The sequence below is a fragment of the Paraburkholderia sp. NPDC080076 genome (assembly GCF_050281145.1).
GTDB lineage: Bacteria > Pseudomonadota > Gammaproteobacteria > Burkholderiales > Burkholderiaceae > Paraburkholderia.
The window spans coordinates 742,564-799,731 of sequence record NZ_JBNNWQ010000003.1; the positions used below are offsets into that span (position 1 = coordinate 742,564).

The 57,168-nt window shown below is 63.5% G+C and carries 51 protein-coding genes, 1 other RNA gene and 1 pseudogene (2 of these 53 cut by a window edge); 25 read left to right on the top strand and 28 right to left on the bottom strand.

Going from position 1 to position 57,168, the window contains the following annotated elements:
- Window positions 1-124, bottom strand: the start of a protein-coding gene (locus ACQKRQ_RS15570) for an RluA family pseudouridine synthase (RefSeq protein ID WP_427477984.1). The gene continues 1,154 nt to the left of window position 1, outside the view; 124 of the gene's 1,278 nt are visible here — the first part of the coding sequence; the start codon lies at window positions 122-124; its stop codon lies off the left edge, out of view.
- Window positions 125-162: 38 nt separating this feature from the next.
- On the opposite strand from ACQKRQ_RS15570, the gene ACQKRQ_RS15575 reads away from it, so the two are divergent.
- Entirely contained in the window at window positions 163-1,023 is an 861-nt protein-coding gene (locus ACQKRQ_RS15575) for an outer membrane protein assembly factor BamD (RefSeq protein ID WP_132374763.1), read from the top strand.
- A 94-nt stretch (window positions 1,024-1,117) separates the two neighbouring features.
- Here the strand turns inward: ACQKRQ_RS15575 and rlmD are convergent, their stop codons facing one another.
- The 6 genes from rlmD to surE all read right to left on the bottom strand — a co-directional run bounded on the left by rlmD (window position 1,118) and on the right by surE (window position 7,327).
- Window positions 1,118-2,536 carry a 23S rRNA (uracil(1939)-C(5))-methyltransferase RlmD gene (gene rlmD / locus ACQKRQ_RS15580; protein WP_427477986.1) on the bottom strand — a complete coding sequence of 473 codons (1,419 nt, stop codon included), beginning with the start codon at window positions 2,534-2,536 and terminating at the stop codon, window positions 1,118-1,120.
- 135 nt (window positions 2,537-2,671) lie between these two features.
- Window positions 2,672-3,448 carry a 3'-5' exonuclease gene (locus ACQKRQ_RS15585; protein WP_427477988.1) on the bottom strand — a complete coding sequence of 259 codons (777 nt, stop codon included), beginning with the start codon at window positions 3,446-3,448 and terminating at the stop codon, window positions 2,672-2,674.
- Between the two features lie 4 nt (window positions 3,449-3,452).
- Complete coding sequence (gene rpoS / locus ACQKRQ_RS15590; RefSeq protein WP_132374766.1) at window positions 3,453-4,535, bottom strand: RNA polymerase sigma factor RpoS; 1,083 nt, start codon at window positions 4,533-4,535, stop codon at window positions 3,453-3,455.
- A 16-nt stretch (window positions 4,536-4,551) separates the two neighbouring features.
- Window positions 4,552-5,499 (bottom strand): peptidoglycan DD-metalloendopeptidase family protein, encoded by a 948-nt coding sequence (locus ACQKRQ_RS15595; protein WP_427477990.1) that lies wholly within the window; start codon window positions 5,497-5,499, stop codon window positions 4,552-4,554.
- A 5-nt stretch (window positions 5,500-5,504) separates the two neighbouring features.
- Entirely contained in the window at window positions 5,505-6,572 is a 1,068-nt protein-coding gene (locus ACQKRQ_RS15600; RefSeq protein ID WP_132374768.1) for a protein-L-isoaspartate(D-aspartate) O-methyltransferase, read from the bottom strand.
- A complete protein-coding gene (gene surE, locus ACQKRQ_RS15605; protein ID WP_132374769.1) occupies window positions 6,569-7,327 on the bottom strand; it encodes a 5'/3'-nucleotidase SurE in 759 nt (252 codons plus the stop codon). Before surE ends, ACQKRQ_RS15600 begins: the two co-directional genes overlap by 4 nt.
- Before the next feature lie 224 nt (window positions 7,328-7,551).
- Here surE and ACQKRQ_RS15610 point away from each other — a divergent pair, with 224 nt between their 5' ends.
- Window positions 7,552-8,526, top strand: a complete 975-nt coding sequence (locus ACQKRQ_RS15610; protein ID WP_427477993.1) for an NADPH:quinone oxidoreductase family protein — start codon at window positions 7,552-7,554, stop codon at window positions 8,524-8,526.
- A gap of 114 nt (window positions 8,527-8,640) precedes the next feature.
- On the opposite strand, the gene ACQKRQ_RS15615 is transcribed toward ACQKRQ_RS15610, so the two are convergent.
- From ACQKRQ_RS15615 to ffs, 8 genes are all read right to left on the bottom strand, one after another.
- Window positions 8,641-9,465, bottom strand: coding sequence for an ABC transporter permease (locus ACQKRQ_RS15615; RefSeq protein WP_132374771.1), 825 nt, complete (start codon window positions 9,463-9,465; stop codon window positions 8,641-8,643).
- Window positions 9,466-9,523: 58 nt separating this feature from the next.
- Window positions 9,524-10,336 carry an ABC transporter ATP-binding protein gene (locus ACQKRQ_RS15620; protein WP_427477995.1) on the bottom strand — a complete coding sequence of 271 codons (813 nt, stop codon included), beginning with the start codon at window positions 10,334-10,336 and terminating at the stop codon, window positions 9,524-9,526.
- Between the two features lie 112 nt (window positions 10,337-10,448).
- A complete protein-coding gene (locus ACQKRQ_RS15625; RefSeq protein ID WP_132374773.1) occupies window positions 10,449-11,486 on the bottom strand; it encodes an ABC transporter substrate-binding protein in 1,038 nt (345 codons plus the stop codon).
- Window positions 11,487-11,560: 74 nt separating this feature from the next.
- Window positions 11,561-12,802 (bottom strand): CaiB/BaiF CoA transferase family protein, encoded by a 1,242-nt coding sequence (locus tag ACQKRQ_RS15630; RefSeq protein ID WP_427477997.1) that lies wholly within the window; start codon window positions 12,800-12,802, stop codon window positions 11,561-11,563.
- Between the two features lie 198 nt (window positions 12,803-13,000).
- Window positions 13,001-13,597: a recombination mediator RecR gene (gene recR / locus ACQKRQ_RS15635; RefSeq protein ID WP_011488245.1), complete on the bottom strand. Its 597-nt coding sequence runs from the start codon at window positions 13,595-13,597 to the stop codon at window positions 13,001-13,003.
- Window positions 13,598-13,862: 265 nt separating this feature from the next.
- The gene (locus ACQKRQ_RS15640) at window positions 13,863-14,189 is read right to left on the bottom strand and encodes a YbaB/EbfC family nucleoid-associated protein (protein ID WP_007182071.1); all 327 of its coding nucleotides are present in this window, start codon (window positions 14,187-14,189) and stop codon (window positions 13,863-13,865) included.
- Window positions 14,190-14,256: 67 nt separating this feature from the next.
- Complete coding sequence (locus ACQKRQ_RS15645; RefSeq protein WP_427478001.1) at window positions 14,257-16,962, bottom strand: DNA polymerase III subunit gamma/tau; 2,706 nt, start codon at window positions 16,960-16,962, stop codon at window positions 14,257-14,259.
- Window positions 16,963-17,192: 230 nt separating this feature from the next.
- Window positions 17,193-17,291, bottom strand: an RNA gene (gene ffs, locus ACQKRQ_RS15650) — signal recognition particle sRNA small type.
- 444 nt (window positions 17,292-17,735) lie between these two features.
- Between ffs and trxA the strand changes: the two genes are divergently transcribed.
- From trxA to ACQKRQ_RS15690, 8 genes are all read left to right on the top strand, one after another.
- On the top strand, window positions 17,736-18,062 hold the full coding sequence (trxA, locus tag ACQKRQ_RS15655; RefSeq protein ID WP_006048864.1) for a thioredoxin TrxA: 327 nt from the start codon (window positions 17,736-17,738) through the stop codon (window positions 18,060-18,062).
- A gap of 238 nt (window positions 18,063-18,300) precedes the next feature.
- Window positions 18,301-19,569, top strand: coding sequence for a transcription termination factor Rho (rho, locus tag ACQKRQ_RS15660; protein WP_006048863.1), 1,269 nt, complete (start codon window positions 18,301-18,303; stop codon window positions 19,567-19,569).
- Between the two features lie 224 nt (window positions 19,570-19,793).
- A complete protein-coding gene (locus ACQKRQ_RS15665) occupies window positions 19,794-20,330 on the top strand; it encodes a MerR family transcriptional regulator (RefSeq protein ID WP_427478004.1) in 537 nt (178 codons plus the stop codon).
- On the top strand, window positions 20,327-21,883 hold the full coding sequence (locus tag ACQKRQ_RS15670) for an MFS transporter (RefSeq protein WP_427478006.1): 1,557 nt from the start codon (window positions 20,327-20,329) through the stop codon (window positions 21,881-21,883). The genes ACQKRQ_RS15665 and ACQKRQ_RS15670 overlap by 4 nt, the downstream gene beginning before the upstream one ends.
- A gap of 15 nt (window positions 21,884-21,898) precedes the next feature.
- A complete protein-coding gene (locus ACQKRQ_RS15675; RefSeq protein WP_427478008.1) occupies window positions 21,899-22,732 on the top strand; it encodes a zinc-dependent peptidase in 834 nt (277 codons plus the stop codon).
- Window positions 22,733-22,970: 238 nt separating this feature from the next.
- On the top strand, window positions 22,971-23,237 hold the full coding sequence (locus ACQKRQ_RS15680; RefSeq protein ID WP_064269917.1) for a type B 50S ribosomal protein L31: 267 nt from the start codon (window positions 22,971-22,973) through the stop codon (window positions 23,235-23,237).
- A gap of 293 nt (window positions 23,238-23,530) precedes the next feature.
- Window positions 23,531-25,288: an ArnT family glycosyltransferase gene (locus ACQKRQ_RS15685; RefSeq protein ID WP_132374780.1), complete on the top strand. Its 1,758-nt coding sequence runs from the start codon at window positions 23,531-23,533 to the stop codon at window positions 25,286-25,288.
- Between the two features lie 2 nt (window positions 25,289-25,290).
- Window positions 25,291-26,670, top strand: a complete 1,380-nt coding sequence (locus ACQKRQ_RS15690) for an MATE family efflux transporter (RefSeq protein ID WP_427478011.1) — start codon at window positions 25,291-25,293, stop codon at window positions 26,668-26,670.
- Between the two features lie 181 nt (window positions 26,671-26,851).
- Here ACQKRQ_RS15690 and ACQKRQ_RS15695 read toward each other — a convergent pair whose 3' ends face one another.
- Window positions 26,852-27,301, bottom strand: a complete 450-nt coding sequence (locus ACQKRQ_RS15695; protein WP_427478013.1) for a carboxymuconolactone decarboxylase family protein — start codon at window positions 27,299-27,301, stop codon at window positions 26,852-26,854.
- Window positions 27,253-27,747, bottom strand: a complete 495-nt coding sequence (locus ACQKRQ_RS15700; protein WP_427478015.1) for a MerR family transcriptional regulator — start codon at window positions 27,745-27,747, stop codon at window positions 27,253-27,255. The genes ACQKRQ_RS15695 and ACQKRQ_RS15700 overlap by 49 nt, the downstream gene beginning before the upstream one ends.
- A gap of 319 nt (window positions 27,748-28,066) precedes the next feature.
- On the opposite strand from ACQKRQ_RS15700, the gene ACQKRQ_RS15705 reads away from it, so the two are divergent.
- A complete protein-coding gene (locus ACQKRQ_RS15705; RefSeq protein WP_408175581.1) occupies window positions 28,067-28,657 on the top strand; it encodes a ComEA family DNA-binding protein in 591 nt (196 codons plus the stop codon).
- Between the two features lie 210 nt (window positions 28,658-28,867).
- Window positions 28,868-29,302, top strand: a pseudogene (locus ACQKRQ_RS15710) (YidB family protein); the annotation flags it as partial.
- A 150-nt stretch (window positions 29,303-29,452) separates the two neighbouring features.
- On the opposite strand, the gene clpB reads toward ACQKRQ_RS15710, so the two are convergent.
- Complete coding sequence (gene clpB / locus ACQKRQ_RS15715) at window positions 29,453-32,050, bottom strand: ATP-dependent chaperone ClpB (protein ID WP_132374786.1); 2,598 nt, start codon at window positions 32,048-32,050, stop codon at window positions 29,453-29,455.
- A 118-nt stretch (window positions 32,051-32,168) separates the two neighbouring features.
- On the bottom strand, window positions 32,169-32,669 hold the full coding sequence (locus tag ACQKRQ_RS15720; protein ID WP_427478018.1) for an Rrf2 family transcriptional regulator: 501 nt from the start codon (window positions 32,667-32,669) through the stop codon (window positions 32,169-32,171).
- Between the two features lie 305 nt (window positions 32,670-32,974).
- On the opposite strand from ACQKRQ_RS15720, the gene ACQKRQ_RS15725 reads away from it, so the two are divergent.
- Window positions 32,975-33,520 carry a group III truncated hemoglobin gene (locus tag ACQKRQ_RS15725; protein WP_427478020.1) on the top strand — a complete coding sequence of 182 codons (546 nt, stop codon included), beginning with the start codon at window positions 32,975-32,977 and terminating at the stop codon, window positions 33,518-33,520.
- A gap of 154 nt (window positions 33,521-33,674) precedes the next feature.
- Here ACQKRQ_RS15725 and ACQKRQ_RS15730 read toward each other — a convergent pair whose 3' ends face one another.
- From ACQKRQ_RS15730 to ACQKRQ_RS15755, 6 genes are all read right to left on the bottom strand, one after another.
- Window positions 33,675-34,151, bottom strand: a complete 477-nt coding sequence (locus ACQKRQ_RS15730; protein ID WP_427478022.1) for a molybdenum cofactor biosynthesis protein MoaE — start codon at window positions 34,149-34,151, stop codon at window positions 33,675-33,677.
- 42 nt (window positions 34,152-34,193) lie between these two features.
- Window positions 34,194-34,451: a molybdopterin converting factor subunit 1 gene (gene moaD, locus ACQKRQ_RS15735; protein ID WP_132374790.1), complete on the bottom strand. Its 258-nt coding sequence runs from the start codon at window positions 34,449-34,451 to the stop codon at window positions 34,194-34,196.
- Window positions 34,452-34,477: 26 nt separating this feature from the next.
- Window positions 34,478-35,740, bottom strand: a complete 1,263-nt coding sequence (locus ACQKRQ_RS15740) for a molybdopterin molybdotransferase MoeA (protein ID WP_427478352.1) — start codon at window positions 35,738-35,740, stop codon at window positions 34,478-34,480.
- Window positions 35,741-35,976: 236 nt separating this feature from the next.
- Window positions 35,977-37,428 carry a threonine synthase gene (thrC, locus tag ACQKRQ_RS15745; protein WP_132374791.1) on the bottom strand — a complete coding sequence of 484 codons (1,452 nt, stop codon included), beginning with the start codon at window positions 37,426-37,428 and terminating at the stop codon, window positions 35,977-35,979.
- Between the two features lie 8 nt (window positions 37,429-37,436).
- Window positions 37,437-38,768 (bottom strand): homoserine dehydrogenase, encoded by a 1,332-nt coding sequence (locus ACQKRQ_RS15750; protein ID WP_132374792.1) that lies wholly within the window; start codon window positions 38,766-38,768, stop codon window positions 37,437-37,439.
- Between the two features lie 98 nt (window positions 38,769-38,866).
- Window positions 38,867-40,117 carry a pyridoxal phosphate-dependent aminotransferase gene (locus ACQKRQ_RS15755; RefSeq protein WP_408175796.1) on the bottom strand — a complete coding sequence of 417 codons (1,251 nt, stop codon included), beginning with the start codon at window positions 40,115-40,117 and terminating at the stop codon, window positions 38,867-38,869.
- Between the two features lie 451 nt (window positions 40,118-40,568).
- On the opposite strand from ACQKRQ_RS15755, the gene ACQKRQ_RS15760 reads away from it, so the two are divergent.
- The 12 genes from ACQKRQ_RS15760 (at window position 40,569) to ACQKRQ_RS15815 (ending at window position 53,990) form a co-directional block, all read left to right on the top strand.
- The gene (locus ACQKRQ_RS15760) at window positions 40,569-40,943 is read left to right on the top strand and encodes an Mth938-like domain-containing protein (RefSeq protein WP_408175589.1); all 375 of its coding nucleotides are present in this window, start codon (window positions 40,569-40,571) and stop codon (window positions 40,941-40,943) included.
- 413 nt (window positions 40,944-41,356) lie between these two features.
- The gene (locus tag ACQKRQ_RS15765; RefSeq protein WP_427478025.1) at window positions 41,357-43,099 is read left to right on the top strand and encodes a glycosyltransferase family 39 protein; all 1,743 of its coding nucleotides are present in this window, start codon (window positions 41,357-41,359) and stop codon (window positions 43,097-43,099) included.
- A gap of 25 nt (window positions 43,100-43,124) precedes the next feature.
- Window positions 43,125-43,496 (top strand): SMR family transporter, encoded by a 372-nt coding sequence (locus ACQKRQ_RS15770; protein WP_132374797.1) that lies wholly within the window; start codon window positions 43,125-43,127, stop codon window positions 43,494-43,496.
- Window positions 43,497-43,753: 257 nt separating this feature from the next.
- The gene (locus ACQKRQ_RS15775) at window positions 43,754-44,905 is read left to right on the top strand and encodes a DegT/DnrJ/EryC1/StrS family aminotransferase (RefSeq protein WP_132374798.1); all 1,152 of its coding nucleotides are present in this window, start codon (window positions 43,754-43,756) and stop codon (window positions 44,903-44,905) included.
- Between the two features lie 6 nt (window positions 44,906-44,911).
- Window positions 44,912-45,955 (top strand): glycosyltransferase, encoded by a 1,044-nt coding sequence (locus ACQKRQ_RS15780; RefSeq protein ID WP_132374799.1) that lies wholly within the window; start codon window positions 44,912-44,914, stop codon window positions 45,953-45,955.
- Window positions 45,952-46,887, top strand: coding sequence for a formyltransferase (locus ACQKRQ_RS15785; protein ID WP_427478028.1), 936 nt, complete (start codon window positions 45,952-45,954; stop codon window positions 46,885-46,887). Before ACQKRQ_RS15780 ends, ACQKRQ_RS15785 begins: the two co-directional genes overlap by 4 nt.
- Window positions 46,884-47,930, top strand: coding sequence for a bifunctional UDP-4-keto-pentose/UDP-xylose synthase (locus tag ACQKRQ_RS15790; protein ID WP_427478030.1), 1,047 nt, complete (start codon window positions 46,884-46,886; stop codon window positions 47,928-47,930). Before ACQKRQ_RS15785 ends, ACQKRQ_RS15790 begins: the two co-directional genes overlap by 4 nt.
- Before the next feature lie 10 nt (window positions 47,931-47,940).
- Window positions 47,941-48,834 (top strand): polysaccharide deacetylase family protein, encoded by an 894-nt coding sequence (locus ACQKRQ_RS15795; protein WP_427478032.1) that lies wholly within the window; start codon window positions 47,941-47,943, stop codon window positions 48,832-48,834.
- Window positions 48,835-48,975: 141 nt separating this feature from the next.
- Window positions 48,976-49,437, top strand: a complete 462-nt coding sequence (locus ACQKRQ_RS15800; protein ID WP_408175596.1) for a peroxiredoxin — start codon at window positions 48,976-48,978, stop codon at window positions 49,435-49,437.
- A gap of 353 nt (window positions 49,438-49,790) precedes the next feature.
- Window positions 49,791-51,650 carry a PhoH family protein gene (locus ACQKRQ_RS15805; RefSeq protein WP_427478034.1) on the top strand — a complete coding sequence of 620 codons (1,860 nt, stop codon included), beginning with the start codon at window positions 49,791-49,793 and terminating at the stop codon, window positions 51,648-51,650.
- Between the two features lie 205 nt (window positions 51,651-51,855).
- Window positions 51,856-53,055, top strand: coding sequence for an NlpC/P60 family protein (locus ACQKRQ_RS15810; RefSeq protein ID WP_427478035.1), 1,200 nt, complete (start codon window positions 51,856-51,858; stop codon window positions 53,053-53,055).
- Window positions 53,056-53,183: 128 nt separating this feature from the next.
- Complete coding sequence (locus tag ACQKRQ_RS15815) at window positions 53,184-53,990, top strand: SDR family oxidoreductase (RefSeq protein ID WP_132376913.1); 807 nt, start codon at window positions 53,184-53,186, stop codon at window positions 53,988-53,990.
- Window positions 53,991-54,045: 55 nt separating this feature from the next.
- Here ACQKRQ_RS15815 and ACQKRQ_RS15820 read toward each other — a convergent pair whose 3' ends face one another.
- From ACQKRQ_RS15820 to ACQKRQ_RS15830, 3 genes are all read right to left on the bottom strand, one after another.
- On the bottom strand, window positions 54,046-55,056 hold the full coding sequence (locus tag ACQKRQ_RS15820; protein ID WP_132374806.1) for an inorganic phosphate transporter: 1,011 nt from the start codon (window positions 55,054-55,056) through the stop codon (window positions 54,046-54,048).
- Entirely contained in the window at window positions 55,056-55,682 is a 627-nt protein-coding gene (locus ACQKRQ_RS15825) for a DUF47 domain-containing protein (protein ID WP_012432805.1), read from the bottom strand. Before ACQKRQ_RS15825 ends, ACQKRQ_RS15820 begins: the two co-directional genes overlap by 1 nt.
- 127 nt (window positions 55,683-55,809) lie before the next feature.
- Window positions 55,810-57,168, bottom strand: partial view of a replicative DNA helicase gene (locus ACQKRQ_RS15830; protein WP_064269887.1) — the 3' portion only. The gene runs 27 nt beyond the window's last position; 1,359 of the gene's 1,386 nt are visible here — the last part of the coding sequence; its start codon lies beyond the right edge, outside the window; the stop codon is at window positions 55,810-55,812.

Genomic DNA, 57,168 nt, shown 5'->3' on the forward strand with positions numbered 1-57,168 from the left:
CGCTGCCGAGATCGTCGTCGAGGGAATCGACGCCCAACGCGTCGGAGGGGTCAGCGCTTACGCTATAATCTTTGTTGCTATTCCCGGCGCCGGTTGCGGCGCCTGGAGTATTTGAGCGGGTCATTGAGTCTGGGTCACCTGGACGTAAAGCTAGACTGGAAAATGCGAGCCTTGAACACCATCACTAAAGCGGCGATCAATTTGGCGGCCATCAAGAAGGCGGCCCGGAAAGTGGCCGGATACATTGCGTGCGCCGCAGCCGTCGCCGTTGTCGCGGCTTGCCACGGCCTGCCGGAAAAGACCGACGAGACGGCAACGTGGAACAACAACAAATTATATACGGAGGCGAACGACGCCCTGAGCGGTGGTGACTTCGGCAAGTGCGCCAAGTACTTCGAAATGCTCGAAGGTCGCGATCCGTTCGGCCACTTCGCCCAGCAGGCGCAGATCAACGTTGCGTACTGCAACTGGAAAGACAACGAAAACGCCGCCGCCGACCAGGCTATCGACCGCTTCATCCAGCTGCACCCGGATCATCCGGACATCGCTTATGCGTACTACCTGAAGGGCATGATCCACTTCAACGACGACCTCGGCCTGTTCGGCCGCTTCTCCGGCCAGGACATGAGCGAGCGCGACCCGAAGTCGCTGCGCGAGTCGTACGACGCCTTCAAGGTCGTGGTGGACAAGTACCCGAACAGCAAGTATGCGCCGGACGCCGCGCAGCGCATGCGCTATATCGTCAACGCGCTGGCGTCGCACGAAGTCCACGCGGCGGATTACTACTACCGCCGTGGCGCCTACGTCGCGGCGATCAACCGCGCGCAACTGGCGCTCACGCAATACAAGAACGCACCGGCTATCGAAGACGCACTGCACATCATGATGCTGTCGTATGAGAAGCTGAACCAGCCGCAACTGGCCGACGACACGAAGCGCGTGCTGGCCGGCACCTTCCCCGACAGCCCGTACATCACGGGGCATGCAAGGCCGGGTAAGGAAAAGTCGTGGTGGCAGTTCTAAGCCACGCGACTCGCTGAAAATCAGCCGGAAATAGAAAACGCCACGACTTCCGTCGTGGCGTTTTTGTTTGCGCCTTACTTTGCCGCGGCGCGACTCAATCCCGCTCGAACAACGCAATCGACTCCACATGCGACGTGTGCGGGAACATGTTGACCACGCCCGCACCCACCAGCCGGTAGCCCGCCTCGTGCACGAGCAGGCCGGCATCGCGGGCGAGCGTCGCCGGCGCGCACGACACGTAGACGATGCGCTTCGGCAGCGGCCCATTGCCGCTCTGCGCGATCTCCACCAGCGCCTTGGCGACGGCTAGCGCGCCCTCGCGCGGCGGGTCGATGAGGAACTTGTCGAAGTGGCCGAGCGCGCGCAGGTCGTCGGCGGTGATGTCGAACAGGTTGCGGCACGCAAACGACGTATGCCCCGCCACGCCATTCAGCTCGGCATTGGCCAGCGCGCGCGAGGTCAGCACCTCGCTGCCTTCAATGCCCACGACTTCCTTCGAGATCCGCGCGAGCGGCAGCGTGAAGTTACCGATCCCGCAGAACAGATCGAGCACGCGATCCGTGTGCGCGGGCGCCAGCAACCGCAACGCGCGGCTCACCAGCACGCGGTTGATGGCGTGATTCACCTGGGTGAAGTCGGTCGGCTTGAACGGCATGCGAATGCCGTATTCCGGCAGCATGTAGTCGAGTTCCACGTCGAGCGGATAGAACGGCGTGACCGTGTCCGGGCCGCCCGGCTGCAGCCAGAACTGCACCTTGTGCTCGTCGGCGAAATCGCGCAGCACCTGCTCGTCCGCGGCCGTGATGGGCTCGAGATTGCGCACCACCAGCGCCGTGACCGACGAGCCGACCGCCAGTTCGAGCTGCGGCATACGATCGTAGATCGACAGCTTGCGAACCATGAAACGCAGCGGCATCAGCATGGCCGACACATGCGGCGGCAGCACTTCGCAGGTCTTCATGTCGGCGATGTAGCTGCTCTTCTTCTCGTGGAAGCCGATCCGCATGCCGCCCTTTTCCGGCAGAAAACGCACTGCCAGACGCGCACGGTAGCGATAACCCCAGGACGGCCCGTGAATCGGCCGGAACACCGTTTCCGGGCGCAGCTTCGCCAGATGCTGCAGGTTGTCTTCGAGCACGCGCTGCTTGACCGCCACCTGAGCGCGGATGTCGAGATGCTGCATCGAACAGCCGCCGCAGATATCGAAGTAAGTGCATTTCGGCTTGGTGCGCATCACGCTTTCGCGGAACACCTGAACCACTTCGGCCTGCTCGAATTTGGGCTTGCTGCGATGCGTCGAATAGCTGACGCGCTCGCCGGGCAACGCGCCTTCGACAAAGATCACCTTGCCGGGCGTACCGTCGTCGGTCTCGGTGCGGCCAACGCCGCGCGCTTCCATATCGAGCGAAACGATTTCGATGACCGGCTCGTTGCCGGTGACGACGTGTGCCGGCGCGGGCGGGGGCGTCTTGTAGCGCTTCGGCGCGCGGCGATGGGGGGCAGTTCGGGACACCTGCGACTTCCTGACAAACTTGGGGAAAGGCGAGATTGTAGACGAAGCGCCGCGCCGCGCCATCATTCGGCACGGCGGCAACGGCCGCTGCACGCGCTGGCCAGTCAGACGGCGTCGCCCCCTCCCCGTACAACCTTACTGATCGAATGCCGCCAGATACTCGGCCCATTGCGGCGCCGTTTCCAGCGCCAGTGCGTTCTTGACCAGGTTGATCTCATCAGCATACTCCGCGGGCGAAAACGCGCCGCGGATCAGTTGGAAGCGGCAATAGAGCAAGTACGTGTTGACGACGTCGGTCTCGCAGTAATTGCGGATTTCCTCGATGCGCCCTTGCTGGTACGCGTGCCACACCTGGCTGCCGCCCATGCCCATTTTGCCGGGGAAGCCGCACATCTTGGCGAGCGCGTCGAGCGGCGCGTTGGCGCGCGCCTGGTACATGGCGAGCACGTCCATCAGATCCGTATGACGCGCGTGATAGCGGCTGATGTAGTTGTTCCACTTGAACTCGCGGTCGTCCTCGCCGAGATCCCAGAACTTGTAGGCGGGAATACCGTTGACGAGCGCCCGGTAGTTCAACACCGGCAGGTCGAAGCCGCCGCCGTTCCACGACACGAGTTGCGGTGTGTACTTCTCGATTACGCGATAGAACGACTGCACCAGCGCCGCTTCGCCGTCTTCCAGCGTGCCGAGCGAGCGTACGCGGAAACCGTTGTTGTCGCGGAACACGCAGGAAATCGCCGCGATCCGTTGCAGATGGTGCGGCAGGAAATCGTTACCGGTTTTTTCGCGGCGCGCGGCGAACGCATGCTCGGCGACTTCGGCGTCACTCAAGGTGGCAGGCAAATCTTCGAGGCGGCGAATGCCGGCGACATCGGGAATCGTCTCGATGTCGAATACAAGAATCGGTGTCATCAGGTTATAGAACGGCGTCCTTCCGAACACCATTGGAGGCGAAGAAGCGCTTCAACCGCACGAGCGCTTCCTGTTGGATCTGGCGCACACGCTCGCGCGTGAGGCCCATTTCGTCGGCCAGCTCTTCGAGCGTGGCGGGTTCGATGTGATTCAGGCCGAAGCGGCGCTCGATCACATGACGATGCTTGTCCGACAGGCGAGCGAGCCACGCGCGTGTAAGCGTTTCCAGTTCGCGGTGCTGCACTTCGGCATCCGGCGACTGGCTCTGGTCGTCCGACAGCAGATCGAGCAGGCTGCTCGCCGGATCGAGATCGAGCGGCGCGTCGAGCGACGCGGTGTGCTCGTTCAGCGCGAGGATGTCGGTGACTTCGTCGGTGGTCTTGCCGGTCAGATAGGCGATGTCGTCGATGCTGGCGTCGCGGCGCTCGGCGGCCTCGCCGGAATTCATCGAATTTTTTTCCAGATGGCGCTTGGCGCGCAGCACCTGGTTGAGCTCACGAATCACGTGCACCGGCAAACGGACGGTGCGCGCCTGGTTCATGATGGCGCGCTCGATACTCTGGCGGATCCACCACGTGGCGTAAGTAGAAAACCGGAAGCCGCGCGTCGGATCGAATTTTTCGATGGCGTGCATCAGGCCGAGATTGCCTTCCTCGATCAGATCGAGCAGTGGCACGCCGCGATTCAGATAACCCTTGGCGATACTGACGACGAGCCGCAGATTGCGCTCGATCATGACCTGCCGCGCTTCGAACTCGCCTGCCTTGGCAAGACGCGAATATTTCTGCTCTTCCTCGACGGTCAGGAGCGGCTTGACGCTGATACGGTTCAGGTAGTGCTGAATCGTGTCCGCCGTCAGCTCGGCTTGCAGCAGCGCGCGGAAATCGTCCGCATCCGGCGCGGCTTCAGCCGCGCCTTCACGGGTCTCGCCGGCTTCATCCACGCCGCCCTGGCGTTCGTCGAGATCGCGCTCCTCGGCGATCTCTTCTTCCACTTCCGAAGCGCCGCTTTCTTCGACCGAAGCGGACATAGCGTGGCTGATCGTCTCAGACTCGGCTTGCGGTGGGCGGCGCTTCGATTTCGGCATGGTCGTATCGTATCGCTTATTGCGGCGGCAAATACTTCAGTGGGTCGACAGGTTTACCCTGCCGGCGAACTTCGAAATGCAACATCACACGGTCGGAATCGCTATTGCCCATCTCGGCGATCTTCTGCCCCTTCGTTACCGCGTCTCCCTCTTTTACCATCAAAGCGCGGTTATGTGCATACGCCGTGAGATAAGTTGCATCATGCTTGATGATAATGAGATTGCCGTAACCACGCAGCCCATTTCCTGCATAAACGACGCGACCGTCCGCCGACGCCTTCACCGGATCGCCCGCAGCGCCGCCGATATTCACGCCCTTGTTGGTCGAATCGTTGAACGTGCCGAGCAGCGGTCCGCGTACCGGCCATGCGAAGGCGACGTTGCCGGACGCGCCGGCGTTCGAGTCGCTGGCCGCACCCGGGCTGGCCGGCGGCGTCAGCGACGCGTTGTTCGTGGCGGATCCATAGAGCGGCGGTGCAGCGACGCCGGCGGCGCCAGCAGTCCCACCCGTCGCCGACGGCGGCGTGCTGCCGAGCGGTGCGCTTTGCACCGCACCACCGCTGCCGATCGGCGCAGTCGACACGCCCGGCGTCATCGCCGCGGTGTTCGCTCCCGGCGGCACGACGCGCAGCAACTGATCGACTTCGATCTGATTCGGGTTGGTCAGATTGTTCCACGCCGAAATGTCGCGGTAGTTCTGGCCGTTCTCCAACGCGATCCGGTATAGCGTGTCGCCCGGCTTCACGCGATAGTAGCCCGGCGGCGGCGGTCCGAGCGGCACGGCTGGCTGCGCGCCTTGCGTGGTGAGCACGCCGCCGCCGGAGCGGTCGACGACCGGCGCCTGATCGAGCCGGGATGCACAGGCCGTCATCAACAGGGACAAGGCGAGCACGCACACGCTACGCTGGGTTACGGTCATGGGGACATTCAGTCTGGTTCTTTGCATCGCGCGCAACATACTCATCGGTGTCAAATCACTCCGGATTTTAAGGGTACAAAGAAAACGCGATCAAGCCGCGACTCGCGCCACTGCGCGGGTCCGAGGCGCTCGACCAGAGTCAGCACCTGGTTCTGGCCGTCCTGCGAGCCGACCGGCGCGACCAGACGGCCGCCGATCGCGAGTTGTTCAAGTAATGCTTGCGGTACGTCGAGCCCCGCCGCGGCGATCACGATCGCGTCGAACGGCGCCGCCGACGGCAATCCCAACCGCCCATCGCCATAGTGCAAGCGGATGTTCGGAATGCGCAGCGGACGTAAGTTCGTCTTCGCGCGTTCGGACAACGGCTTGATGCGCTCGATCGAGTAAACCTCGCGCGCGACCTGGCTCAGCACGGCCGCCTGATAGCCGCAGCCGGTGCCGATTTCGAGCACGTTGTTCAGCGCGCGGCCGGCGGCGGCCAGTTCGATCATCCGCGCGACTACCGACGGCTTGGAGATCGTCTGGTGGTGGCCGATCGGCAAGGCCGCATCTTCGTAGGCCTGAACCGCGAGACCCGGGTCGACGAACATGTGGCGCGGCACCACCGACATCGCGTTCAACACGCGCTGATCGGTCACGCCGTTCGCACGCAGGCGTTCGACCATCCGTTCGCGAACCCGTTCCGACGTCAGTGCCATCGCGCCGTTCAAGGCGACATTCGGCGCGGCGCTGCGCTCGTTGGATCGGGCAGCGGGCCTGGCCGGCGTGGGTGCCGACGATGACACGGCACGCGCGGTCGAACTCTGCACGACAGGTTTAGGTGGCGCCTTGACCGGTGCTTTGGCGGAAGGCGCGGCCAGCGGCTTCGGCGGCGTCACCGCCGAGGGCTTGGCTTGCGGCTTTATCTGCACCGCGGTCTGCGCCCTCGCCTGCTTGGATTGGGACTTACCCGTGGAACCGAGCGGCGCGTTCTTCGCAGGTTGCTGACGCGCGTTCAGTGCCGCGCTCGCGGCCAGCGCCGCCGCGCGGATTTCGCCTGGGCGTCCTTCGGGCCTGCGTGGTTCGCGCACCAGGTCCTCGAGGCCGAGCGGAAAGCGCTTGGCGCGCTCGCTGCTCATGAAGCGCCGCTGCCTGCGCGTGCCCAGTCGCGCGCCGCGGGTAGCATTTGCGTGTGGGTCAGGTCGAGTTGCAGCGGCGTGATCGACACATGGCCGTTGGCGATGGCGTGAAAGTCGGTGCCTTCGCTCGCGTCGCGCGCGCTGCCCGCCGGACCGATCCAGTAGATCGGTTCGCCGCGCGGGTTGGTCTGGCGGATCACCGGCTGCGACGGATGCCGTTTGCCGAGACGCGTGATCTGCCAGTCGCCGAGTTGCTCGTACGGCAGATTGGGAATGTTGACGTTCAGAAGCGGATGCCCGGGCAACGGCTGCTCGAGATAGTGCGCGACGATTTCAGCGGCGACACGCACGGCGTCGTCGAGATGCACCCAGTCCTTGTCGACCAGCGAGAAGGCGATGGCCGGCACACCGAACATGATGCCCTCGGTGGCGGCCGCGACGGTGCCCGAATAGAGCGTGTCTTCGCCCATGTTCTGACCGTTGTTGATGCCCGAGACCACGAGGTCCGGCGTATGGTCGAGCATGCCCGTCAGCGCGATGTGCACCGAGTCGGTGGGCGTGCCGTTCACGTAATAGAAACCATTGGCCGAGCGCAGTACCGAGAGCGGCCGCGACAGCGTCAGGGAATTCGACGCGCCGCTGCAATTCTGTTCGGGTGCCATCACGGTGACGTCAGCGATCGGCTTGAGCGCTTCGTAAAGCGCGGCAAGGCCGGGCGCCAGATAACCGTCGTCGTTACTGAGTAGGATTCGCATGCGGCGATTGTAACCGAGGAAAGAAGACGCGCGAACGACACGGCAGGCCGTGCGCACGACGTATGCAACACGCACGCGTCGGGATCGTGAAAGGCTGGCGCGAGTCCGCGGCCGGACATGCATCGAGCATTTGCCGATCGCGTGCGAAGCAATAAAAACGCACGGTCGTGCTGATTGTTTTACACTCAGAATACTTGCGAACCCCTGATCGATATGGAGACACGATGCGCGCGATTCGCTGTAAACAATATGGGCCGCCGGAGAGCCTGGTCGTCGAAAACCTGCCGGACCTCGAGCCGCCGCCAGGCCACATCGTGATCGACGTCAAAGCCGCGGCCGTCAACTTTCCCGACGTGCTGATCATCGAGAACAAATACCAGTTCAAACCGCCTCTGCCCTTTACGCCCGGCTCGGAAGTCGCGGGCGTGGTGCGCGCGGTCGGCGCCGGCGTCACGCAATTCAAGCCCGGCTCGCGCGTGGTCGCCTTCACCGGCCACGGTGGTTTCGCGGAGCAGGCGCTCGCGTCCGCCGCGGCCTGCGTGCCGTTGGCGGACGATGTCGACTTCGAGCTGGCGGCAGCGTTCACGCTGGCGTACGGCACGTCGCATCACGCCGTGGTCGATCGCGGCGCCTTGCAAGCAGGCGAGACGATGCTCGTGCTCGGTGCGGCCGGGGGCGTCGGACTAGCGGCCGTCGAAATCGGCAAAGCGCTCGGCGCGCGCGTGATCGCGGCGGCGTCGAGCGACGAGAAACTCGCGACCTGCGTCGAGCACGGCGCGGACGCCACCATCAACTACAGCACCGAAGACCTGCGCGAGCGCATCAAGGCGCTCACCGACGGCAAAGGCCCGGATGTGATCTACGATCCCGTCGGCGGCGTGTATGCGGAGCCGGCGTTTCGCAGCATCGGCTGGCGCGGGCGTTATCTGGTGGTGGGCTTCGCCAACGGCGAGATTCCGAAGCTGCCGCTCAACCTGACGCTGCTCAAAGGCGCGAGTCTGGTCGGCGTGTTTTGGGGCGACTTTGCGAAGCGCGAACCGCAGCACAATCACGCGGCGCTTCAACAGATGACGCGGTGGATCGGTGAAGGCAAGCTCAAGCCGTACGTGTCGGCGCGCTATTCGCTCGAGGACACCGGGCGCGCGTTGCGGGATATGGCCGAGCGTCGTGTGATCGGGAAGGTGGTGGTGACGCCTTAGTCCTGGCGCGATCGATTCATTCTGCTCGGCGCCAAAAAGAAACGACGCGCGGTTTTCCACCGGCGCGTCGTTTTTTATTGAGCTTCGCGCTTTACAACCCCGCGCCGCGCCGACCTACAGCTTTTCCGTATCGCCCGTCTTCGGTTGCCACTTCATCAAGCGCCGCTCGCCGATGCCGACGATCGCATCCAGAATCAGCGCGAACGCGGTTAGCACCAGAATTCCCGCAAACACGGTATTGATATCGAAGGTGCCTTCGGCCTGCAAAATCAGATAGCCGACGCCACGCGCCGAGCCGAGATACTCCCCCACCACCGAGCCGACAAACGCTAGCCCCACCGACGTATGCAAGCTGGAAAACACCCAGCTCATCGCGCTCGGCAAATAGACGAAGCGCAGCAAATGCTTGCCGTTCGCGCCGAGCATGCGCGCGTTGGCGAGCACGACCGGACTGACTTCCTTCACGCCCTGATAGACGTTGAAGAACACGATAAAGAACACCAGCGTGACGCCAAGCGCCACCTTCGACCAGATGCCTAGCCCGAACCACACGCCGAAGATCGGCGCGAGAATCACGCGCGGCATCGAGTTAGCGGCTTTGATGTACGGATCGAACAGCGCGCTCGCGAGCGGCGAGAGTGCGAGCCACAAGCCGACGCCGAGCCCGAGCGCCGTGCCGAGCGTGAACGCGAGCACGGTTTCGACCAGCGTGATCCATAGGTGCAGATAGATCTCGCCGCCCGTGAACCATTCCCAGATCCGCTGCAGCACTTTCTGCGGCTCGCCGAAGAAGAACGCGGCTTTGTTGGGGTCGTCGAAATAGAACGCCGGCAGCAGCGTCGGGCTGGTCAGCACGTACCAGAGCACGAAGCACAGCACGAGCAGCAGCCATTGCCAGATCACCAGATTCGCCCGGTTCGGGCGCAACGTCTTCCACATGACTCGGTTTGCCTTGGACGATTGAGTGGCCAATACGTGACGCAAAAACGTGACGCGTTTAAACGGCAGTGAGTTGCTGCTGATAACCTTTAAGCACCTCGTCGCGCAACACGCTCCAGATCTGCGCATGCAACTCGACGAAACGCGGATGCGAACGGATTTCAGCAACGTCGCGCGGACGCGGCAAATCGATCGTGAACTCGCCGATCGGATGCGTGCCCGGCCCGGCCGAGAGCACCACCACGCGGTCCGACATGGCGATCGCTTCGTCGAGATCGTGCGTGATGAACAACACCGCTTTGCGTTTGGCGGCCCACAAGTCGAGCAACTCGTTTTCCATCAACTGACGCGTCTGGATATCGAGCGCCGAAAACGGCTCGTCCATCAGAATGATGTCTGGATCGAGAATCAGCGTCTGCGCCATCGCGACGCGCTTGCGCATGCCGCCCGACAGTTGATGCGGATAGCGATCGCCAAAGCCGCCGAGCCCGACGCGCTTTAACCACTCGTCGGCTTTGATGCGGGCTTCGGCGGGCGGCACGCCGTGGAACGCGAGACCAGCCATGACGTTGTCGATGGACGAGCGCCACGGCATCAACGCGTCGGCCTGGAACATATAGCCGGCGCGCCGGTTGATGCCCTTGAGCGGCTCGCCGAACACGCTGACCGTGCCCGACGACGGCCCCAGCAGACCCGCGCCGACATTGAGCAGCGTGGACTTACCGCAGCCGGTCGGGCCGACCACTGAGACGAACTCGCCCGGTGCGATGCGCAAGGTAGTGTCCTTCACCGCTGTGTAGCGCTGTGCGCGGTTGTCGCGCGCAGCGAACGTGCAGGTGATGTTGTCGAGCGCCAGTGCGGCAACGGTCATCGTTCAGCTCGCTTCGAAAGATCGGATTGGGTTGGTGATCGCGTCATGGCATGCGGGGCCGCGGCCGGGCGAAAACGCCGCGCGTCACGGCCTCCCTGTCCACGCGTTCAACTTAAGCCTTGACGGTAGTCAGCGCTTTCTTGACGAAGTCGTTGGTCCACGTCTTCGACAGATCGATCGGCTTGCCCTGCACGTTCGGGTCGAATGCCTGCAAGGTCTTCAGCGACGTCGCGGGGCCGTCCGCCGGCATCAGGCCATCGGGCGACATCGCTTCCTTCACGTGCTGCCATGCGTCCAGATACACCGCGCGGTCGCCGAGCAGGTAGCCTTCCGGCACCGTGTTGATCAGTTCGCTGCCGGTCGCCGTTTGCAGCCACTTGAGCGCGCGCACCATCGCATTGGTCAGCGCCTGAGTGGTATTCGGATTCTTCGTGATAAAGCTTTGCGACGCGTACAGGCAGCCCGCCGGCATATCGCCACCGAAGACGCTGCGCGTGTCGGCAAGCGTACGCGTGTCCGACACCACGCGAATCTCGCCGGTGCGCTCGAGCTTGGTCATGACCGGGTCGAGATTGGCGATCGCGTCGATCTGCCCCGACTGCAACGCGGCGATCGCGCCGGCGCCCGCGCCCACGCCGATAAACGCGACGTCTTTCGCGCTCAGCCCGGCTTTTGCCAGCACGAAGCTCGCCATGATCGAGGTCGACGAACCCGGCGCGGTCACGCCGATTTTCTTGCCCTTCAGATCGGCGATCGACTTGTAGTTCGGCATGGTCTTCTTCGACACCGCGAGCACGATCTGCGGCGCGCGTCCCTGCAGGACGAATTCGCGGAACATCTGCTTTTGCGCCTGCAGCAGCAAGGTATGCTCGAACGCGCCGGACACCACATCCGCGCTGCCGCCGACCGCCGCCTTCAACGCTTGCGAGCCGCCGGCGAAGTCGGAAATTTCGACCTCTAGCCCTTCGTCCTTGAAGTAGTTGCGACGCTCGGCGATGGTGAGCGGCAAGTAGTAGAACAGGTTCTTGCCGCCGACGGCGATCGCCACCTTGGTGGTTTCAGGTTTGCCCTGCGCGAAGGCGAGTGGCGTGGCGGCGAGCGTAGCGCCCGCGAGTGCGGCGGTGCCGGCGAGAAAACTTCTCCGTTGCATGGTCTCGAGTCTCCAAACTTTTGTTGTCCGGTTTTATCTTTTAGCACGGCGCTCGTGGGCGCCGCGTGTGCTGCTCAAACGATCTGTTGCGCGTGCAACCTTGCAATGTGGTCTGCATCATAACCTAGCGATTGCAGGACTTCATCGGTATGTTCACCCAGTTCCGGGCCCAGCCAGCGCGTCTCGCCCGGCGTGGCGGAGAGCTTCGGCGTAACCGACGGCAGCGTGATTTCCTGACCGTCCTGCCACTTGAAACGCTGGATCATCTGACGCGCCATGAACTGCGGATCGGTGAACATGTCCGCCACGCTGTAGATGCGGCCCACCGGCACGTCGGCGGCATTCAGCACCGCGAGGGCTTCGTCGATGGTGCGCGTGGCGAGCCACGCGGCGATCGCGCCGTCGATTTCCCGGGTGCGGGGCACGCGGCCGTCGTTGTGCGCGAGCGCCGGATCGTTCGCGAGATCCTCGCGCTCAATGGCGATCATCAGGCGCTTGAAGATCGGATCGCTATTGCCGCCGATCACGATGCTGCCGTCGCGGCACGGATACGTATTGGACGGCACGATCCCCGGCAGCGACGCGCCGGTGCGCTCGCGCACCATGCCGTAGACGCCGTACTCGGGCACCACGCTTTCCATCATGTTGAAGACGGCCTCGTACAGCGCGACGTCGACGACCTGCCCCTTGCCGCCGTTCACCTGCTTGTGATGCAGCGCCATCAGCGCGCCGATCACGCCGTGCAGCGCGGCAATCGAATCACCGATCGAAATGCCGATGCGCGGCGGCGGCAAATCCGGATAGCCGGTGATATGACGCAGGCCGCCCATCGATTCGGCAATCGCGCCAAAACCGGGCCGGTCGCGATACGGACCGGTCTGGCCGTAGCCGGACAGGCGCACCATCACGAGGCCGGGGTTGTCCGCAGAGAGCACGTCATAGCCGAGCCCGAGTTTTTCCAGCAAACCCGGCCGGAAATTTTCGACGACGATATCCGCTTCCTTCGCGAGGCGCCGCACGATCTCCTTGCCCTCTTCGGCCTTCAGATTGATCGTGACGGATTTCTTGTTGCGCGCCTGCACGGCCCACCAGAGCGACGTGCCGCCGACTTCCGGATAGAGCTTGCGCCACTTGCGCAGCGGGTCGCCGCCCTTGGGATCTTCGATCTTGATGACTTCGGCGCCGAACTCGCCGAGAAAGCGCGCGGCGAACGGGCCGGCGATCAGCGTGCCGAGTTCCAGCACCTTGACGCCGGCGAGCGGGCCGGTTTTATCCTGAGGCGCGGCGCTCGCGCCTGATTCAGAGGTAGCGCTCATGTGTCTCCTTTGTCGGCGGGAGTTGGCGCTTTAGCGCCTACTCCCGCCCCATGCAAAGCTGTCGGCAGGAGTTGGCGCTTTAGCGCCTACTCCTGCCCCATGCAAAGCTGTCGGCGGGAGTTGGCGCTTTAGCGCCTACTCCCGCCCCATGCAAAGCCGTTCCGATCCTGACGCCCGTTGCCGTGCGGCGGGCGCCTTCTACATCGAGCGACGATCGAGCATGGCGCGGGCGATCGTGCCGGCGTCGACATACTCGAGTTCGCCGCCCACCGGCACGCCGCGCGCGAGGCGCGTAACGGCGAGGCCGCGCGCCTTGAGCGTCTGCCCGAGGTAATGCGCGGTCGCCTCGCCTTCGTTGGTGAAATTGGTGGCGAGCACGACTTCCTTGACGACGCCATCCGACGCGCGTCTGACCAGCCGGTCGAAATGAATCTCCTTCGGACCGATGCCGTCGAGCGGACTCAGGCGCCCCATCAAGACGAAATAGAGGCCGCGATAGGTCATGGTCTGCTCGAGCATGATCTGGTCGGCGGGCGTCTCGACGACGCACAGCAAGGTGGGATCGCGCTCTTCATCGAGGCAGACCTCGCAGATCTGCGCTTCGGTAAAGGTGTTGCACTTCTCGCAGTGCTGCAGATGCTCGGTGGCGAACAGCAGCGAGCGGCCGAGTTTTTCGGCGCCGTCACGGTCGTGCTGCATCAGGTGGTACGCCATGCGTTGCGCGGACTTCGGCCCGACACCGGGCAGCGCGCGCAGCGCTTCGACGAGCGCCGACAAGGCGGAAGGTTGTTTCATGCGGATCGGCGTCGAAGTGGGTAGTGTCCGGCTATCCGGGTGGCGATGCGGTTGATTCGATCGGTTTACATCATTCCGGCGACGGCCCGGTTAAGCGCGCGCGATGCGCACTTCAGCCGAGCCACGGCCGGGCGGGTCCAGCCGGAACACGCGCGCAGCGAGTGCCGCACAGACGGCACATGCAGCGTGCGCAATTCGCGCGTTCCGTTCACGCCGCGGCGACAGCAGCTACGGCGCGTGACCCGCCGCCTTGCGGCGGCCTGGTTCAGAACGGCAGCTTGAAGCCCGGCGGCAGCGGCAGGCCCGAGGTCATGCCGCCCATCTTTTCCTGGGCGGTGGCTTCGGCCTTGCGCACGGCGTCGTTGAACGCAGCGGCGACGAGGTCTTCCAGCATGTCCTTGTCGTCGGCGAGCAGGCTCGGGTCGATCGATACGCGGCGCACGTCGTTCTTGCAGGTCATCGTCACCTTCACGAGACCGGCGCCCGACTGCCCCTCGACTTCGATCAGCGCGAGTTGCTCCTGCATCTTCTTCATGTTTTCCTGCATCTGCTGGGCTTGTTTCATCAGCCCGGCGAGTTGGCCTTTCATCATGGACATGCTCCTTCTTGATAGCGTGAAATTCGGGAATCGGGCGCGCTATGGTGCATCGCGCGGCGAATCAGTGGACCGACGGCGCGCCGTTCGAACCGGCGTCCGGAGTAATCGGGCGGATCGAGCCCGGCACGATGCTCGCGCCGAACTCGCGGATCAGCGACTGCACGAACGGATCGGCGCCGATCTCGCGCTCCGCCTCCTGCTGACGCTGCGCGCGCAGGGCGGCGTCGTGCGCGGCGGCCGTGCGGCGCGCCGGACCGACTTCGACCAGCACCTCGACAGTCTGGCCGAGCTTGTCGGCGAGCGCCGTTTTCAGTTTAGCGACCTGCGAGGTTTCCGCGTACTGCGGAACCGGCACGTTCAATTTGAGCGTGTTGCCTTCGAGCGCCATCAGTTCGCTGTTGAATGCGAGCTGATATGAAATGCCCTTGAGCGGCAGGTCGACGGCGAGCGCCGGCCAGTCGCCTTTGAAACCCAGCGGATCGAGCGGCACGGCGGGCGGCAGCGGACGTTGATCGACCACCGGCGCGGGTGTGGCCGCTGGCGTCGCGCTTACGCGGACATCGTCAGGGCCGCTGTCGAACACAGGCATGTAGCTGTCGTCCGGCAGGCCGTAGTAGCCTTCGTCCGCGGCGGTGAGCGGCATGTATTCGTCGGGCGGCATGTCGTCCCACGGGGGCACCGACGAGCCGCTTTGCTCGGCGCCGTTACGCTGCGCGGGCGCTGACTGCGCTGACCCTGCGGCGCGAGCGTCCGGGGCTGCTGGTGCGGCATCCTGCTGCGGCGCGCGGCGCGCGGCGCCCGGCGTCGGCACGGGAACAACGACGCGCGGCGCGGCCGGTTTCGGCGTAGCCGGCGCGGCGGGCTTCGCGGCCGCTGCCGCGGTTGCGCGGCCACGGTCCGAGGACACTTTCAAACCGGCGCTGCGCAAGACGTCGAGTGCGGCACTCGCGCCGCCTGCGCGACGCGGCGCGCTATCGGCTGCGGGTGACGGCTCTTGAGACGGTGCTGCTGCGGCCTGCTCGGTGCGTGCGAGCGCGGCGGCTGCGGGTGCGCTTAGCGAAGACGCGGGCGCTGAGTCGTCGAGGGATGCGGCTGCGGGGGCTTCAGTTGTGGCCGAGCCATCAACGCCAGCGGTTACGGAAGCTTCGTTCACCGCCGAGTCGGCGGGCGCGTCATCCCACGGCGCCAAGGCGGCGGCCGCAGGGGTTGCAGACGACACTGGCGACGCAGGTGTCGCGACGGCATCGTCCACCGCCTGCAACGGCGCTGAGTTCACCTCATGAACAACTGGCGCCGACTCGGCGGTGATTGCCGGCTGCGCATCAAGCGATTGTTCGGCTGCTACGCCTTGAGCAGAATCCGGCGGCGTAGCTTGCATGCTGTTATCAGCAGGCCGTACTTCAATCGAGCTATTGGTTTGCTGCGCAGGCTGAACCGATGCGTCAGCCGCAGCGCCCTTACCTACTGCCGCACCATTGCCAGTCTGCGTTTCGCGGACCGGAGCAGTGGCGTCCACGCTCGCTCCACGCGAACTCCCCAACACAGCGCTCGCACCCGCGATCGCCGGCGCTCCCGACGCGCCCTGGTGCGCGGCCACGGCCGGCGCACCCGCGCGTTTCGCCCCACTCGCCCCCGCCTGGCCAAGCGCACGGCCCGAACCCACTGCGCCACCACCACCCGTCGGCGCCGGTTCGAACGCGAGCATGCGCAGCAGCGTCATGGTGAAGCCGGCGTATTCGTCCGGCGCGAGACCCAGTTCGCTTCGGCCGATCGTCGCGATCTGATAGAACAATTGCAACTGCTCGGCGCTCAGCGCTTCAGCGAAGCGGCGCAGGTCGGCCGCCTCGGGCCACTCGTCCAGCACCGACGACGGCGCAAATTGCGCCCACGCGATCCGATGCAGCAAACTCGCCAGATCCTGCAGCGCCGTCGAAAACGACAGGCTGCGCAACGCCATCTCGTCGGCGACCGACAGCACCGCGGCGCCGTCGCCGTCCGCGAGCGCGTCGAGCAGACGAATCAGGTAGCTCTGGTCGAGCGCGCCGAGCATGCCGCGCACGGCTTCTTCATTGACCTGATTGGCCGAATAGGCGATTGCCTGATCGGTCAGCGAGAGCGCGTCGCGCATCGAACCGTCGGCCGCGCGTGCGAGCAGGCGCAGCGCCTGGGCGTCGTACGGCACTTTCTCTTCGCCGAGAATGTGCTCGAGATGCGAGACGATATGGCCGCCCGGCATCTGCTTCAGATTGAACTGGAGACAGCGCGACAGCACCGTGACCGGAATCTTTTGCGGATCCGTAGTCGCGAGAATGAACTTGACGTGCGAAGGCGGCTCTTCCAGCGTCTTCAACATGGCATTGAAGGCGTGGTTGGTCAGCATGTGCACTTCGTCGATCATGTAGACCTTGAAGCGCGCATCCACCGGCGCGTAGACGGCGCGCTCCAGCAGCGCCGCCATTTCGTCGACGCCGCGATTACTCGCCGCGTCCATCTCCACATAGTCGATGAAGCGCCCTTCGTCGATCTCGCGGCATGCGCGGCACACGCCGCACGGCGTGGAGGTCACACCGGTTTCACAATTCAGCGCCTTGGCGAAGATGCGCGACAGCGTGGTTTTGCCGACGCCGCGTGTGCCGGTAAACAGATAGGCATGGTGCAGACGGCCGCCGTCGAGCGCGTGCGTGAGCGCGCGCACCACGTGCTCCTGTCCGACGAGCGAAGCGAAATCCTTCGGCCGCCATTTGCGTGCGAGAACTTGATAGGTCATCCGGAAATTGTATCAGTAACGATGCCGCGCAAAACCGATTCGCGACGGCGCGCGAACGCTTCGCGCCACTTCATTGAAACTGCCTAACGGACCGATAGAAAAAAATAGATAAGGCGCGCGAAAACACGATAAGGCACGGTTGCATGCCGCTGCACTCAGGGTAAAACAGGAGATGGAAAGCGTTCGCGGAAGAACCCGCGGAGAACAACTAGAGAAAACAGAAAGAGGAAGGTGACGAGCCCGACCCTCGGCACTGGTGGAAAACGGCTGTGGCTGCTTCGTTCCCGACCTGACCAGGTTGACCATCCCTCCATGCGAGGAGGCCCGTCACGAAACATTCTATCACCGCTTGGGCCGCCGTGCGACTGTTAATACGAGCAAAGCGTCAACGGCGCGCCGAATCGCGCCCTTTACACCATATAGACGAATGCCGCGACCAACCCGTGCGGATGCCACTTGAGTTTCGCCGTCGAGCCTCCAGATAGGTGGCGTCATGGTTGATGAAACACGGTGGCACTTCATCGGCAGCCGTTGGCCCCACTGCCTCTGATGGGTACTATCGCCCCCGGCAACGCATAGCGAATTAAGCTAAACTGCCGTACGGATGACCCGCAAGCGCGAGCTCTCCGCATATTCCGAAACGGGCTTTCACCTTTTCCGGCGTGTGTCGGCAAGGCTCCGATTGCGGCAAAGCGAACGGAAGTTTCCTTAGGTTTTGACGTATCGTGGCGAGCAATTCAGGCGGGCCTCGAACCGATAGAGGTATTCATACAATGAGCGAACAAATCAAGCATATTAGCGACGCATCGTTCGAACAGGACGTCGTTAAATCCGATAAACCCGTGCTGCTCGATTTCTGGGCTGAATGGTGCGGTCCGTGCAAGATGATCGCGCCGATCCTCGACGAAGTCGCGAAGGATTACGCCGATCGCCTGCAAATCGCCAAGATCAACGTCGACGAACATCAATCGACGCCGGTCAAGTTCGGCGTGCGCGGCATCCCCACGCTGATCCTGTTCAAGAACGGCGCTGTCGCCGCGCAGAAGGTCGGCGCGTTGTCGAAGTCGCAGCTCACCGCGTTCCTCGACGGCAACCTGTAAAAGCGGTCGCAACGGCGCGCTCCGAGCCTTCCGAGGCCCGCGGGCGCGTTGTGTTGAGCGTGTTGTCAGCCGGCAACACGCTCAACAAGAAAGATGCCATGCCGTCGCACTGACGGAAAGTGGCGTGTGCTATGCTAGAATCCGCAAAACGTCGAAAAGACGTGTAAGTCCTTGAGCGGTTCCGCTCACTCTCCTCCCAGATTTCATTTCGTCGCACCTTCTCCTGCGGGTTCTCCGTATGCATTTATCCGAGCTTAAGACTCTGCACGTGTCCGAATTGATCGAGATGGCCAATGGCCTCGAGATCGAAAGTGCGAACCGCCTGCGCAAGCAGGAATTGATGTTTGCCATTCTAAAAAAACGAGCCAAAACGGGCGACACGATCTTCGGCGACGGCACGCTTGAAGTGCTGCCGGACGGCTTCGGCTTCCTGCGCTCGCCGGAAACCTCGTACCTCGCCAGCACGGATGATATTTACATCAGCCCGTCGCAAATTCGCCGCTTCAACCTGCATACGGGCGACACGATCGAAGGCGAAGTGCGCACGCCGAAAGACGGCGAACGCTATTTCGCGCTGGTGAAGGTGGACAAGGTCAACGGCCAGCCGCCGGAAGCCTCGAAGCACAAGATCATGTTCGAAAACCTGACGCCGCTGCACCCGAACAAGGTGCTGCTGCTCGAACGTGAAATGCGTGGCGAAGAAAACGTCACGGGCCGCATCATCGACATGATCGCGCCGATCGGCAAAGGCCAGCGCGGCCTGCTGGTGGCGTCGCCGAAGTCCGGCAAGACCGTGATGCTTCAGCACATCGCTCACGCGATCAAGCAGAACCATCCGGATGTCGTGCTGTTCGTGCTGCTGATCGACGAACGCCCGGAAGAAGTGACCGAAATGCAGCGTTCGGTGGCGGGCGAAGTGATCGCCTCCACGTTCGACGAACCGGCCGCGCGTCACGTGCAAGTCGCGGAAATGGTGATCGAGAAGGCCAAGCGCCTCGTCGAAATGAAGAACGACGTGGTGATTCTGCTCGACTCGATCACGCGTCTCGCGCGTGCGTACAACACCGTCGTGCCGGCCTCGGGCAAGGTGCTGACGGGTGGTGTCGACGCCAACGCGCTACAACGTCCGAAGCGCTTCTTCGGCGCGGCGCGCAATATCGAGGAAGGCGGCTCGCTGACTATCATCGGCACGGCGCTGATCGAAACCGGCAGCCGCATGGACGACGTGATCTACGAAGAATTCAAGGGCACCGGCAACATGGAAGTGCACCTCGAGCGCCGTCTTGCTGAAAAGCGCGTCTACCCGTCGATCAACCTGAACAAGTCCGGCACGCGCCGCGAAGAACTGCTGATCAAACCCGAAGTGCTGCAAAAGATCTGGGTGCTGCGCAAGTTCATTCACGACATGGACGAAGTCGAGTCGATGGAATTCCTGCTCGACAAGATCCGTCAGACGAAGAGCAACTCCGAGTTCTTCGACATGATGCGTCGTGGCGGTGGCAGCTAAGGCCTTGGGCCAATATTGCCGCACTAGCCGTTTCATCCGCATCGCATAGAAAAGCCGCTCGTCGCAAACGAGCGGTTTTTTTTCGTCCGTCTTTTTTGTCGTCTCCGCGTCGCGCGCAAACCACTTCAGCTTCCCAACGTCGACGTCGTCTAGCGCATCAACATGTACGTGAACGTACACGTTGAAGTACAATGCAACCAGTCCGTCATATCTGTCACACGCCTATGTCCAAGGACTCACCCACTCTGCTGACGGTACGCGACGCCGCCGAACGTCTCGGCGTCACCGCGCGCACCCTGAAGTACTACGAGGAACGCGGCCTTGTTTCGCCGACGCGCAGCGAAGGCCGCTACCGGCTTTACGACGAGGACGATCTGAAGCGCTTCGGCCGCATTCTGCGTTTGCGCTCGCTCGGCTTCTCGCTGCACAGCGTCACCGAAATGCTCAAGCGTCCGCTGGAAGCCGTCGACGGCGGCCACCGCTACTCGACCGAATCGCTGCAGCAGATTCACGACGCCATCGAGCAACAGGTCGCAGCACTCGACGAGCGCATCGAAAGCATGCGCCGCGAACTGAAGGAAGCGCAGAAACTGCGCGCCGAACTGAGCCCCGACCTCGACTATCTCAAGCGGCGCCTCGCCGGCGAGAACGCAGAGGCGCTGCTCGAACAGCGCCGCAGCGCGCGCGCCAAAGCGGGCAATGCGCCACCCGCAAAGCAGGCAAAAGAATCTGACGACCCCGCGCCGGGCGAATCTTCATGAGCACGACGTCATCCCGGGTACCGTTGTTCAGCGTCGAAAAACTGCGCGGCGATTTCTTCCCCTGGGTGCTGGCCGTCGTCACCGGCCTCGATTATTTCGACAACTCGATCTTCTCGTTTTTCACCAGCTATATCGCCGGCGGCATCAACGCGTCGCCCGATGAACTGGTGTGGGCGTCGAGCGCCTATGCAGTCGCGGCGGTGCTCGGCATCCTGCAGCAGCAATGGTGGGTCGAACGCTTCGGCTACCGGCGCTACGTGGCCGGCTGCATGCTGCTCTATGCTGCCGGTGCGATGGCCGCGGCGATGTGCGAATCGTCGATCGAACTGGCATTCGCGCGTGGCTTCCAGGGCTATTTCATCGGGCCGATGATGGGCACCTGCCGCATCCTGATTCAGATGAGTTTCAAACCGCAGCAGCGGCCCGCGGCCACCCGCGCGTTTCTCGCGCTGATCGTCCTGAGCAGCGCGCTCGCGCCGCTGATCGGCGGCCAACTGGTCGGGCATTTCGACTGGCGCGCACTGTTCGCGTGCACGGCGCCCGTGGGCGTGCTGTTCGCCGTGCTGGCCATGCTCGCGCTGCCCGACTCCGGCAACCGCCTGCCCGAGGAACGCGGCGCCGCGCATTTCTGGCCGTACATCATCTTCGCGTTCGCACAAGGCGCGCTGCAAATCGTGATGCAGCAGGTGCGCTTCCAGTTGTTCAGCGCGTCGCCCGGACTGATTCTGCTGAGCGTCGCCGGGATCGTCGCGCTAGGCTGGTTCGCCTATCACCAGTGGCATCATCCCGCGCCGCTCGTGCGCCTCAATGCGTTGCGAGAGAAGGTCTTCCAGGTCGGGCTCGTGCTCTACATGTTCTACTACTACATCTCGACCGTGTTCAGCTATCTGATCTCGCGCTTTCTCGAGAGCGGACTCGGCTATCCGGTCGAAAACACCGGGCAACTGGTCGGCGTGACGTCGCTGATTTCGGCGAGTGCCCTGTTCGTCTATTTGCGTTATGCGAAGCTGCTGCCGCGCAAGAAGTGGATCATCGTGCCCGGCTTCGCGGTGGCCGCGTTCGCGGCGGCGTGGATGACGCGCATGTCGCCCGGCGTCGGCGAAGCGGCGTTGCTGCTGCCGCTGCTGTTGCGCGGCCTGTTGTTGCTGTTCATCGTGCTGCCGGTCGCCAATCTGACGTTCAGAATTTTCGCCATCGAAGAATTCACGCACGGCTACCGGCTGAAAAACATCGTGCGGCAACTGACCATGTCGTTCGCGACGGCCTCCGTGATCATCGTCGAGCAGCATCGGCAGGCGCTGCACGAAACTCGCCTCGCGGAGTTCGTGAATCCGTACAATCCTTTGTTCCAGAACTCGCTCGCCGCGCTGACGAATGGCTTTGCCGTCGCCGGCCACTCGCCGTCCGAGGCGCACTCGCTGGCGATCGTGGAAATCAGCCGCGCGGTCGCGCAACAGGCCAGTTTTCTGGCTTCGCTGGACGGCTTCTACTTCCTGATCGGCGTGGCGATATGCGGCGGCCTATTTGCCGCGTGGCAAAAACAGATCGACTAAGGGTTGCTTCAGGCCATGCTCTCGAAACTGACTCAATGGTTCGGCACACGCCGGCGCGAGCGCGCGCTGCGCGACTACGCGATCGACGATTCGCTCTGGCAGACCACGCTCGACGGCCTGCCGTTCCTCGCGCATCTCGATGCGCCGGAGCTCGTGCGCTTGCGCGAACTGACGAGCCTGTTCCTCGCGCAGAAGGAATTTTCGACCGCGCACGAACTGGCACTCACCGACGCGATGACCGTGGCGATCGCGGCACAAGCGTGTCTGCCGGTGCTGAACCTGAGCCTCGATCTGTATCGCGGCTGGGTCGGCGTGATCGTCTATCCGGGCGAGTTCGTGATCCGCAAAACCGTCGAGGACGAAGACGGCGTGGTGCACGAAGTCGAACAGGACGCGAGCGGCGAAGCATGGGAAGGCGGGCCCGTGGTGCTGTCGTGGGAAGACGCGCAGATGACGGACGGCTCGGACGCCTATAACGTCGTGATTCACGAATTCGCGCACAAGATCGACATGCTGAACGGCGAGGCGGACGGCCACCCACCACTCATTCGCCGCTGGCACGCGCCGCTCGATTCCCAAGCGTGGGCCGACGTGTTCGACCACGCTTACGACCACTTCTGCGCGAAAGTCGACACGGTGCCCGAGCGCCGCTGGGCGCGCTTCGAGCGCGACTCGCTGATCGATCCGTACGCGGCAGACCACCCATCGGAATTTTTTGCCGTTTGCAGCGAGGCGCTGTTCGTCCAACCGCAGGCGTTCGAAGCCGAGTATCCGGAGCTTTACCGATTGCTCGCACGCTATTACAGGCAGGATCCGGCACGGGTCGGCATGACATTCACTGCCGCCTGACGCGCAACGCCCGCCAGGCAAGGGCCGCCGCCCGGTGCGCACACGCGCCGCGACCCTGCAAAACAGCCGTGAAAACGGCATGCACCGTTAGCAAAAAGCCGGCGCAAAAGTCGTCAAGCGACTGATTTTCTGGCATAATCGCCGTTTTTCGACCATAGGCAAGTGGCTCGCGCCTAGATGCGGTCTGTTCAAATACGGTCGCACGCGGGTTGGCTACCGCCAGATTAAAGGAAAGACCATGAAAGAAGGCATTCACCCGGATTACCGCGAAGTTCTGTTCATCGACGTGTCGAACGACTTCAAGTTTGTGACGCGCTCGACCATCCAGACGCGTGAAACCGCCGAATTCAACGGCAAGACCTACCCGCTCGCCAAGATCGAAGTGTCGTCGGAATCGCATCCGTTCTACACCGGCCAGCAAAAGATCATGGACACGGCAGGCCGCGTCGAGAAGTTCCGCAACAAGTTCGGCTCGCGCGCTACCGGCAAGGCAGCAGCGAAGTAATACCTGGCTCGTCGCCGGCTTTGGCCGGCAGCGAAGCAGGAGCAGAAAGGGCAGCGCGAGCTGCCCTTTTTTGTCGCCTGGCTGATTCATCGCCAATGCCCGAGGGTCAAATGCTCGCGCGCGGCGCAGCGCCGAACCCGTGTTACAGCTTTCCCAACGACGTTGCGAGCCGTTACCGGCCGTGACGCGCATCGCACGGCGCGACTACAATGCCGGATGCTCCAAATTGGCCATTCCAGCCGGACATGCCGTCCGGTCCCGGCTGCACCGCTTATCCGATATCCACACACCGCATGAGACCTGTCGTTCGCCTCACTGCTTCAGCGACCAGTGCGTTGCCGCGCTGGCTGTTGCTGACCATCTGTATCGTCTACGCATCGTTCGGACTGTTCGGCCGCGATCCGTGGAAGAACGAGGATGCAGCCGGCTTCGGCGTCATGTGGACCATGGCGAACGGCGGCGCGCACGACTGGCTGCTGCCGAATCTGGTCGGCAAATACCTCACTGAAGACGGTCCGCTCGGCTACTGGTTCGGCGCCAGCGCGATCCGCCTGCTCGCGCCATGGGTCGATGCGAGCAATGCCTCGCGTGTCTTCACCGGCCTGATGTTCTGCGCGGGCTGCGCGTTCGTCTGGTACGCCGCCTACCTGCTCGGCCGCCGCGCCGAAGTTCAGCCGTTCAAGTACGCGTTCGGCGGCGAGCCGGAACCACGCGACTACGGCCGCACGCTCGCCGACGGCGCGCTGTTGATCCTGCTCGCCTGTTTCGGCCTCGCCGAGCGCGGCCACGAAACCACGCCGCAGCTCGCGCAGTTCTTCGGCATCGCGATGCTCGTGTACGGGCTCGTGCGCATGATCGACAAGCCGATTCAGGGCGCGCTGATCTGGGGACTCGCCATCGCGCTCGTTACCCTGGCCAGCAGCCCGGTGCTGGTCGGCGCACTGCTGCTCGGCACGCTGGCGATGACGCTGATCGTGCGCGAGACGCGCTCGCGCTGGCTCCTGCTGGCGGGTCTGCCGGTGGCGCTCGCGCTGTCCGTGGCGTGGCCGATCGCCGCGCTCGCCGCCTTCCCCAACGACGCCGTCTGGTACCTCAATCAGTGGGTGCACGTCAGCTTGAGTTCGTTCGCCGGGCCGCCCGGCTCGGTAGCCGGGTATGCGCTGAAAAATCTGCCGCTCTTCACCTGGCCGGCGTGGCCGCTGGCACTCTGGGCATGGTTCAGCTGGTCGGGCTTGCGGCGCGCGCCGCACGTGGCCATTCCGCTTTCGGTGATCGGGCCGCTGTTCGTGCTGGTCGTGCTGCAGAGCCATCAGTCGAACCGGCTTTACATGCTGCTGCTGCCGCCGCTCGCGGTGCTGGCCGCTTTCGCGCTGCCCACGCTCAAGCGCGGCGCGATCAACGCGATCGACTGGTTCGCGCTCCTGAGCTTCACGATTCTCGGCAGCTTCGTCTGGCTGGTCTATATCGCGGGGCTGACCGGTTTCCCGCATCCGCTTGCGCGCAACCTCGCGCGTCTCGCGCCGGGCTTCGCGCCGCAGTTCAAGATCCTGTCGTTCGTGTGCGCGGTCGCCGTGACGATCTGCTGGTTCGTGCTGGTGCGGTGGCGTCTCGCGCGCCATCCGAAAGTTTTGTGGCGCAGCGTGGTGCTTTCGAGCGCCGGCACCACCTTGATGTGGGTGCTGCTCATGACGTTATGGCTGCCGGTCGTCAACTACAGCCGGACCTATAAGGACGTCGCTGAACAGATATCCGCCCATCTGCCGGACGACTACACCTGCATTTCACCGGTGCGCCTCGGCAATGCGCAGATCGCGACCTTCGCCTATTTCGGCGACATGCACTTCTCCTTCGACCAGGACTGCGATGTGATCCTGCGTCAGGACACGCAGGACTACGGCGAACCGAGCGCAATGTCCGACTTCGTCTGGAAGCTGGTGTGGGAAGGCCGCCGCGTGGCCGACCGTGACGAACGCTTCCGTCTGTACGTGCGCATCGACCGTCCGAAGCCGCCGGTCGTCAAACGCCGCAACTGGCACAAGAAGTCCGACTGAGCATGCTCGCCGACGTACGGAAAATCGCCGGCCTCGCGTGGCCGGTGTTGATCGGCCAACTGGCGATCATCGCGTTCGGCGTGATCGACACGGCGATGGTCGGCCGCTACTCGGCTGTCGACCTGGCCGCGCTCGGCCTCGGCTCGTCGATCTATATCTCCGTATACATCGGCCTGACCGGCATTCTGACCGCGCTGCAACCGATTACCGCGCAACTCTACGGCGCGCGCCGCTATGCCGAGATCGGCGAGGAAGTTCGTCAGGCCTTGTGGCTCGCGGCGGCGCTGACCGTGATCGGCTTCCTGATTCTGTTTTTTCCGGGCCCCGTGCTGCAGCTGGCGCGCGTGCCCGAGGCGCTGCACGAGCGCACTGTCGCGTATCTGCGGATTCTGGCCTTCGGCTTGCCGGCCGGCCTCGCTTTTCGCGTCTACAGTTCGATCACCAATGCGGTCGGCAAGCCGCGGCTCGTGATGATCCTGCAGATCGGCGCGCTGCTGCTGAAGGTGCCGCTCAATACGTGGTTCATCTTCGGCGGGTTCGGCGTGCCGGCGCTCGGAGGGCCGGGCTGCGCGCTCGCCAGCACCATGATCAACTGGGCGCTGGCCGCACTCGGCATGCTGCTGCTGACGCGCGTCGACGTATTCGCGCCGTTCGCGATCTTCGCGCAGTTCTGCTGGCCGGTCTGGCGACGCCAGGCGGCGCAATTGCGGCTGGGCATTCCGATGGGCCTGTCGTATCTGATCGAAGTGACCTCCTACACGTTCATGGCGCTCTTCATTGCGCGCTTCGGCACGACGACGCTGGCCGGCCACCAGATCGCCGGGAATATCGGCGCGGTGCTGTATATGACGCCGCTGTCGATCGGGATCGCTTCGTCGACGCTGGTCGCGCAGGCGCTCGGCGCGCATCGTCCGGAAGCGGCGCGCACGCTGTCGCGTCACGGCATCATGATGGCCATGGCGATCGCCTGCTGTTACGGCGCGATCGTGCTGGTGCTGCGGCCCTACATCATCGAAGGCTATACGCCGAATGCGCAGGTCGTGGCGGCGGCGTTGCCGCTCGTGTTGATCGTCGTGTGCTATCACCTGTTCGATGCGTTGCAGATCACCACCGCGTTCGTGCTGCGCGCCTACAAGGTGGCGGTCGTGCCGACCGTGATCTACGCGGTGGCGCTGTGGGGCGTCGGGCTCGGCGGCGGCTATGTGCTCGGCTTCAACGTGACCGGCGTCACGCCGGAATGGCTGACCGGCGCGCGCGGCTTCTGGGTGGCGAATACCGCGAGTCTGGCGATTGCGGGCATCGGCTTGCTGATGTATTGGCGTGTGGTGAGCAAGCGGTATTCGCATGCCGAGGCGGCGCTTCGGGCGGATTCGGCGGCTTGACGGGGCTGTCTGTCGTAGGCTGCAGAATGGCCGGGCTTTCTTCCTGATAAGCCGCTGTTTGGTTCCTGCCCACATACGCTCTGTCGTAGTGGCTGGTAATGATAGACCGTTAGTTGCGTTGGAGTCTCAATAAAAGCGGCTGCGCAACGCAGCCGCTTGCCCTGCCCTTGCCTCGCGGATCTCAACCCGCGTGGGCTTCCTCCTCCCGCACCTGCGCGGCGCTCGCCGATTGCGCGTCATTCAATGCCTGATCATGGCGCTCGAAAATCTCGCGTGCGGCAAACAGCGCATTCAGCGCCGCCGGAAATCCCGCATAAAGCGCCATCTGCATGAACACCTCGACGATCTCCTCGCGCGTGCAGCCGACGTTCAACGCCGCCTCGATATGCACCTTCAACTGCGGCTGCGCGCAGCCGAGCGTGGCCAACGAGGCGATCGTGACGATTTCACGCGCGCGCAGATCGAGTTGCGGCCGGCTGTAAATATCGCCGAAGCCGAATTCAATCAGCAGACGGCCAAAATCCGGCGCGATCGGCGCGAGCGCGGCGATCACCTGCTCGCCGGCCGAGCCGTCGATCTGCTTCAGTTTGTCCCAGCCTCGGGTGTAGCGGTCGTTGTGTGCGTGGTCCATGGTGAGTCCTCTTCCGAATGTGAATGCGCCTGGGTTTCGTCGGTCTGTCGTGTCGAATGATCGGCGGCCGGCGCGCGCCCGGCCGCTTCGTAGTACGCGATCTTGTCGACGATCGCGCCGAGGTTGATCTGCAACTCGGCGATTCGCGCCAAAACCGCATCCCGATGCGCCACAAGCATGTCGCGGCGCGCGCCCACCGTCGGCTGACCTTGCGCGCGCAACGCCGCGAACGCCTGCATGCCGGCGATCGGCATACCGGTCGCCTTCAGGCGCATCACGAACTGCAGCCAGTCGAGATCGGCCGGCGAATACAGCCGATGCCCCGCCTGCGTGCGGCCGACGGCGCGAATCAGCCCGGCCTGTTCGTAGTAGCGCAGCGTATGCGTCGAAACGCCGATCGTTTCAGCGACCTGCCCGATGGTGAGTGCTTTCGAGATATTCGGCATGACGGAACTCAGGTTAGGACTTCGAGTGCACTCTAAGTCAAGCGCGTCGTGCTGTCATTTGTCTGCACGGTCATTTTTTATGGCGTGGGGTTTGATCGATAAACTCATAACAGCCTAATAACGAGGCAAAAGGTTTAAATCTTGCTCACACTGATTTACTTGTCATGAATCGATCGGTATAACTCGTCCGCGTTCGCAAATAAGGGCGCGCAATTTGTTCTATGCTTAAGCGCAGCGAATGCTGACAGGATGAGTCGTCCCGAGTCGTTTGAGTCGTCCCTTTGCGGCTCACTTTTTTGCCCTCAATGGAGTGCTTGCCATGCTGAAGAAGCTTTTAATGCTTTGCGTCGCTTTGGCTTTGTCGCTGTCGGCCGGATTTGCGGCGGCCGTCGAAGTGAACTCCGCCGATCAGGCGGCGCTCGAATCGGTTAAGGGTATTGGCCCGGTGCATGCGAAAGCGATCATCGACGAACGCACCAAGAATGGCCCGTTCAAAGACGCCGATGATCTCGCCACGCGCGTCAAGGGCATCGGAGCCAAATCGGTGACCAATCTCGAAGCGGCCGGACTGACGATCAATGGCTCGTCCACGCCGCCGAGCGGCGCCAAGCCCGCTGCGAAGCCGAGCAGCACGGCAGGCACCAAGGCAGCGCCCGCGGCTACTGCGCCTACGGCGGCGCCAACCACGGCTGCGAACACGACGCCAGCCGCCCCGGCGGATGCCTCCGGCGCGAAGGCGTCGAAGTCGAAGAAGAAGAGCAAAGCTGCGGCGTCCGAGGCAGCAGCGGCTTCCGCGCCGGCTACTGCGGCAGCGGCGGCGCCGGCTGATGCCTCGGATACCAAAGCATCGAAGAAGAAAGCCAAGAAGAGCAAGGCCGCATCGGCTGCGGCGGCCTCGGGCGGTGCCTGACCGCACGAAACGAGGACCGGACAGAATGAAACGGAGTACGAAACAGGATTGTGCGCCGGCAGCGTAACGGCCCAGGTGATACGCGCGTGATTCCACGCGACGAACCATCAGCGCCGCCGCGCCGCCGCCCGCCTTCCTTCCACGGCGCCGCGCAACCGCGCAGCGTTTTTACCCGCTGACCCGTCAAGCACGTGTCGGCATTCAAGAGAGACCGTCATGAGCCTACTCGACACACTCGGTTCCCTGGTTGGCAAATCCCCCGAAGGCGGTGGCCAGCAAGCCCTGGTTTCGGCCGCACTCGAATTCGTCAATAGCCAGCCGGGCGGGCTGAACGGCCTGATCGACCGTTTCAAGGAAAAAGGCCTCGGCGACATCGTGACCTCGTGGGTCAGCAACGGCGAGAACCAGCCGATCGCGCCCGATGCGCTGCATAGCGTGCTTGGCTCGGAGACCGTGACCAACCTCGCGGCGAAGGCCGGCGTGCAGCCGGATCAGGTCACTGGCCTGCTGTCGCAGATTCTGCCGCACGTCGTCAACGCGGCCACGCCGGAAGGCGAAGTGCCGGCCGAAGGCAAGCTGAACGCCACCACCGTACTCGGCGCGCTCGGCGGCTTGTCCGCGCTATTCGGTAAAGGCAACGCGTAACAACGCGGGCGGCCTCGCCTGCCCGTGTGCCCGCTTGCGCAATCAACGGGCATAAAAAAGCGGCAACGAAGTCACCTTCGTTGCCGCTTTTTAACGTCGTCGGGAACGGCTCGACCGCCGCCGTTCCTCTCTCCGTAGAACGCGTTTCGCTTAATGCACGACGCGTTCGAACACCAGCTTGCCTTCTTCCAGTTCGACCGGAATCACGTCCTTCGGACCGAACTTGCCGGCGAGTATCAGCTTGGCGACCGGGTTCTCGATCTCCTGCTGGATCGCGCGCTTTAACGGCCGCGCGCCGAACAGCGGATCGTAGCCGACCTTGCCGACGTGCTCGAGCGCCGAATCCGACACCACCAGTTGCATGTCGAGCTTGGCCAGCCGCTCATGCAGACGTTGCAACTGGATCCGCGCGATCGACTGGATATTCGAGCGGTCGAGCGCATGGAACACCACGACGTCGTCGATCCGGTTCAGGAACTCGGGCCGGAAGTGCAGCTTCACTTCTTCCCAGACCGCGTCCTTCACCGCTTCCTGCGGCTCGCCGACCATCGACTGGATCACTTGCGAACCGAGGTTCGACGTCATCACGATCACCGTGTTCTTGAAGTCCACGGTGCGGCCCTGTCCATCGGTCATGCGGCCGTCGTCGAGCACTTGCAGCAGCACGTTGAACACGTCCGGATGCGCCTTCTCGATTTCGTCGAGCAGGATCACGCTATACGGCTTGCGACGCACGGCTTCGGTCAGATAACCGCCTTCTTCGTAGCCGACATATCCCGGCGGCGCACCGATCAACCGCGCGACGCTGTGCTTCTCCATGAATTCGCTCATGTCGATACGGATCAGATGATCTTCCGAATCGAACAGGAACGACGCCAACGCCTTGCACAACTCGGTCTTGCCCACGCCGGTCGGTCCGAGGAACAGGAACGAACCGTACGGCCGGTTCGGATCCGACAGACCCGCGCGCGAGCGGCGGATCGCATCGGCCACCGCGCTGATCGCCTCGTCCTGGCCGACCACGCGCGCGTGCAGCTTTTCCTCGATCTGCAGCAGCTTTTCGCGTTCGCCCTGCATCATGCGCGACACCGGAATACCGGTGGAACGCGACACGACTTCAGCAATTTCTTCCGCACCGACCTGCGTGCGCAAGAGCCGCGGACGCGTCGGATTGTTCTGCTCGTTCGCCTCGGCCTTGGTCACTTCCTTCAACTGCGCTTCGAGACCAGGCAGCTTGCCGTACTGCAATTCAGCGACCTTTTCCAGCTTGCCTTCACGTTGCAAACGCGTGATTTCCGCCCGCGTTTTCTCGATCTCTTCCTTCAGTTGCGCGCTGCCCTGCACCGCGGCTTTTTCCGCAGTCCAGATTTCTTCGAGGTCCGAATATTCGCGATTCAGCCGCTCGATTTCTTCCTCGATCAATTGCAGACGCTTTTGCGACGCTTCGTCTTTTTCCTTCTTGACGGCTTCGCGTTCGATCTTCAACTGGATCAAACGACGGTCGAGCCGGTCCATTTCTTCCGGCTTCGAGTCGATTTCCATCTTGATCTTCGAAGCGGCTTCGTCGATCAGGTCGATGGCCTTGTCCGGCAGGAAACGATCCGTGATGTAGCGATGCGACAGTTCCGCCGCCGCCACGATCGCCGGGTCGGTGATATCGACGCCGTGATGCAGCTCGTACTTTTCCTGCAGACCGCGCAGGATCGCGATGGTCGCTTCCACCGTCGGTTCGTCGACCAGCACCTTCTGGAAGCGGCGCTCGAGCGCGGCATCCTTTTCGATGTACTTGCGATATTCGTCGAGCGTGGTCGCGCCGACGCAATGCAGTTCGCCGCGCGAGAGCGCCGGCTTCAGCATATTGCCCGCGTCCATTGCGCCTTCGGCCTTGCCCGCGCCGACCATGGTGTGAATTTCGTCGATGAAGACGATGGTCTGGCCTTCGTCTTTCGCGATGTCGCTCAGCACGGCCTTCAGGCGTTCCTCGAACTCGCCGCGATACTTGGCGCCGGCCAGCAAGGCCGCCATATCGAGCGACAACACGCGCTTGCCCTTCAGCGTTTCCGGCACTTCGCCGTTGACGATACGCTGCGCCAGACCTTCGACGATCGCGGTCTTACCCACGCCCGGTTCGCCGATCAGCACGGGGTTGTTCTTGGTGCGGCGTTGCAGGATCTGGATCGAACGACGGATTTCGTCGTCGCGGCCGATCACCGGATCGAGCTTGCCGGCCCGCGCGCGCTCGGTCAGATCCACGGTGTATTTCTTCAGCGCTTCACGCTGGCTTTCGGCGTCCTGGCTATGCACTTGCGAGCCGCCGCGCACCGCGGCGATCGCGCTTTCCAGCGACTTGCGCGACAAGCCGTGCTGACGCGCGAGACGGCCGGCCTCGCCTTTGTCGTCCGCGACCGCGAGCAGGAACATCTCGCTCGCGATGAACGTGTCGTTGAGCTTTTGTGCTTCCTTGTCTGCCTGGTTCAGCAGACCGGTCAGCTCGCGGCCGATCTGCACGTTGCCGTCCGTGCCCTGCACTTGCGGCAGACGCGTCATGGCGTCGCCGAGCGCCGTTTGCAGCGCCTGCACATGCACGCCGGCACGCGAGAGCAGCGAGCGCGCCGAGCCATCGTGTTGGGCGACGAGCGCCGAAAGGACGTGAACCGGTTCGATGTATTGATTGTCATGGCCGACGGCCAGACTCTGGGCATCCGCCAGCGCTTCCTGGAATTTAGTGGTGAGTTTGTCGATTCTCATCAAGCGACCTCCAATTTCGATTACCACCAAAATGAGGCGTTTTATCCAGGTTTCAAGCGCTTTTTTGCCTCAAGCGTCAACTATTTACCATTTGACGCGAGAGAAATGCCTGGCGCATTCAGGCCAGCGACGTAGAGTCGCCGCCAGCCGATGCGACCGGCGTAATCGGAATCACGTTGCTCAAACCGAGCAGCGCGGCCAACGGGCCGTGCGGTTGCGCCACCTCTCCAATGGTATGACGGTCGAGTTCGGCGAGGAAGGCATTGCGCGCCGCCTCGAGCGTGTTTCGCAGACGGCACTGCGCGGTAATCACGCAACCACGGCGCTCACCGTGCTGGTCCGGAAAGCAGCCGACCAGCGCAAAGTCGCTTTCCGTCGCGCGCACGATTTCGCCGACAGTCAGCGCGTTCGTCTGTTCCGCGAGCCGCAAGCCGCCGTTGCGACCGCGCACGGTCTCGACCCAGCCGAGTTCGCCGAGTTGCTGCACGACTTTCATCAAGTGGTTCTTGGAAATGCCGTACGCGTCTGAAATGTCCTGGATCGTCGACAACCCGCTGCCGCGAACAGCGAGGTAGAGCAGGACGCGTAGTGAGTAATCCGTATAGTCGGTCAGTCTCATGAGTGCAGGTATCGCAATGAGCGCAAGCCGCGATCCGGGAGATAACCGCGTCCATGCAAGGGTTGCCGTGGGCCGTCGCTTCGCCCTAAGATGCAGGCGCTACGCATATTTTCCGGTTCTGCGCAGACAGGCGGGGTGGGTCGTCCGGCAGTAATGGTAACGTTTCCTGCCTGGGGCATTCTTACGAAAAGCGGGGTGTTCGCATCCTACTTCCTTCCATTCGGCCTCGATTTGAGGCCATTCCTGACGCTCCGCGGCGCCCTATTGCGAGGCGCGATGAATAGCCGCATTCTTTTGGAATTTGCATGAACCCGTCCTTCCCTGCCGCGCCGGTCGTCGAGCGCGCCGCCGAACCCACCGAGGCGAATATTCGCGAGCTCGTCTACGGCTTTTACGACCGCGTGCGTGCCGATGCGCTGCTCGGCCCTGTATTCGACACGACGCTGGCGGGCCGCTGGGACGATCATCTGCCCAAGATGTGCACGTTCTGGGGCAGCCTCGTGCTGGGCGCGAAGCAATACCGCGGCAACGTGCAGCAGGCGCATCAGCCGCTCGAGGGAATCGAGCCGCAGCACTTCAGCCGCTGGCTGTATCTGTTTCTGGATACGGTCGAATCGCGTTATCGGCCCGCCGCGGCGGTGCGCTTCATGGAACCGGCGCTGCGGATCGCGCAGAGTCTACAGTTGAGCCGTTTCGGCTGGGACTACAAGATTCCGGAGGAACAGCAGGCGCTGCTGGAGCGCGTTACGCCGAAACGGCGTCCGCGCGACGGTGAGGATGCGGCTCACGCGGCGCGTCCGTCAGGCGAGCCGCTTCCGGCGCGGATCATTGGCCGGGCGCGGGATGAATGAGCCGGGTTCAGGCTTCAGGGTCGTTTTATCCCATCCGGCGGGCCGGAAAGCATCACCCGAGCGGTTACAGTTTTGCGAGCGCTTCAGAACGTCGTGAGTGACGCCAAGATGCTTGTTTGGCCCGCAGAATCCTGCAAACCCGAACCCGCCGCGTCTATTCCCCCGTCCGATTGCCCGATTCAATGCCCCAGCGGGCGAGCGCCGCGTCGTCAGTGACGCGGGCATCGACCCAGTGCTCACCGGCCTCGGTCTTCTCTTTCTTCCAGAACGGCGCCTGGGTCTTCAGGTAGTCCATCACGAATTCGCACGACGCGAACGCTTCCCCGCGATGCATGGCCGTCGTCGCCACCAGCACGATCTGATCGAGCGGATAGAGCTTGCCGACCCGATGCACGATCGACACCTCGATGCCCGGCCAGCGCTCCCGCGCGCTCACGATGATCGCCTCCAGCGACTTCTCCGTCATGCCGGGATAGTGTTCGAGCTCCATCGTCTCGACCGCGCCGCCGTCGTTCAGATCGCGCACGGTGCCGACGAAGCACGCCACCGCGCCGATCTTCGGATTGCGCGCGCGCAATGCGGCGACCTCGGCGGTGAGGTCGAAGTCTTCCGTCTGGACGCGAACGGGCATCTGTGGCTCCTATGCGGTTAAGCGACGTGGCGGCGTTACGGCTCAGCCACCGGTGACAGGCGGAAAAAACGCGACTTCGCAGCCTTCGGTGACGCGCGTGCCGGCGCTGGTCATCACGTGATTGCAGGCCATGCGCAGCGCGCGGCCTTCAGCCAGCGTGTCGGCCCAGATGCCGCCGCGCACGCGCAGCCACGCGCGCACATCGCCGACGGTCGCGATGCCGTCGGGCAGGTCGACGGTTTCGTCGGCCAGGTCGAGCGCTTCACGCACGCTCGCAAAATATCGCAGTTGAATCTTCATCGGGATGCCACCGGCTCTGGCCGGCCTCAGTTCAGCAATTCGGAAAAAGGAATGAAGCGCACGGTCTCGCCGGCGCTGATCGCGTGATTGGGCGGATTGTCGATCAGGCCGTCGCCCCAGACCGTCGACGTCAGCACGGCCGAACTTTGATTCGGAAACAGATCGAGGCCGCCGGCCGGGTTGATGCGCGCGCGCAGGAATTCGTTGCGGCGGTCGGCCTTGCTCTGCGTGAAATCCGCCCGCAGCGACAGTGCGCGCGGCGCGACCGTCTGCACGCCGGCGAGGCTCAGGATGAACGGACGCACGAACAGCAGGAAGGTGGCGAAGCTGGACACCGGATTGCCGGGCAAACCGATAAAGAAGGTTTCCGCCGAGGCCGAGGCCAATGCCGCAGCGGATGCCGACTCCGCCGCCTCACCACGCTGCGCCGCGCGGCGCACCGCGCCGAACGCGAGCGGCTTGCCCGGCTTCATCGCGATCTGCCACATCGCAAGCCGGCCCTCTGCCTCCACAGCCGGCTTCACGTGATCCTCCTCGCCCACCGACACGCCGCCGCAAGTCAGGATGAGGTCATGCGCCTCGGCGGCTTCGCGCAGCGTCGCGCGGGTCGCGTCGAGCTTGTCCACGACGATGCCGTAGTCGGTGACTTCGCAGCCGAGCTTCTCCAGCAGGCCGCGCAGCGTGAAACGGTTCGAGTTGTAGATCGCGCCCGGCTTCAGCGGCTCGCCGGGCATGGTCAGCTCGTCTCCGGTGAAGAAGACGGCGACCTTGACGCGCCGCCGCACCACCAGTTCGGCGCAACCGACCGAGGCGGCGAGTCCCAGCGCCTGCGGCGTAAGCCGCGTGCCCACCGGAAGAATGACCGAGCCGCGGCGGATATCCGCGCCCTGCGCCGTGATCCATTCACCCGCTTGCGGACTGTGCAGGATCGTGACTTCCGCGCCGGCGGCTTCGGTTTGCTCCTGCATCACGATCGCGTCGGCGCCGGGCGGCACCGTGGCGCCGGTGAAGATGCGCGCCGCCGTGCCGGGCTTCAGTGGCTCCGGCGCGTGACCGGCCGGAATGCGCTGCGAGACCGGCAAGCGGCTGTTGCCCTGCACCGTCAGATCCGCCGTGCGGATCGCGTAGCCGTCCATTGAACTCGTGTTCATCGGCGGGACGTCGAGCGGCGACGTGACGTCGGCCGCGAGCACGCGGTTCAGCGCTTCCAGCGTGGGGATCGATTCTGTGCCGGCAATCGGACTCGCTGCGCTGAGCAGGGTCGCCAAGGCTTCGGCGGTGGCGAGCATCGGCGCGCGGGGCGTGGGTGTGGACATCTCAGGTCTCGAAGCCGCAGGTTAAAAGAATATTGTAGCGGTCGAAGCAGATAGCCTGGGCGGCGGGCGTTATGAGGGGAGTTTTTTGGAGCTTGAGCGCTTGCCGCGAGGCTTCGCGGCAAGCGTCATTTTGCGTGAGGCGCCTGGAGCATGTCGGCCAGGCTGCGTGAGCCCTGGACAACGCGCTCACGCTTCACGGCAACCGCGTCTTAAGCGCCCGCCTTCGCCACAATGAAGTCCTTCACGCGCTGCGCATCCGCCGGCAGCACTTCGAAACGCTGCGGCAGCGACTCCAGGCCCGAGAATGCGGCCGGCCGCTCCGGCTCGCGCAACAGCGCTTCGCGGATCGTCTCGCCGAACTTGATCGGTTGCGCCGTCTCCAGCACGATCATCGGAATGCCCGGCTGCAGATGTTCGCGCGCCACCTTCAGACCGTCGGCCGTGTGCGTGTCGATCATCGTGTCGTAACGTTCGAACACGTCGCGGATCGTATCCACGCGGCTGTCATGGCTGCTGCTGCCCGACACGAAACCGAACTCCTTCACGCGCGCGAAATCGCCGCTCGCCGCGAGATCGAAGCCGCCTTTCTCCTCGACATCGCGGAACAGTTGCAGCACGCGCGCCGGATCGCGGCCGAGCAGATCGAACACGAAACGCTCGAAGTTCGACGCCTTCGAAATGTCCATGCTCGGGCTGCTGGTGTGATACGTCTCGGCCGCCTTGCGCACGCGATAAATGCCGGTGCGGAAGAACTCGTCGAGCACGTCGTTTTCGTTGGTCGCGACGACCAGCTTCTCGATCGGCAAGCCCATCATGCGCGCGATGTGGCCCGCGCACACGTTGCCGAAGTTGCCCGACGGCACCGTGAACGACACGCGCTCGTCGTTCGACTTCGTGGCTTCGAAATAGCCCTTGAAGTAGTACACGACCTGCGCGACGACGCGCGCCCAGTTGATCGAGTTGACCGTGCCGATCTTGTACTTCGCCTTGAACGCGTGATCGTTCGACACAGCCTTGACGATGTCCTGCGCGTCGTCGAACACGCCTTCCACGGCGATATTGAAGATGTTCGGGTCCTGCAGGCTGTACATCTGCGCGGTCTGGAACGCGCTCATCTTCTTGTGCGGCGACAGCATGAACACGCTGATGCCCTTTTTGCCGCGCATCGCATATTCCGCGGCGCTGCCGGTGTCGCCCGAGGTCGCGCCGAGAATGTTCAGCGTTTCGCCGTGCTTGGCGAGCGCGTATTCGAACAGGTTGCCGATCAACTGCATCGCCATATCTTTGAACGCGAGCGTCGGACCGTTCGACAGTTCCAGCAGCGACAGCGGCGCGCCGTTCTCGACGCCCAGTGTTTTCAGCGGCGTGATCTGCGCGGCGCTTTCGTCGTCGCGCACGTTGCAGTATGTGGCCGCCGTGTACGTTTTACGCGTGAGCGCGCGCAGGTCTTCGGCGGGAATGTCGTCGCTGAATTTGGACAGGATCTCGAAGGCGAGGTCCGCGTACGGCAGCGTGCGCCAGCGCGTCAGTTCGTCAGCCGTGACGCGCGGGTAGTCGGCCGGCAGGTAGAGGCCGCCGTCTTTGGCGAGACCGCCCAGCAGGATGTCGGAAAAGGTATGGCGCTCGCCGGCTCCGGCGCCGCGCGTGGAGAGGTAGTTCATAGTTCGGCCTAGTTCAGCGCTTCCATGCGCAGCTTCGTGACTTGCGAGACAACGGTCTTCAACGCTTCGATCGTTTTGATCGCGGCGTTGACGTTCTTCTCAACCGTTTCGTGCGTAATCAGGATGATGTCGGTTTCGCCCTTGCCGTTCGCGTCGACCTGCTCCGATTCCTTCTGCAGCAGCGCGTCGATCGAAATGCCGGTGTCGGCCAGAATGCGCGTGATGTCGGCCAGCACGCCGGTCACGTCCGCCACCCGCAGACGCAGGTAGTAGCCGCTCGTGACTTCGTCGATCGGCAGGATCGGGGTGCTCGACAGGCTGTCCGGCTGGAACGCCAGATGCGGCACGCGATGCTCCGGGTCGGCCGTGTGCAGACGCGTCACGTCGACCAGATCGGCCACCACGGCCGAGGCCGTCGGCTCGGCGCCCGCGCCCTTGCCGTAGTACAGCGTGGTGCCGACCGCGTCGCCGTGCACGACGACCGCGTTCATCGCGCCTTCCACGTTCGCCAGCAGGCGCTTTTCCGGAATCAGCGTGGGATGCACGCGCAATTCGATGCCCTTGTCGGTGCGGCGCGCGATGCCGAGCAGCTTGATGCGGTAGCCGAGTTCCTCGGCATATTTGATGTCGATCGCCGCGAGCTTGCTGATGCCTTCGACGTAGGCGCGGTCGAACTGCACCGGCACGCCGAACGCGATCGCGCTCATGATGGTCGCCTTGTGCGCGGCGTCCACGCCTTCGATGTCGAAGGTCGGATCGGCTTCGGCGTAGCCCAGTTCCTGCGCGGCTTTCAATGCGGTCGCGAAATCGAGCCCGCGGTCGCGCATCTCCGAGAGGATGTAGTTCGTCGTGCCGTTGATGATGCCCGCGATGTACTGGATGCGATTGGCCGTCAGACCCTCGCGCAGCGCCTTGATGATCGGAATGCCGCCCGCCACCGCCGCCTCGAACGCCACCATCACGCCGTTGGCGCGCGCCGCTTCGAAAATCTCCGTGCCGTGCACCGCGAGCAGCGCCTTGTTGGCCGTGACCACGTGCTTGCGGTTCTTGATCGCGCGCAGAACGAGGTCGCGCGCCACGCCCGTGCCGCCGATCATTTCGGCCACGATATCGATCGACGGATCGTCGACCACCGCGTTGAAGTCATCGGTCAGCGCCACCGTGCCGGCTTCGCTGCCCAGCGCCGCTGTCGCCTTCGCGGGATTGCGCACGGCAATGCGCGCAATCTCGATGCCGCGGCCCGCGCGGCGTTTGATTTCTTCCTGATTGCGGCGCAGTACCGTGAAGGTGCCGCTGCCTACCGTGCCGAAGCCCAGCAGTCCAACTTTGATCGGTTCCATGCAGCGTGTGTTTTCGAGTAGATGATTAAAAGGGAAACGGGTGGCGCCTGGCGGACGGCGCGACGCGATGGGAGCCGCGTCGTACGCCCTATTGTGCGCTAGGCAGAGTGACGCTTGCGGTAACCGTCGAGGAAGCGCGCGATGCGGTTGATCGAATCCGCGAGATCGTCCACGTTCGGCAGGAACACGACGCGGAAGTGATCCGGCGTTTTCCAGTTAAAGCCCGTGCCCTGCACGAGCAGCACACGCTCTTCCAGCAGAAGGTCGAGTATGAACTGCTGGTCGTCCTGAATCGGATAAATCTTCGGGTCCAGACGCGGAAACATGTACAGCGCCGCTTCGGGCTTCACGCAACTCACACCCGGGATGGCCGTCAACATGTCATACGCGAGTTCGCGCTGTTTGTACAGGCGCCCGGTCGGCACGATCAGGTCGTTGATGCTCTGATAGCCGCCGAGCGCGGTCTGGATCGCGTACTGGCCGGGCACGTTCGGGCACAGGCGCATGGACGCCAGAATGCCGAGCCCTTCGAAGTAGTCTTTGGCGTGACGGCGGTTCTCGCCGGCGGTCAGACCGGAGATGAACATCCAGCCGGCGCGATAACCGCACGAACGGTAGCTCTTCGACAGACTGTTGAAGGTGACCGTGAGCACGTCTTCGGAGAGCGCCGCCATGGACGTGTGCTTCTTGCCGTCGTAGACGATCTTGTCGTAGACCTCGTCGGCGAAGATTACGAGGCCGTGCTGGCGGGCAATCTCGATCAGGCCGAGCAGCAGTTCGTCCGAATACAGCGCGCCGGTCGGATTGTTCGGGTTGATGACCACGAGCGCGCGCGTGTTCGGCGTGATCTTCGCGCGAATGTCGTCGAGGTCGGGCATCCAGCTGTTCGATTCGTCGCAGATGTAGTGCACCGGCGTGCCGCCCGACAGGCTCACGCCGGCGGTCCACAACGGGTAATCGGGCGCGGGCAGCAGCACTTCGTCGCCGTCGTTCAAAAGGCCCTGCAGCGCCATCACGATCAGCTCGGACGCGCCGTTGCCGATGTAGATGTCGTCCAGTTCGACTCCGTGCACGCCCTTTTGCTGCGTGTAATGCATGATCGCCTTGCGCGCGGCGAACACACCCTTGGAATCGGAGTAACCCGACGAACCCGGCAGGTTCAGGATCATGTCCTGAATGATTTCGTCCGGCGCGTCGAAGCCGAACGGCGCGAGATTGCCGATGTTCAGCTTGATGATGCGATGGCCCTCTTCTTCGAGCCGCTTCGCGTGTTCGAGGACGGGCCCGCGAATGTCATAACAGACATTCAACAACTTGTTGGATTTGAGAATCGGTTTCACGGCGGGCACTTCATCCTGGTTGATGGCTTGGGCGAACAGACGTGCGTTCCTCAGGCGCGCCAGCGGTGCATTGCACCGGTACAGCAGCGAACAGAACACACACAGACAAAAGCAGACGAAAAGCGGCCGAAAGCGGGCAAAACCAAGGCGGGTAGCCGGTGGGCCGCACCCGTGGACTCAGCGCGGCTTGTGGCGGCACATGAGCGAGGGGCGCCGCAAGGCGGCTAAAAAGTTATAATTTAGCGGATTTTGGCCGACTTCCGCAATGCACCAACCGCAACGGCAAGCCTTTTCGGCCGCTTGTGACCCGCTTGTGACCCGCTTGTGACCGGGTTGTGCCCCGTTTGTGCCAGTTTGTGCCCCATGCGCGTGTCCCACTCGCGTCGAATCGCCTGCCTCGGCTCAAGCCGGTCAGGACGCCCACACGCATGATGTCTCACGACGACTTCGGAAAACCAATTTGAAACTACATCAGGATTCGAGCGGCGCCCTCAACACCGTCACCGGCTACGGCGCCGACTATGTCGAAATCAATCTGGTGCGCCATTCGGGCAGCATTCTCGTGCTGCCGGACGCACCGGTCATCCCATGGCCCGTCTCCTCTTTCGAGCAGCTCAGTGCCGAGCACTTCGCCATGCTGGTCGACTCCGCGCCCGAAGTGGTGGTGTTCGGCAGCGGCGAACGGCTGCGCTTTCCGCATCCGCGCCTGATCGCCGCGCTCACTGCGAAGCGCATCGGCGTCGAAACGATGGACTTCAAGGCCGCCTGCCGCACGTACAACATTCTGATGGCCGAGGGCCGCAAGGTCGCGGCCGCGCTGCTGATCGAAGCCTAGAGCCGTGGTCGCGCTGCCGGCCTGGAGCGTGTCGGTTGCAACGCGCGCGCGGGCTGCTTTGCAACTTGTCCGGGGCGTTCGCGCCACCGCGTTGAAGCGCACGCCCTGGCCGCGTCACGGCCGATAACGTACACTGCGCGCCATTGATTGCCGGACCGCCAGTCTGAGCATGACCGCGCGCGCCGGCAGCGACCTCTGTCGACGGAAGGTGAAGCAAGCGCCGCCGTCGAGGCTAGCCGCGCGTCGCAACGCAACCAGAACGCCACGCGGACGGTCTCATGCACGCGCGCCCCGAGGATGGCCGTCCCGCCAGGCGCCCGCCGCCTCGCGGGCGACCGCCCGCCTGACCGGTCGCCATTTCCGAACAACACCGCTTCGCCGCCCGCGCGGCGTCGCCACAAAGGTTGAAATCCATGAACGATACGCCGTCCAGGCTACCGCTCAACCGCACCACGATCCTGCTGCTGGTGCTGGCCCTTGCCGTGATCTGGTTCGTGCCGCTCGGCTGGCGCCACCTGCTGCCGAGCGACGAAGGCCGCTACGCCGAAATGGCGCGCGAGATGTTCACGACCGGCGACTGGATCACGCCGCGCTACAACGGCTACAAATATTTCGAAAAGCCGCCGCTGCAAACCTGGGCGAACGCGCTCACGTTCGCGTGGTTCGGCATCGGCGAATGGCAGGCGCGGCTCTACACGGCGCTGACGGGCTTTGCCGGCGTGCTGCTGGTCGGCTTCACCGGCGCGCGCGTGTTCAACGCGGCGACCGGCGTGTTCGCGGCGATCGTGCTGGCGACTTCGCCCTACTGGAACCTGATGGGCCACTTCAACACGCTCGACATGGGCCTGTCGTTCTGGATGGAGCTGACGCTGTGCGCGCTGCTGCTCGCGCAGCGGCCCAACCTGCCGACCGCCTGCGTGCGCGGCTGGATGTGGGTGTGCTGGGGCTCGATGGCGCTGGCGGTGCTCTCCAAGGGACTCGTCGGCGTGATCCTGCCGGGTGCGGTGCTCGTGCTGTACACGGTGATCGCGCGCGATTGGGCCGTGTGGAAGCGCCTGCATCTGATCGGCGGCCTGATCGTGTTCTTCGCGATCGTCACGCCGTGGTTCGTGCTGGTGCAGCAGCGCAACCCGGAATTCCTGAACTTCTTCTTCATCGTTCAGCAGTTCAAGCGCTATCTGACGCCCGAGCAGAACCGTCCGGGACCGTTCTACTACTTCGTGCCGGTGATGATCGTCGGCTTCCTGCCGTGGCTCTCGGTGACGCTGCAAAGCGTGCGCCACGCGTGGCGCCTGCCGCGCCAGCCGAACGGCTTCGCACCGGTCACGCTGATGCTGACGTGGACCGTCTTCATCTTCCTGTTCTTCAGCGCGTCGCATTCGAAGCTGCTGTCTTACACGCTGCCGATCGCGCCGCCGATCGCGCTGCTGATCGGCATGTACCTGCCGCTCGTCGCGCGCGAACAACTGCGCCGCCATCTCGCCGGCTATGCACTTTTTCTCGTAGTCGCCGCGTTTGCCGCGTTGTTCATGTCGCGCTTCGGCAGCGCCCGCAATCCGGCCGAACTCTATGCGGAGTACCGCACGTGGGTGCTGGCGGCGCTCGCGGTCGCCTTCGTGCTGACGCTGGCCGCGCTGTGGCTGAACCGCCGCAGCCGGGCCGGCAGCCTCGGTGCCGTCGCCACCTTCGGCGCGGCGTGGCTGCTGCTCGGCACCATCGCCGGCACGGGTCACGACGTGTTCGGCCGCCTGAGCTCCGGCGCGCCGCTTGCGCCCGCCATCAAGGCGGAGATCGCGAAGTTGCCGGCGGATACGCCGTTCTACTCGGTAGGCGTGCTCGACCACACGATGCCGTTCTATGTCGACCACGCCATGATCATGGTCGAGCATCCGGACGAACTGGCGTTCGGCGTGTCCGTCGAGCCGCAGAAATGGATTCCCACCATCGATGCCTGGATCGAGCGCTGGAAGGCCGACCGCTACGCGCTCGCGCTGCTCCCGCCGCCGACCTATGACCGGCTCCTCAAGGAAGGCCTGCCGATGCAGGTGATCGCCCGTGACTCGCGCCGCGTGGTGGTGGAAAAGCCGCTGGCCACGCCCGGCGCGCCGGCAACCGACGCATCGGCACCCGCGTCAGTAGAAAAACCACAACAATGACCCCATATCAGGATCTAACCGTTCGATGAACCCGATTTCCCTCTTTTGCATTCTTGCAGGCGTCACGTTGAACGCTGGTGCGCAGTTGCTGCTCAAAGCCGGTACGAATGCCGTTGGACACTTCGAATTCACCCGTGCGAACATCCTGCCCATCGCCTTTCGCCTGGCAACCCAGCCGCCGATCATCGGCGGGCTGGCCTGTTATGTGATCAGCGTGGCGGTGTGGATCATCGGGCTGTCGCGGGTGGACGTGTCGATCGCCTATCCGATGCTGTCGCTCGGCTACGTCGTCAATGCGTTCGCGGCGTGGTATCTGTTCGGCGAAGTGCTGTCGGTACAGAAGCTGATCGGTATCGGCATCATCCTGATCGGCGTGCTGGTGCTGGCGCGCAGCTAGATGCCGCGGTTCGGGGCAACGGTGTGCCGGACACAATTTATTACTGTTTATCGCCAGCGCCGACTGGGAAGATGCAGACGGCAAAAGAAACCGTAAGCGGGCAACCCAACCGGCTAAGGAATCCGTAAGGTTGACCACGGTATGCTGTGCGGTTGCGCCCTTTTTTGCCGCGGCCTGGATTTGCGCACAATTTGCGCTCAGTGTGTGGTTTACTTCGCGCCCTTCGGGTTGCGCCCTTTCAATCGAGCGAAGCATTCATGAGCCAGTCAACAGTCCCGTTCTTGCCTTTTGTCAAACCCGAGATCGATGAGGAAACGATTCAGGGCGTCGCCGACGTGCTGCGCTCCGGCTGGATCACCACCGGCCCGCAGAACCAGAAATTCGAAGCGGCGCTCTCCGAGTTCTGCGGCGGCCGTCCGGTGCGCACGTTCAATTCGGGCACGGCGACGCTGGAAATCGGCCTGCGCATCGCCGGCGTGGGCGAAGGCGACGAAGTCATCACGACACCGGCCTCGTGGGTTTCGACCAGCAACGTGATCTATGAAGTGGGCGCGACGCCGGTGTTCGTCGATATCGACCCGGCCACGCGCAATATCGACCTCGACCTGCTCGAAAAAGCCATCACGCCGCGCACCAAGGCGCTGCTTCCGGTGTATCTGTCGGGCCTGCCGGTCGACATGGATCGTCTGTACGAGATCGCCCGCGCCCACAAGCTGCGCGTGATCGAAGACGCCGCGCAGGCGTTCGGCTCGACGTGGAAAGGCGAGCGCATCGGCAAGCTGGGCGACATGGTCTCGTTCAGCTTCCATGCGAACAAGAACCTGACCTCGATCGAAGGCGGCGCGCTGGTGCTGAACAACGAGGAAGAAGCGATCCTCGCGCAGAAATACCGCCTGCAGGGCATCACGCGCACCGGCTTCGACGGCATGGACTGCGACGTGCTCGGCGGCAAATACAACCTGACGGATGTCGCCGCGCGCGTCGGCCTCGGCCAGTTGCCGCATCTGAAGCGTTTCCTCGCGCAGCGCAGGAAACTGGTCCGCGCGTATTTCGCGGGCCTGGAAGGTGGCGCGGCGTTGAAACTGGGAGTCGGCCTGCCATTTGCTGACCTTGAAAACAGCAACTGGCACATGTTCCAGATCACGCTGCCGCTCGAGAAACTGTCGATCGACCGCGCCGGCTTCATGGGTCAGTTGAAGGAGCGCGGCATCGGCTCGGGCGTGCACTACCCGGCGATCCACCTGTTCTCGCTGTACCGCGCGCGCGGCTTCAAGGAAGGCATGTTCCCGCATGCGGAGCGGTTCGGCGCGACCAACGTCACGCTGCCGCTCTTCACGTTGATGAACGAAGGCGACGTGGAGCGCGTGTGCCGCGCGGTCAATGAAATTTGCGAACAATACGGAAAATAAGCGGAAATGATTTATTCGGAACATCGCGCTGCCGCACCGGAAGTGTCGGTCATCATCCCGGTGTACAACGAGGAAGCCGGTCTGGCTGCGCTGTTCGCGCGCCTGTATCCGGCGCTCGATGCGCTCGGCACCGGTTATGAAGTGATCTTCATCAACGACGGCAGCCGCGACAAATCCGCCGCCCTGCTCGCCGAACAGTTTCGCGCGCGTCCCGACACGACGCGCGTGATTCTGCTGAACGGCAACTACGGCCAGCACATGGCGATTCTGGCGGGCTTCGAGCAATCGCGCGGCGAGATCGTCATCACACTCGACGCCGACCTGCAGAATCCGCCGGAAGAAATCGGCAAGCTGGTCAACAAGATGCGCGAAGGCTACGACTACGTCGGCACGATTCGCCTGCAACGCCAGGACAGCCTGTGGCGCCGCAAGGCTTCGCGCGCGATGAACCGGCTGCGCGAGCGCATCACCCGCATCAAGATGACCGACCAGGGCTGCATGCTGCGCGCGTACAGCCGGCACATCATCGACACGATCAATCGCTGCGGTGAAATCAACACGTTCATTCCGGCGCTCGCGTACACCTTCGCGCAGAATCCGGTGGAAATCGAAGTCGCGCACGAAGAGCGTTTCGCCGGCGAATCGAAGTACTCGTTGTATTCGCTGATCCGCCTGAACTTCGACCTCGTCACCGGCTTCTCGGTCGTGCCGCTGCAATGGCTGTCGTTCATCGGCGTGATCCTGTCGCTCGGGTCCGCGGCGCTGTTCGTGCTGCTGCTGATTCGGCGCTTCATCATCGGCGCGGAAGTGCAAGGTGTGTTCACGCTGTTCGCTATCACGTTCTTCCTGCTCGGCGTAATCATCTTCGCGCTCGGACTGCTCGGCGAATATATCGGCCGGATCTATCAGCAAGTGCGTGCGCGTCCGCGCTACCTCGTGCAGACCATTCTCGAACAGCGCGACGGCACGACCGTGACCGAAGCGCCGCGCCAGACCGTCGTGCAGGCCGTGCAGGCCGCGCCGCTTCTCGATCAGGGCCCGAATCCATGAAGCCACGCGCTGTCGTATTCGCGTATCACAACGTCGGCGTGCGCTGCCTGCAGGTGCTGCTCGCGCGCGGCGTGGACGTGGCGCTCGTCGTCACGCACGAAGACAGCCCTACCGAAAACATCTGGTTCGGCAGCGTCGCCTCGGTCGCGGCCGAGCACGGCATTCCGGTCGTGACGCCGAACGATCCGAAGAGCCCCGAACTGCGCGCCGCGGTAAGCGCCGCGCGCCCGGACTTCATCTTCTCGTTCTACTACCGCCACATGCTGCCGGTCGACGTGCTGGCGCTCGCCGCACGGGGTGCTTACAACATGCACGGCTCGCTGCTGCCGAAATACCGCGGCCGCGTGCCGACCAACTGGGCGGTGATTCACGGCGAGACGGAAACCGGCGCGACGCTGCACGAAATGGGCGCCAAGCCGGACGCGGGCGCGATTCTCGCGCAAACGCCGGTGCCGATCCTGCCCGACGACACCGCCGCACAAGTGTTCGACAAGGTCACCGTGGCCGCGGAGCAAACGCTGTGGCGCGTGCTGCCGTCCCTGCTGGCGGGCGAGGCGCCGCATCTGCCGAACGACATCGCGCACGGCAGCTACTACGGCGGACGCAAACCGGAAGACGGCCGCATCGACTGGACACAATCGGCGCAGCAGGTCTACAACCTGATCCGCGCGGTCGCACCGCCCTATCCCGGCGCTTTCACGGATATCGGCGAGCGGCGCTTCATCGTCACGCGCGCGCGCCTCGCCGCGCCCGGCGCGCTTCGCTCGGATTTGCCCCCGGGCCTGCACGTAAGCGATAATGCCGTTTTCGCGATATGCGGCGACGGCCGCGCGATCGCCATCCACGAATTGCGGCACCAGCACGACGGCAGCGAGACTGTCGTCACTCCGGCCGAATTTGCCCAGCTCATCCAAACTCCCCGTTACTCATGAAAAAAGTCCTGATTCTGGGTGTGAATGGCTTCATCGGCCATCACCTGTCCAAACGCATTCTCGAAACGACCGATTGGGAAGTCTTCGGCATGGACATGCAGACCGAGCGTCTGGGCGATCTGATCAATCATGAGCGGATGCACTTCTTCGAAGGCGACATCACGATCAACAAGGAGTGGGTCGAATATCACGTCAAGAAGTGCGATGTGATCCTGCCGCTGGTCGCGATCGCCACGCCCGCCACGTACGTGAAGCAGCCGCTGCGCGTGTTCGAACTCGACTTCGAGGCGAACCTGCCGATCGTGCGTTCGGCCGTCAAATACGGCAAGCACCTCGTGTTTCCGTCCACGTCCGAGGTCTACGGCATGTGCACGGACGAGCAGTTCGATCCGGAAGAATCGCAACTCTCGTACGGCCCGATCAACAAGCCGCGCTGGATCTACGCGTGCTCCAAGCAGTTGATGGACCGCGTGATCTGGGGTTACGGCATGGAAGGCCTGAACTTCACGCTGTTCCGTCCGTTCAACTGGATCGGACCGGGCCTCGACTCGATCTACACGCCGAAGGAAGGCAGCTCGCGCGTGGTCACGCAGTTCCTCGGCCATATCGTGCGCGGCGAGAACATCAGCCTCGTCGACGGCGGCGCGCAAAAGCGTGCGTTCACGGATATCGACGACGGCATCGGCGCGCTGATGAAGATCATCGAGAACAAGGACGGCGTCGCCACGGGCAAGATCTACAACATCGGCAACCCGACCAACAATTTCTCGGTGCGCGAACTCGCGCACAAGATGCTGACGCTCGCCGCCGAATTCCCGGAGTACGCGGACACGGCCAAGCAGGTGCAACTGATCGAAACGTCGTCGGGCGCTTACTACGGCGCGGGCTATCAGGACGTGCAGAACCGCGTGCCGAAGATCGACAACACGATGCAGGAACTCGGCTGGGCGCCGAAGTCGACCTTCGACGAAGCGCTGCGCAAGATTTTCGAAGCGTATCGCGGCCACGTCGGCGAAGCGCGCGCGCTCGTCGAACAGCAATAAGGGCTGATCCTTGGCTCGTATCGTCCTGAAGATCGACGTCGACACGCTGCGCGGCACCCGCGAGGGCGTGCCGAACCTCGCACGTATCTTCGACCGCTTCAAGGCGCGCGCCACCTTCCTCTTCAGCCTCGGGCCCGACCACACCGGTTGGGCAATGCGCCGCGTGTTGCGCCCGGGCTTTCTGAAAAAGGTTTCGCGTACCTCGGTGGTCGAACACTACGGTGTCAAGCAGCTGATGTACGGCGTGCTGCTGCCCGGTCCGGACATCGGCGCCAAGGCCTCGGCGGAAATGCGCGCGATCCACGAAGCCGGCTTCGAATGCGGCATTCATACGTGGGATCACGTCTACTGGCAGGACAACGTGCGCACGAAAGATCGCGCATGGACCGCAGCGCAGATGCAGCAAAGCCACGACCGTTTCGTCGAGGTGTTCGGCGCGCCGCCGACCACGCACGGCGCGGCCGGCTGGCAGATGAACGGCCATGCGTTCGAGCAGATCGACGCGTGGGGCATGCACTACGCGTCCGACGGACGCGGCCACTCGCCGTATCTGCCGGTGGTCGACGGCCGCACGCTCACGCATGTGCAGATGCCCACCACGCTGCCCACGCTCGACGAAGTACTCGGCGTGGACGGTGTCGAAGCGCACAACGTCGCCGCATGGATGTTGAAGCACACCGAAAACAATCCACACGATCAGGTGTACACGCTGCATGCGGAACTCGAAGGGCAAAAGCTCGCGCCGATCTTCGAGCAGCTTCTGGAAGGCTGGCGCGCGCAAGGCCACACCTTCGCGACGATGGGCGATTACTACGCCACGCTAGACCGCAGCACGCTGCCATCGTACCCTGTTACATGGGGCGAAATTCCAGGGCGCTCCGGCGAGTTGATTGTCCAGCTCTGACTGATCAACGTGCAGCCGGCCCTGACGATCCGTCCGCCGCGCGAGAGCATGCCGCGCGCCGGCTGCCCCACCCCCAAGTCTCGATGCCAGGCCGACGCCGCCGCACTCATCCGGCGCAGGCCATCACAACCGGAGAACCTCGTGCCCATTGCAGTCGACCAACCCATCCCCGACTTCACCGCCCCTGCTACCGGTGGCGAGATCACGCTGTCCAAGCTGCGGGGCAAGAAGGTGGTGCTGTACTTTTATCCGAAGGACAACACGCCGGGCTGCACGACCGAAGGTCTGCAGTTCCGTGATCTGTATCCGAAGTTCAAGAAAGCCGGCGCGGAAATCCTCGGCGTGTCGCGCGACAGCCTGCGCTCGCATGACAACTTCAAGGCAAAGCTCGAATTGCCCTTCCCGCTGATCTCGGATCCTGAAGAAACGCTGTGCGCACTCTTCAACGTCATCAAAATGAAGAAAATGTATGGCAAAGAAGTACGGGGAATTGAACGCTCCACGTTCCTCATCGACGGCGAAGGCGTGCTGCGCCAGGAGTGGCGCGGTGTGAAAGTGCCCGGCCACGTCGACGATATTCTGGAGGCTGTACAAGCGCTTTGAGGCGCGTTATATTGGGTTGCAATGAGTGCCTGTACACCCCAATTTTTTGCCGCTGCGCCAGACTTGACGGCCGCTTCCCGTTTCCTGGGTTCCGTCGGAGTCGTGAGGTGCAACGCGAGCACTGTAGGCGAGCCGCTTGCCCCGTACGCCGGGGCGGCGGCTTTTTTAATTGCGCGCAGCCGTTCGTTCACTCGGCCGCGCGCTTCCGTTAAGGAGCCGATCGAAGACCAGGCGAACCGGCATCTCTAGACCGAATGCGCGCCTCCGGGCGCAATCTGCGTGCGCACTCAGTGGCACCGGCAGAATGCGACAGGCGGCGCACGATATGTGACCCGATTAATTCGAGGGAAACCATGCCTTTGCCTACCCCCCCCAGCAAGCTCGGCAATCTCCTGCCGCCTGACGAGTACAAGGCCAAAGCCGCCAACCCGGCGCGCTCCGCCGCGAAGAAACAGGCTGCCGACGGGGAATCCGCAGAGTCGGCCGACTACGGCCGCGCGAACGTCGCCACGCCGATGGCGCACGCCGCCAATGCCGCGACCACCTTGCGGCCGGTGCCGGCATTGTCGGCGGCTCCCGCTGCGTCCGCCGGGCAAGCTGCTCCGGCGCGCAGCGCAACGGCGCCCGGCCGCAAATCGAAGCAGACCGCCGCCCTGCTGCAACCGGTTCCCGCTACCCGTCCGCAAGCCGAGCCGGCTGCGCAGCCGGTCGTCGCCCGCACGCCGAGCGCGAAGCAGGCCGAAGCCAGCACACCCGCAGCCGTCGCACCGAGCACGCGCGGCACCAGCAAGAAACGCGGCACCGGCACCCAGCCGGCCGAAGTCCAGAAGCTTTTCGTGCTCGACACGAACGTGCTGATGCACGATCCGAGCTGCCTGTTCCGTTTCGAGGAACACGACGTCTATCTGCCGATGATGACGTTGGAAGAACTCGACAACCACAAGAAGGGCATGTCGGAAGTCGCGCGCAACGCCCGTCAGGTGAGCCGCACATTGGACGCGCTGGTGGCGAACGCCGGCAACATGTCCGACGGCATTTCGCTCGCGCGTCTGGGCAGCCGCGAGGCGTCCGGGCGTTTGTACTTCCAGACCAAGCTGACCGCCATCGAGCCGGTGGAAGGTCTGCCGGAAGGCAAGGCCGACAATCAGATCCTCGGCGTGGTGCGCGCATTGCAGCGCGACCGGATGGATCGTCAGGTCGTGCTGGTGTCGAAAGACATCAACATGCGCATCAAGGCGCATGCGCTCGGCCTGCCCGCTGAAGACTACTTCAACGACCAGGTGCTCGAAGACAGCGATCTGCTGTATTCCGGCATCCGCGCGCTGCCGCAGGATTTCTGGACCAAGCACGCAAAGGGCATGGAGAGCTGGCAGGACACCAAGACCGGTACGACGTACTACCGTGTGACGGGTCCGCTGTGCGCCTCGATGCTGGTCAACGAGTTCGTCTATCTTGAGCCGCAGAACGGCGAGCCGGCGTTTCACGCGCTGGTGCGCGAGCTGAACGGCAAGACGGCGCTGCTGCAAACCTTGCGCGACTACGGCCACCACAAGAACAACGTGTGGGGCATCACGGCGCGCAATCGCGAGCAGAATTTCGCGCTGAATCTGTTGATGAATCCGGAGATCGACTTCGTCACGCTGCTGGGTCAGGCCGGTACCGGCAAGACGCTGGTCGCGCTCGCCGCCGGTCTCGCGCAGGTGCTGGACGACAAGCGCTACAACGAGATCATCGTGACGCGCGCGACGGTGCCGGTGGGTGAAGACATCGGTTTCCTGCCAGGTACGGAAGAGGAAAAAATGCAGCCGTGGATGGGCGCATTCGACGACAACCTCGAAGTCCTGCAGAAGACCGACGACGCAGCCGGCGAATGGGGCCGCGCCGCGACTCAGGAGCTGATCCGCTCGCGCCTGAAGGTCAAGAGCATGAACTTCATGCGTGGCCGCACGTTCGTGGACAAGTATCTGATCATCGACGAGGCGCAAAATCTGACGCCTAAGCAGATGAAGACGCTGGTCACGCGCGCGGGTCCGGGCACGAAAATCATCTGTCTGGGTAACATCGCGCAGATCGATACGCCTTATCTGACGGAAGGCAGTTCGGGTTTGACGTACGTGGTCGATCGCTTCAAGGGTTGGGCGCACAGCGGGCATGTGACACTGGCGCGCGGCGAGCGCTCGCGCCTTGCCGACTACGCGTCGGAAATTCTTTAAGTTTCAGTTAGTTAGCTTTAACCAGAAGCCGCCTCCGGAGTATTCCGGACGCGGCTTTTTTCTTGACTGCGCGTTCTCGCCGGGCAACACTTAGCGCACGAACTTCATGTAATTTGTCAAGAATTCTTGCCGGAGCGAGGTTCCAAGGGCTACCATCCCGACATCGTTCGCCGTTAAACGGGCGTTTACCGCTCTCCTCGTCTTCATGCGCCGACTCGCCTTTTCGCTGTTGACCGTTCTTCTGCTCGCCGCCTGCGCCGGCGCGCCGCAGAAAACGTCGTCGCGCTCGGGCGGCTCGGTCGTGGTGGCGAACGGCGCTTATCATGCTCCGCCGCCCGGCTTCCCGAATTTCGTCGACCACAGCATCGGCCGCGAGGAAATCTCGATTCAGGCGATGAGCCTCGTCGGCATTCCATACCGCTGGGGCGGCAATACGCCGGACAGCGGCTTCGATTGCAGCGGATTGGTTCGCTATGTCGTCTTGCGCGCGGCGTCGGTGAATCTGCCTCGCACGACGGCGGACATGAGCGAGCGCGGCGAATCGATCGAACCCGACGGGATCGCCCCTGGCGATCTGATTTTCTTCAACACGACGGGGCGCGCGCATTCGCACGTCGGCATTTATGTGGGCAAGCTGCGCTTCGTCAACGCGCCGTCGACCGGTGGCACGGTGCGGCTCGACTATCTGACCAATCCGTATTGGGCCAAGCGTTTCGACGGGATTCGTCGCGTGGCCGGACCGGCTGCGACACCGGCGCCGTTCGATACGCCGAGTTATCAGGCGGCGGCGCCCCAGCCTGAGCGCGTCGCGCCTGTGGCGCAGACGGCGCCGGCTTATGCGGGTACGGCGGCGGCCGTGGCGCCGACGTCGGCGAAGACAGCCACACAGCAGCCGGTTTATGCCGCAGGCGCGCTGCAACCCCAATCGCAATCGCAGCAGACAGCCCGCGTCGCGGCGACGCCGCGCGCGCCGTTGGCCACTGAGGCGCAACCGACAACGACCGCGGCCACGCCCCAAGCCGATCCGTTCGAACCACCACCGCCCGGAATGAGCGCAGCGCAGATCCAGGCACGCGCGGCGGGCGCCATATCGCCAACGCCGGTTCAGGCGGCGCAAGGCAGCGCGTACGACGCCGGCGCGCCCGCTCAACAACTGCCGACGGCTTCACGCACCGCTCCTCAAACGGCGGCCGCCCGCGCGCCCGATCCAATCGATGCTGCCGCCGACGCGTTCGAGCCGCCACCGCCCGCGTCCGTCGCCGCGCGCCAGGCTCGACAGGCGCAGCAAGCCGATGAGAATGGCAGCGTGCAGATCATGCGCGCGTCGACGGCCTCGCGCGGCATGCCGGCCCCCACGCAAACCACCGACGATCCGATCGCCCGCTTCGCCAACGGCAACTACTGACGCCATCACGCGGGGCTCAGCCGCGCCAACTTGCGCGCCATGATGCGCGTCGCCATCGCCCCGCACGCCACAACGACCCCGCCGATCTGCTATCGTCATCGATATTCTTTCGACAGCGGGTGATGACGATGGATCTCGGGCTTAAAGACAAGGTGGTGTTGATCACGGGCGGCAGCAAGGGAATCGGGTTCGCCTGCGCCCGCGCGTTTGCGCTCGAAGGCGCGAAAGTCGCGATCGTCTCGCGCGATCCCGCGAACCTCGCGCGCGCTTACGAGCAGTTGAAGCAGGAAGGCCTGCACGTGCACCGGACCCGCGCCGATCTGCACGAACCGCACAGCGCCGCCGATATCGTCGAGGAAGTCAGCACCGCGGTCGGCCCGATCGACATACTGATCAACAGCGCCGGCGCCGCGCGCCGCTACGACCCGGAAACGCTCGATGCCGACGCGTTCCGCGCCACCATGGAAGCGAAATACTTCCCCTACATCTATCCCCAGCAGGAAGTGCTGCGCCGCATGGCCGAGCGCGCCAAATCCGGCAACGGCGGCGAGCCCGGCACGATCGTCAACATCATCGGCATGGGCGGCAAGATCGCGAGCGACATCCATATTGCCGGCGGCGCCGCGAACGCCGCGCTGATGCTCGCCACCGTCGGCCTCGCCCACTATTACGCGCGCTACGGCATCCGCATCAACGCGATCAACCCCGGCGCGACGCTGACCGAGCGTGTCGAGGAGGCGGTCAAGCTCGAAGCGACGCAGCAAGGCATCGAGAGCGCGGAAGCGCTCGCGCGCGGGCAGGCCAAAGTGCCGCTCGGACGCTATGCCAAACCGGAGGAAATCGCTGACGTCGCGCTGTTTCTGGCGAGCCGCCGCGCGAGCTACGTGACGGGTGCAATCGTCCCGATGGATGGAGGCAGCGCGCCGCTGATCTAGACGGCGCGCTTCGAACCCCGAGTGTGAAAACGCGGCGACCAGCGCCGCCGCGCGCTTACAGGAAGCGGTGGCCGAGCCACCATGCAGCGCCGGAGAGCGCCGCGGAAGCCGGGATCGTCAGAATCCACGCCCACACGATGTTGCCGGCCACGCCCCAACGCACCGCGCTCAGCTTCTGCGTCGCGCCGACACCGACGATCGCGCCGGTAATGGTATGCGTGGTGGACACCGGAATGCCGAGCCATGACGCGGTAAACAGCGTGATCGCGCCACCCGTCTCCGCGCAAAAGCCGCCGACCGGCTTGAGCTTGGTGATCTTCTGGCCCATCGTGCGGACAATGCGCCAGCCGCCGAACAGCGTGCCGACGCCCATGGAGAGATAACAGCCGCCAATCACCCACAGCGGCGGCGCATCCGCAAACGACGACGCATAGCCGGTCGCGATCAGCAGCATCCAGATAATGCCGATGGTTTTCTGCGCGTCGTTGCCGCCGTGGCCGAGGCTGTACAAGCCCGCCGACACCAGTTGCAAGCGCCGGAAACGCCGGTCGACCTTGCTCGGCGGCGTACGGAAGTAGATCCACGACACCGCCAGCATGAAGAACGAGCCGAGCACGAAGCCGAGCAGCGGCGAAATGAAGATGAAGGCGACCGTCTTCATCAGGCCGTCGAAATTCAGCGAGCCCCAGCCCGATTTGGCGAGCGCCGCGCCCACCAGGCCGCCGATCAGCGCATGCGAGGAACTGGACGGAATGCCGTAGTGCCAGGTGATGATGTTCCAGCCGATCGCGCCGACCAGCGCGCCGAAAATCACGTAATGGTCTACGATATTCGGGTCGATCGTGCCCTTGCCGACGGTCGCCGCCACTTTCAGGTGGAACACGAAATACGCGATGACGTTGAAAGCCGCCGCGAAGGCCACCGCTTGCTGCGGCTTCAGCACGCCGGTCGAGACGACCGTGGCGATTGAATTGGCCGCGTCGTGGAAGCCGTTCATGAAGTCGAAAATCAGCGCGACGGCGACCAGGCCGGTGACGACCCAGATTGCGAGTTGTATCGATTGCATTATGCGTTTTCCAGCACGATGCCTTCGATGATGTTCGCTACATCCTCACACTTGTCCGTGATCGTTTCGAGCAATTCATAGATCGCTTTCAGCTTGATCAGGGTCTTGACGTTGTCTTCTTCGCGGAACAGTTTCGACATGGCCGAGCGCAGCACGCGGTCGGCTTCCGATTCCAGACGGTCGATGTCCTCGCAGGCCTTCAGGATCTGGCTCGCCTGCTTCATGTCGGACAACAGGCTCACGGCGAACTGCACACGCTCGGAGGTTGCCGTGCAGATGTGCGCCAACTGGCTCGCCTCGGAGGTCACGGCTTGCACGTCGTACAGCGAAATGGCGGTGGCGACGTCCTCCATCAAATCGAGGATGTCGTCCATCGTGGTGATCAGCTTGTGGATCTCGTCACGGTCGAGCGGCGTGATGAACGTCTTGTGCAGCAGGTCGATGGTTTCGTGCGTGAGCTTGTCAGCGGCCTTCTCGGCTTTCTGCACGTTTTGCTTATGGGTCTCGGCGTCCTGCAGGTTGTCGATCAGCAGCTCGAGTTCGCGGCTTGCAGAGACGATGCACGTTGCGTGCGCATTGAAAATTTCAAAGAACTTGCCCTCGGTGGGCATGAATCGACCGAACATTGGGATCCCGAAAATTGGTCACATTATGGCTGACATAAAACCGCCACATTGTACCGTTGCGAGACCCGAGCCGCACTTTTGAAAGCGCCGTTACAACGACGCTCCAGTTATCGCTTCACTTCTCCGCTCAATCGCTGTAGAAATTCTGCGCGCCGGCAAAGTTGTCGAACTTCGTGAATTGGCCATGGAACGTGAGCCGAACGGGGCCGATCGGACCATTCCGCTGTTTACCGATGATGATCTCGGCCGTGCCTTTGTCCGGACTGTCCGGGTTGTACACTTCGTCGCGGTAAATGAACAGGATCACGTCGGCATCCTGTTCGATAGCGCCGGATTCGCGCAAGTCCGACATGATCGGCCGCTTGTTCGGACGCTGTTCGAGACCCCGGTTGAGCTGCGACAAGGCGATTACCGGCACGTCGAGTTCCTTGGCGAGACTTTTCAGCGAACGCGAGATTTCCGAGATTTCGGTCGCGCGGTTTTCACCCGACGACGAGCCGCTCATCAGTTGCAAATAGTCGATGATGATCAAACCGAGCTTGCCGCACTGGCGCGACAATCGGCGCGCGCGCGAGCGCAATTCCATCGGGTTCAGACCGCCGGTTTCGTCGATGAAAATCTGCGCCTCGCTCATTTTCTGCACGGCGTGAGTGAGCTTCGGCCAATCCTCGTCAGTCAGGCGCCCGGTTCGCATGCGGTGCTGATCCAGCCGCCCGACCGAGCCGAGCATACGCATGGTGAGCTGTGAACCCGGCATTTCCATCGAGAACACCGCGACCGGCAAGCCGTACTCGACCGCCACGTATTCGCCGACGTTCATCGAAAACGCCGTTTTACCCATCGACGGACGGCCCGCGACGATGATCAGCTCGCCGCCGTGCATGCCCGAAGTCATGCGGTCCAGATCGACAAAGCCGGTCGGCGTGCCCGTTACGTCGCTCGGATTGGCGGTGTGATACAGCGTGTCGATCCGCTCGACCACTTCCGTGAGCAGCGGCCCGATTTCGAGAAAGCCTTGCGTGCCGCGCGCGCCGTCTTCGGCGATCGAAAACACCTTCGACTCGGCCTCGTCCAGCAGCTGGCGGACTTCCTTGCCCTGCGGATTGAAGGCGTCGGCCGAGATTTCATCGGCAACCGAGACCAGCCGGCGCAACACCGCGCGATCGCGCACGATTTCCGCGTAGCGGCGGATATTGGCCGCGCTCGGCGTGTTCTGCGCCAGCGCGTTCAGATAGGCGAGACCGCCGACCTCTTCCGCCTTGCCCGAGGTGCCGAGCGCCTCGTACACAGTGATTACGTCCGCCGGGCGCGTGGCCGCGATCAGCTTGCCGATGTGCTCGAAGATGATGCGGTGGTCGTAGCGGTAAAAATCGCTCTGCGACAGGAAGTCGGCGATGCGGTCCCACGCGGCATTGTCGAGCAGCAGGCCGCCCAGCACCGATTGCTCGGCCTCGATCGAATGCGGCGGGACTTTCAGCGACTCGAG

Bases quoted from the DNA above. Each gene is read 5' to 3' on its own strand.
- ACQKRQ_RS15575 (WP_132374763.1), top strand. From the start codon at position 163: ATGCGAGCCTTGAACACCATCACTAAAGCGGCGATCAATTTGGCGGCC.
- ACQKRQ_RS15585 (WP_427477988.1), bottom strand. From the start codon at position 3,448: ATGACACCGATTCTTGTATTCGACATCGAGACGATTCCCGATGTCGCC.
- rpoS (WP_132374766.1), bottom strand. From the start codon at position 4,535: ATGCCGAAATCGAAGCGCCGCCCACCGCAAGCCGAGTCTGAGACGATC.
- ACQKRQ_RS15595 (WP_427477990.1), bottom strand. From the start codon at position 5,499: ATGAGTATGTTGCGCGCGATGCAAAGAACCAGACTGAATGTCCCCATG.
- ACQKRQ_RS15600 (WP_132374768.1), bottom strand. From the start codon at position 6,572: ATGAGCAGCGAGCGCGCCAAGCGCTTTCCGCTCGGCCTCGAGGACCTG.
- surE (WP_132374769.1), bottom strand. From the start codon at position 7,327: ATGCGAATCCTACTCAGTAACGACGACGGTTATCTGGCGCCCGGCCTT.
- ACQKRQ_RS15610 (WP_427477993.1), top strand. From the start codon at position 7,552: ATGCGCGCGATTCGCTGTAAACAATATGGGCCGCCGGAGAGCCTGGTC.
- ACQKRQ_RS15615 (WP_132374771.1), bottom strand. From the start codon at position 9,465: ATGTGGAAGACGTTGCGCCCGAACCGGGCGAATCTGGTGATCTGGCAA.
- ACQKRQ_RS15620 (WP_427477995.1), bottom strand. From the start codon at position 10,336: ATGACCGTTGCCGCACTGGCGCTCGACAACATCACCTGCACGTTCGCT.
- ACQKRQ_RS15625 (WP_132374773.1), bottom strand. From the start codon at position 11,486: ATGCAACGGAGAAGTTTTCTCGCCGGCACCGCCGCACTCGCGGGCGCT.
- ACQKRQ_RS15630 (WP_427477997.1), bottom strand. From the start codon at position 12,802: ATGAGCGCTACCTCTGAATCAGGCGCGAGCGCCGCGCCTCAGGATAAA.
- recR (WP_011488245.1), bottom strand. From the start codon at position 13,597: ATGAAACAACCTTCCGCCTTGTCGGCGCTCGTCGAAGCGCTGCGCGCG.
- ACQKRQ_RS15640 (WP_007182071.1), bottom strand. From the start codon at position 14,189: ATGATGAAAGGCCAACTCGCCGGGCTGATGAAACAAGCCCAGCAGATG.
- ACQKRQ_RS15645 (WP_427478001.1), bottom strand. From the start codon at position 16,962: ATGACCTATCAAGTTCTCGCACGCAAATGGCGGCCGAAGGATTTCGCT.
- trxA (WP_006048864.1), top strand. From the start codon at position 17,736: ATGAGCGAACAAATCAAGCATATTAGCGACGCATCGTTCGAACAGGAC.
- rho (WP_006048863.1), top strand. From the start codon at position 18,301: ATGCATTTATCCGAGCTTAAGACTCTGCACGTGTCCGAATTGATCGAG.
- ACQKRQ_RS15665 (WP_427478004.1), top strand. From the start codon at position 19,794: ATGTCCAAGGACTCACCCACTCTGCTGACGGTACGCGACGCCGCCGAA.
- ACQKRQ_RS15670 (WP_427478006.1), top strand. From the start codon at position 20,327: ATGAGCACGACGTCATCCCGGGTACCGTTGTTCAGCGTCGAAAAACTG.
- ACQKRQ_RS15675 (WP_427478008.1), top strand. From the start codon at position 21,899: ATGCTCTCGAAACTGACTCAATGGTTCGGCACACGCCGGCGCGAGCGC.
- ACQKRQ_RS15680 (WP_064269917.1), top strand. From the start codon at position 22,971: ATGAAAGAAGGCATTCACCCGGATTACCGCGAAGTTCTGTTCATCGAC.
- ACQKRQ_RS15685 (WP_132374780.1), top strand. From the start codon at position 23,531: ATGAGACCTGTCGTTCGCCTCACTGCTTCAGCGACCAGTGCGTTGCCG.
- ACQKRQ_RS15690 (WP_427478011.1), top strand. From the start codon at position 25,291: ATGCTCGCCGACGTACGGAAAATCGCCGGCCTCGCGTGGCCGGTGTTG.
- ACQKRQ_RS15695 (WP_427478013.1), bottom strand. From the start codon at position 27,301: ATGGACCACGCACACAACGACCGCTACACCCGAGGCTGGGACAAACTG.
- ACQKRQ_RS15700 (WP_427478015.1), bottom strand. From the start codon at position 27,747: ATGCCGAATATCTCGAAAGCACTCACCATCGGGCAGGTCGCTGAAACG.
- ACQKRQ_RS15705 (WP_408175581.1), top strand. From the start codon at position 28,067: ATGCTGAAGAAGCTTTTAATGCTTTGCGTCGCTTTGGCTTTGTCGCTG.
- clpB (WP_132374786.1), bottom strand. From the start codon at position 32,050: ATGAGAATCGACAAACTCACCACTAAATTCCAGGAAGCGCTGGCGGAT.
- ACQKRQ_RS15720 (WP_427478018.1), bottom strand. From the start codon at position 32,669: ATGAGACTGACCGACTATACGGATTACTCACTACGCGTCCTGCTCTAC.
- ACQKRQ_RS15725 (WP_427478020.1), top strand. From the start codon at position 32,975: ATGAACCCGTCCTTCCCTGCCGCGCCGGTCGTCGAGCGCGCCGCCGAA.
- ACQKRQ_RS15730 (WP_427478022.1), bottom strand. From the start codon at position 34,151: ATGCCCGTTCGCGTCCAGACGGAAGACTTCGACCTCACCGCCGAGGTC.
- moaD (WP_132374790.1), bottom strand. From the start codon at position 34,451: ATGAAGATTCAACTGCGATATTTTGCGAGCGTGCGTGAAGCGCTCGAC.
- ACQKRQ_RS15740 (WP_427478352.1), bottom strand. From the start codon at position 35,740: ATGCTCGCCACCGCCGAAGCCTTGGCGACCCTGCTCAGCGCAGCGAGT.
- thrC (WP_132374791.1), bottom strand. From the start codon at position 37,428: ATGAACTACCTCTCCACGCGCGGCGCCGGAGCCGGCGAGCGCCATACC.
- ACQKRQ_RS15750 (WP_132374792.1), bottom strand. From the start codon at position 38,768: ATGGAACCGATCAAAGTTGGACTGCTGGGCTTCGGCACGGTAGGCAGC.
- ACQKRQ_RS15765 (WP_427478025.1), top strand. From the start codon at position 41,357: ATGAACGATACGCCGTCCAGGCTACCGCTCAACCGCACCACGATCCTG.
- ACQKRQ_RS15770 (WP_132374797.1), top strand. From the start codon at position 43,125: ATGAACCCGATTTCCCTCTTTTGCATTCTTGCAGGCGTCACGTTGAAC.
- ACQKRQ_RS15775 (WP_132374798.1), top strand. From the start codon at position 43,754: ATGAGCCAGTCAACAGTCCCGTTCTTGCCTTTTGTCAAACCCGAGATC.
- ACQKRQ_RS15780 (WP_132374799.1), top strand. From the start codon at position 44,912: ATGATTTATTCGGAACATCGCGCTGCCGCACCGGAAGTGTCGGTCATC.
- ACQKRQ_RS15785 (WP_427478028.1), top strand. From the start codon at position 45,952: ATGAAGCCACGCGCTGTCGTATTCGCGTATCACAACGTCGGCGTGCGC.
- ACQKRQ_RS15790 (WP_427478030.1), top strand. From the start codon at position 46,884: ATGAAAAAAGTCCTGATTCTGGGTGTGAATGGCTTCATCGGCCATCAC.
- ACQKRQ_RS15805 (WP_427478034.1), top strand. From the start codon at position 49,791: ATGCCTTTGCCTACCCCCCCCAGCAAGCTCGGCAATCTCCTGCCGCCT.
- ACQKRQ_RS15810 (WP_427478035.1), top strand. From the start codon at position 51,856: ATGCGCCGACTCGCCTTTTCGCTGTTGACCGTTCTTCTGCTCGCCGCC.
- ACQKRQ_RS15815 (WP_132376913.1), top strand. From the start codon at position 53,184: ATGGATCTCGGGCTTAAAGACAAGGTGGTGTTGATCACGGGCGGCAGC.
- ACQKRQ_RS15820 (WP_132374806.1), bottom strand. From the start codon at position 55,056: ATGCAATCGATACAACTCGCAATCTGGGTCGTCACCGGCCTGGTCGCC.
- ACQKRQ_RS15825 (WP_012432805.1), bottom strand. From the start codon at position 55,682: ATGTTCGGTCGATTCATGCCCACCGAGGGCAAGTTCTTTGAAATTTTC.